Below are 57,671 nucleotides of genomic sequence, written 5' to 3' on the forward strand. Positions count from 1 at the left end.
TGATTGTAACTGTGGTAGCACTCGATACCACAACGTATACCCCATCCCCGAAGCAATCGCACCAGAGACAACAGCATAAGCCGTACCACTAGCATCAAAGGTCAGCTGGGCTTTCATTATCCAACATAATACCAGCCCCATAGGAACCGCTAACATAAAGTTTATTTGAGTTGCCTTTATGGGAGAACTCACTTTTCTTCCCATTACCGAATAAACGCCCCATGCAACACCTGCAATACTCATTATTGCGGCTCCTTCAATTGAAGGCGCACTTATACCCGGCATCATCAATATAACCAAGCCGCCGAGTGCAAATAAAAAACCGCCCCATTGCCATCGTGAAAAACGCTCTCCTTGCCAGAAACCATAACCAATCATGGTCATCTGTACTGCAGCGAACAGAATCAGTGCACCAGCCGCCGCTGATAAATTAACATATGCATAAGAAAACCCCGCGGCATAGACAAAAAGCGCGGCTGCCATTGACCATGATTTGCAACTAGAAAGGCTGCTAGACCACCTGTTGCTTTGCTTTCGCTTCCCTTCTCCGCTGAAATATTGCTTGAGGATAGAGGTAAGTAATAGAAAAACAGCACCAGATACAAGTCGAATAAGCGTAAAGCTTGCAGGATCAATCGCTGTATCAAGCAATGCAATGCGATTTAGTAGTGAGTTGCCCGCAAAAGCCACCATCGTAATGGCTACAAAAAAAATCAATTTACTGTTTGCCATCTACTAGCCTAAAATTAATTATTAATAACAACAGCTACTATAACCGAAAAGAAAATAATTTTTGGCTATTTATTTCGTATTTAACAAATACAGCCATGGATATAATTATTTTTTAATCATTATCAACAACAATCTAATGTAAAGCCATAAACACCTCAAAACAAAAAACATTGAAGTTAATCGCAACAATTAAAAATTAACATTCCAATAAATAAAAAACTGGATTTCAATAGAAGTATACATGCAACTCAATGTTATATTTTCAAAAACTAAATTTATGTCAAATTAAAATAAAATCACATTTAAATCAGAGTAAATCAGAGTAAATCAGAGTAAAACGTTATAAATTAAACACATAAACAATCATCATCGGATTATTTTTACCTCACTAATCAATAATAACCTTATCACTTTTATTGTTAGTCAATAATGAATCATTTCCGTCTCTTATTAGCTCAGGGTTTTATGATAAGTACAACAACCACAAAAAAATGGGAAAAAGATGAAAAGCATTCACTTAATAAAAAAGTGGTCTTTGTCGTCAAAGGGATAAAAGGAAAAGGGCTAGGACACTGCTTTCGAGCATGGACAATTGCTCAATCACTGCCTGCGGGCATTGATAGAACATTTATTCTTTCCCCCAATAGCCATTTAGGCGTTAAATTTTTCAAACAAAAGTTAGAGGATAACGTTGCTCTTTCAGATAACGATGAAGATATTATAAATAAAATAATCGAAGCCAAACCTAAGCTTGTTATTAACGACATACTCAATACAGAACCCGGATATATTAAAACCATAAAAAAAATGAACATACCAGTCATTAATTTTGAGGATATTGGCTTAGGAAGTATATATGCAGATTGCGTTATCAACGCAGTTTATAGTGACTCAGGTAACCATAAAGTATTATTTGGGAAAGACTATGCTGATATACGAAAAGATTTTGTTAAGCCTACACGGGAAAACATTAATAAAAACCCAACCGTTTCCGACATATTAATATCCTTTGGGGGAGAGGACCCTACAAATTTAACGCAGAAAACACTGAATATTATTGCTAAAAATCCCAAATTATCTAGTTTCCATTATTACATTGCTCTTGGGCCAAGCTATCAGCATCAACACAACATTGAACATTTTGTAAAAACTAAAGGTATAAAAGCGACAATCATTGTGAACCAAGACATTGCTCCCCTCATGGCAATTGTCGATATGGCGATTACAGCCAACTGTAGAACAGTATTTGAAACAGCCTTTATGTGCCTACCAACGGTCGTGATCTCCGCCAACGAGCGAGAGTGCCTACATACCTTCTATCGAGAAGCCATGTTCCCCTACTGCGGAAACGGCCAACTCGTTAATGATGCGATTATTGAAAATAATATTCTGAAGCTCGCATATAACGCCGATATCAGACAAAGCATTGTCGAAAAGCTATTTACCATGGATCTGTCAAAAGGAATGGAACGGATTATCGGCCAGATATCAAAATTCATAGGGCATACCAATGGGCATCAACCGCTTGTAACCCACCATCTAACACATAACATCGAGAAGGAACTCTCATGAGTCATCAAGATCTTCCACCCTTTCCTACCTGGCCAACATTTCATCCAGATAGCCTGATAGATATTGTTGAACCGCTAAAATCTGGAAAAGTAAATTATTGGACAGGTGATAAAGGCCGTGAATTTGAACAAGCTTATGCACACTGGTGTGGTACTGAATTCGCTATCAGTTGTTCATCTGGTACGTCGGCACTTCATACCATAATTAGTGCGATGGATATTGGCCCTGGCGATGAAGTTATCGTCCCATCATACAGTTTCATTGCCTCATCCTATGCTGTACTTCAAGCTGGTGCCATTCCAATTTTTTGCGACGTTTGTTCTGATCACACCATTAACCCTGATCGTATAGAAGCGCTCGTCACTGAGCGAACCCGCGCTATCGTCGTTGTCCATTTATATGGCGTTGTTTGCGATATCGACCCGATATTAGAAATCGCTAACCGCTACGATATTAAACTCATCGAAGATGCCGCGCAGTGTGTCGGAGGGGTATATAAAGGAAGGAAAGCAGGCACCCTTGGCCATGCCGCTGCATTCAGCTTTTGCCAAAGCAAGCATTTTACAACGGGAGGTGAAGGTGGAATGATCACCACAAATGACGAAACTCTCGCATGGGAGTGCCGATCATTTAGGGATCATGGCTTTGATGTAAAACAAAAACTCGCTCTCTTAGAGATGGAAGAGAAAGACAAGTATATCCATAACCGTATTGGGTATAACTATAGGATGACCGAGATCCAATCCATTATTGGCCTCAATGAGCTCAAAAGGCTAGATACTTGGAACCTTGCCAACAGGCGTAAAAATGCAGCGCTCTACCGTGAAAGCTTGTCAAACTGCGAGCACATCGAATATCTCCCACTTGATACAGAAGAAAGGCGTAACGCTTACTGGCTATTTCCAATCGTCTTTAATCAATCATTCGATGAAGAACGTACCGATCGCGTGTACAAAAAACTCGTCCAGCAAGGGATCCCTGTCACCAAAGTGCTATGGCCTGAAGCTTACCGAGAAAAAGCTTACTCTGAGCTAATAGGTTTTGGCCGAGTCAATTTTCCGTTCCATTCCACTGAGTATACCGATTCAAAATCAATCGACTATGCGAACCAAGTATGTCCCATCGCTTACTCACTCTCCAAGCGCACCCTTAATCTACACCTGCACCCAACGTGGGAACCAGAACATATTGAAAGATGTGCCAGCGCGCTGTTAAACGCCCTTTACGACTCTGAATAGTCTCTTATAAATTTAGGTATATATATGACATTTCCATACAGAAATGAGGCCTTTTGGGGTGAGAAAAGAGCCCAACTGGCAGAGCAAGGTTACACCGTCATTGAGTCTGTTGTCCCCGCTTCGCTGAGGCAAGCCTCAATTGATGCTATTTGTGATTTTATGGCTGTAGACCTCAAGGACCGACGGACTTGGTATAAAGATGATCCAATTAATGATTCGGGCTCAGTTCCAATGCACCACCACCCAGCTTTTTGGCAAGTTCGTCAACACCCAGATATTTACCATGCTTTTGCAAAGGTCCTTGAGGAAGAAAAGCTTTGGGTAACGATGGATCGTGCTTCGTTTAAGCCACCCTGTCGATATGATCTTGAGCAATACGGTAACGATCAAAATCGGATGCACTGGGATTATGATTTCCGTAAATTGGACGAACCTGTCTATCAGGGGCTGATATACCTGACAGACACCGAAAAGAGCCAAGGCGCATTCGGTGGGCTACCTCAAGTTTACCGCCAAATAGCCAATAACACTTTTCATGATCCAGAACTGTTCGATAAATTCACTATCAATGGCCTATACCTTGAAGAGGTATACAAGTTTACAGAAGAAGATATCACCCGTATTGATGCCCCCGCAGGCAGTTTAGTTATCTTCGATAGCCGGCTACCACACGGTAATGTTTGCACACACCACTTTGACCCCCGCTTTGTCCAATTCATTGCAATGTATAAAGCAGGTAGCACACGACATGTACCTGAAGTTCTTCACCAGTCCAGAGAAGAGCGTATTAATTGCTATGAGTCCTCGCGTCCTCCCGCATGGCTTCGAGGCTGGCGCGGACAGCTTGACCCTGAGCCTTTTAAGCCTGCAGAGCTAAGCCCTCTTGGTAAAAAGCTTGTGGGGCTTGAACCGTGGTAAATAATAATCAGCATGCCAACTCAATAAAGCCCTTGAACCACAAACTACTCAGCGCTCTACCTATCGCCAGCTTATTCTGCGCACTTGGTTTTAACATTGGAAGTTGGGCTTCACGGCTTGTTGATCTGAAAATCGCAATGGCAATAACCGAAGCTCAGCTTGGGTTTTACTTGTTAGCCACTAGCCTTGGGGCTATCGTCGCCTTTCCCATTACAATTTGGTTTCTTCATAATCTTGGTGCTAGAAAAACATCGCTAATACTTGGAGTAGCAGCAACGTTATTACTACCACTTTTGATGCTTAACCAATCTTATCCCATCGGACTAATATTAATGTTTTTTGAAGGCATTTGTTGTGCAGGTATTAATGCTTCAATTAATACTCTAGGCAGTGACTTCGAGAAAAAACATCATATTAAGTGTATGTCACGTCTGCACGCTGTTTTTAGCCTAGGACTCGCAGCAGCAGCATTGCTCTCTATGGGCGTCATTCACTATATTTCTGATGAACTTATTTACCATAGTATTTTCGTATCAGGAGTACTCATCACCCTGATCATTTATGCTTACTTTGGTCTTGATAAAAACGAAGCTCCCACAGCTTCAGAGCGGAAAAAAGAGCGTAAACTCATCAATATAAATACCTTGATACTCGGTACCATTGTCTTTTGCGCAACAATCATTGAAGGTTCAATGAATGACTGGAGTGCCGTATATCTACGTGAAGTGATCGGTACGACAGCAAGTATCGCACCCTCAGGAATTTTAGTTTTCTCAATTGCCATGTTTATCGGGCGCCTATTTGCCGATAATTTACGTCAACGCTTTCCTGATCTTGTGCTAATCACAATTGCTGGATTTTTCGTTTCTACCGTCCTGTCTATCGGTCTATTTATTTCAGGGCTAGCGGCAACTTGGGTGTCATTTGCTATTGTCGGATTAACTGTTTCTTTAATTTCCCCTGCTATTTATGCCACAGCAGCAGCCATCGGGCCTGGAAGCCTTTCTTTGATGGCTACTTTTGGTTCTACAGGCGGAATGGTTGGCCCTCCGCTAATCGGATTTATAGCGACTCATTTCGGGCTTACTACAGGTATGTATATGGTTGCGGCAAGTGGCTTAATTATTACATTTGCTGCTATTCAACTGCTTCAACGCCAACAAACTACTCAACTTCGCTCAGTTTAGGATAAGGAAATATGACATTAATCAGCGTGATCATACCAACATACAATTGCTCTGACTTTTTAGAGAAGACACTTGAATCTCTCTGCCATCAATCACTGGCACATGATCGATTCGAAGTTATTGTGGCAGATGATGGCTCAAGCGATAACACCAAAGAGCTGACTTTCAGTTTTTCTCAAAAGCTTAATATACAGTACTGCTACCAACAAGATCAGGGCTTCCGAGCAGCAAAAGTACGAAACCTCGGATTAGCGCAGGCAAAAGGGGAATACATTCTTTTTCTTGATAGCGGTGTTGTATTGCACGCTAATAGCTTACAAATCCACATAGATAAAATTGAAGAAGATACCAGCTGTATCCATATTGGTTTCTGCCATGGCTTTGAAGAACATTTTGTGGCTAAAAACAAATTTAGCCAACTTCTCGCTGACAACAATTTTTCTGAATTATTTATTGCACTTAGCGCACATAACTCAAATCAAGATTGCCGCCAAAAATTACTCAATGAAATTGGCCACATACGTGGCTATGAAGCCTATCCATGGTTATTTTGCTGGGGGGGGCATCTTTTTGGTAAAGCGGCTTCATTTAGAGACATAACTGGGTTTGATGAAAGTTTCACTCATTGGGGAGGTGAAGATGTCGAACTCGGCCTTCGTCTTCATAAAGCAGGATATCAATTTAAATTAGTTTTAGAGGCAATGGCTTACCATATCCCTCACCCCAAAGCTGAGACAGCAAATGCAGAAGCTACACATAACAATTGTCACTACATTCATGCGAAACATCAGCTTCCTATTACAGGAACAATGATCACTAAAGATTGGGAAGATATCATTCGCAGCGTAGGCTAAATTTGGAAAAATGGGAAGATACTTATTGATTAATATAAGTGCATATATCTAAACAAATGCAGCAGCCTAGTACGCTGCTGCATTTCCGCTGAAAGTTTGAAAATTACACTTCAACCGTCACTTTCTTCGCTAATGACATTGCTAAGTTATTGTCATAATACGCTGCTTCATTAATAAAGTGCGGGTATGCTTCATAGTCGCCATCCCAGCAAACTTCACTACCATCAAACAATGTGAAAATAGGGTCACCATTGTTTAATACTTTGAAATCTGCATCTTGCACGGCACGGTGTACCATGCCTGCTCGCTCACCGCTTTCGTCTTCTGGTAACTTTAACGTTTCATGATATTTGAAAGCTTCATAGCTTGCAGGTAGTTCAGGCAAGCAGTCTTGATTATACAGGTCGACAAAATCAAGAATATGGGATGTCATTTCGTCCATCCAATCAAGAATATCTTGGCGGATCACCGATTGCGGCTGAGGCCCGACTTCAACAATCACTCCTTGGCTGGTGATTGAACTTAAAAAATAATGTTCTTCTACCGATACTTGATCTTCTAATACAACCACCGCATCCGGCATCTGCATTTTGACATAAGCACCAAGTTGGCGGTTAAAAGCATCAGACTGCAACAGTATTAACGAAGGCCCCATGTTACTGGTGGTGTTGTGCAGGTCGATAATGAAGTCGGTTTTAGCATTACCTTTTGGCCCGAGTTGAGCATTTAACACCTTAGCGCGGCTTTGTTCATAATTTGCTAGATTGTCATCATCTAGGTCGCCTAAGCCAAACTGTCGGTTCATATCACAATCAAGATAACGCTTATTCTCTTCAAACGCTTTTGGGTTTGCAAAAACCGTTTCGGTTGCGAATGTCTCACGCTTCACCAATGAAGGCGATTGCTGCCACTTTCGTAACAGGTAAATGCCGCTAAACTCATTACCGTGGGTTCCGCCAACAATGGCAACAGTATCAATCGTGTTCGTCCTTGTAGTCACCGCTTTAACTCGCTCTGTAATTTCTGAATTATCTTAGATAAACAGATAACAGTTTCAGAAAGGTTTTACCAGAGAAATTACGCGGTGTTCCCCCCTAATCCCGTTCATGATTTTAGAGAGCTATCTAAAACGTACATTAACATACAAATCATAACCGCTAATAAAAGCTGAATTTTTAAAAATAAAAGGGCCTGCTATGATTAATAACTTGCCCTTTTTAGTGATGTTAACTTCACTGTTATCGTACTATTTCAGTATCGATACATTAAAAGTATTATCTTTCGATATTTTAATTGTAAGATAGATTAGATAACACTGAGAGGTGATCCGATGAATATATGCCATCTTGGATCACATTGAGATATTCAAACGTATTAACACTCAATTTACCATTTACAAAAATATAATCGATATCTTCTTTTGGCTCTTTATCATATCCATGATAAGTATATGCTTGCCCCTTTATACCATTAACGCCAGCAAAGGGGGCTTTGCTGCTCTCTCGTGCATCATTAAACAAGGCTGTGAGCGCATGATAAGACGCTTCGTCCGAACGCTCAAAATTCAGGTCACCGAGAACAATGACCGCGTCATTGCCATCGCCAATAATGTCTTTAGCTTTTTCGCTCAGCAACTGAGCACTTTGCTGTCTTGCCACTTTACCAATGTGGTCAAAGTGCGCATTGAATACCAATACCCTTTTTCCTGTTTCTTTTTCTTCTAGACGCACCCAACTGGTAATTCTCGTCAGGTCAGCATCCCAACCTACACTCGCCACCATTTCTGGTGTTTCTGATAGCCAGAATGTCCCACCGCCTAGCTTCACATATTTATCATTGCGGTAGAAAATAGGCACAGCTTCGCCTTTTGCATTACCATCATCACGTCCGACACCAACCCAGCCATAGTCTGGTAGCTGACGAGCTAAATACATAATTTGGTCGTTATACGCTTCTTGCAAACCAGCAATATCAATGTCTTGTTTATCAAAAATAGAAACAACAATCCCTTTTCTGTTATCCCAGGTGTTATTTCCATCATATTCGCTTCCTACGACACTGTCTTTACTATTGCGAATATTGAAAGACATGACATTAAAATTTTCGGCAAGTACAGGAAATGCCATTGTACACATGACTAATAAAGCAAGCCTTTTCATTATTTACTCCGTTTATAAATAATTAAATATGGGGGGAATCCCCCCATATTTTTAACTATTAGAATTTGACGCTTCTATACTTTCTTGTGTGAATGTTGGGTAATTGGTTGGTTTATATGTATTGAGGTTAGTTTTAAAATTGCTATCTTTTAATGGAATGGTTGCTTTTCCATAATCGAAGCTATTTAATTTATTTCTCATCGCCTCATTACTTATCGCATCGCCAGTTAATTCATACCAACTGATAATGACTGGCGTAACAAAGTAACCATAATTATTCTCAGCCACTTCATCGGGCTTAGCAAAACGCATAGCATGTGTTAGCCCTCCATCTTTATGATAGACAAACTTAATCTGCTGGCCTTCCATAGGAAGATCCTGCACAGACTTAGTGTTTAGATCGCCATGTGCACTATAGCTACCATGAGTGATTTCTCCATTCTTGGTCCATACCGCGACATATTCCCAATCATGGCGGTGGCCAAACCAATCCCAACCGGCCATGGTTTGATCTTTTTCAAAATACAAAGAATAAAAGTGGCCGCAGTAACTATCACCCTGATCATCAATACAAGCATAGCGATGCAATGTATTTGATGTCTCCAGGAAATAGTCATCACGGCAATCACCAGTAATCGGCCCCGAGTTATTTAACCCCGGATTTTGTTCTCCACTGCGGCTGATCCCAGCTGCAGGTAAACAGCCATCAGTATCAAAATCAAAGACTGGTTCATTACCATTTATAATACCGTTAACAGGAACCGCTTCATCCAAGTGTTGAAAGTCAGCGGCTTCTGAAGTTGTTATAAACAGTAAACCTATTAGCAAGCTATATTGTGTTTTCATTGTTTTACCTTTTGTTTTTCAAAAAAGGCAATCAAACAATAAATACTGGCAAGTACGGCAAAATCTAGACATATTTATCAATTCATTGCCCGACTCTGTCTTATTTGTTCAAGTCTGAAATCGCCCCTTTTTCTAAATCAAGCTCAAAATGGTAGCTTGGCTGGCCACTAGCAAATTTAGACAAAATGCCAAATAACCCACCGAAGCGCTGTTTAAAGACATCACCAAACTGCATCGGATCAGTATGAGTACCCGAGGCATGACTATCGATCACATGACTTGCTAAGGTACTGGCAAGTAATTCGTATTGCGGCATGCGAGAACGATCAATATCTTTGAACGCTAGTTCATCAGCATTTCTTAAGCGGTAAAAATCAACGGCGAGATCAAAGCCATTCCACACTGCAAAATCTGATAATGCAATTCCTTGTTTGGTGGCAACCTGCTCTGCTTTTCGGGTTGCTTGAGCCCATGCTTTTTCAAAAGCAGGATCTTTAATCTCTGCTGGTTCAAATCGTACTGAGCTTTCCTGGCACATTTCTATTGACTGGCGACCATCACTTAAGCTGGCGACTTGCTCTTGGGTTAACGGACTATCAAGCTGACTTAAAATCATCATTTGGCGTCCATCCAACGCAAAAACCATCTGCTTTAGATCACAAGGCCACTCTTCAGGTAAAAAGCGCATTCTGGTTAATTCAGTGATATGCCAATTAGTGAATTCGTAATAATCACGAGAGGTGAGTACATCTTTGTTCCAAATCTCCTCATTACCTTTGGCCTTGAGGTGCTGCCATTCTTGCTCATAATGCTCAAACAACTCATTAAAGCGTGGGACTTGGTCTAAGATCACCGTTTCAACTTCAACTTGTTGTTTTGGCTTGAAGGTCAGGAGTTTGTAGGCCGGTACATATGCCGCCATTGAGGGTGCCTGAATATTAAACAGGAAGGAGCCATCATCATAGTGCTTTACACCGGTATCATTAAAATGCATATGGCCACCAACATGCAGTTTGATCCCTGTTTGCGCCAACGCTTTACTAACATCTTCTTTTGGCGAACGTGCCAACTGGAAATTACCAGCCCCAAAGATATCTTCGATAGTTTCAGCTGCATCATTGTAGAATTCCGTCATAGGGAAATGACTGAAGGCCACCAGCGTCTTACCCTGAGCATCAGCACGCTCTACAACATTTTTCATCCAATCAATAACATGCGCTTTATGAGTCAGCATTTTGTTATAGCCTGCATTTCCTGAACCAGCAAAGTTAGCAGCCAGCTCTGGCTGAGCCATATCAGCATCAGCGTTTGGAAGATATACATTGGCATCAATCGCTAATAACCAAAGCCCTTCCACTGGCTCGACTAAGTAGCTGGTATCAGGCACCATAAAACAAGCTGAGTAGTCTTCTTGCTTATAACTTCCCCCTGTTCCTTCATGACAAATTTCATACTGCCGCTTACCGTACTCTGCCTGCTCACCCGCGATTTCAAATGTATAATCTTTTTGGTTATAACTTGAATATGGTGTCTCCCAGTACACATTTGACGATTGAGGGAAGAAGCCAAAGTCTGCCAGCTCAACCATAAGCCCTTCGTAGCCAAGCTCTCGAATTTCTTCCGTACAAATGGTTGGTAGCTCATAGCCCGCATCAATCACCGTTGACGCACCTTCATAGCCTTGGCATTCATTTGCCCCTTTGCTGTAGATGCGCTGCGTTTTGCCATCCTTACCGAGGAAATCTCCCTCACCGCTTGGGCGATCAAATGGCCTAACCGGATCGTGATTACCTGGAGCTGCAAAAAACTCAATGTCGTGTTCGTTGGCGTATTTATCGAGTATTTTTTTCAAGCCTCGGATATGCACGGGTTGGCCATCATCACTAAAATCACCGGGTAGCGCGATGTATTTAACTCCTCGCTTAACGGCATCATCTAAAGCCGCCAATAGGGCAAAGTAATTTTCATTAAACAACCGGGTTGAAGTCAGCTGCGCATGCATGCTGCGGATTGTCGCTAACTCACCACTTTTGCTGTTTTCTAACCCTTGATAGCTGCCGTCTTTAAATTCACCGTAAACATCGTGAAAGTGGATATCAGGCATAAAAGCGACTTGGATATTCTCTGCTGCTATTGCAGTTCCAAGACCACATGAAAGAATGGCTGCCACACTGCTTTTTACGATCCTTTTCATCGAAGGAGTCTCCATGACAATTAATTATTGGGCTTTGGTAACTTTGAACTTCGGTTTTGCTTCTTCTTTCTTTTCAGGTAGTTCTTCACCCTTAAATATCAGCAAAGAGCCTACGGCAATAATCCCTGAACCAACGGCAATTGCGAGTACGTATACCCCCCAACTCTCTACCGCTAACCAACCATAAAAGCCCGAAATTGGAGCTCGGTTTACGGCACCTAGGCCTACTGCTAATGCCGCACCAACCGCAGAACCAATGACGTTAATGAGAATAATTTTCGGGTTGGCCAATGCAAATGGGATAGCCCCTTCCGAAACACCGATCAGTCCCATCAGCGTTGAGGCTTTACCTGCATCTTGTAAAGATTGAGGGAAACGTTGTTTCCAAATAAGGGTTGCTACACCGATGCCGATAGGTGGAATAATAATCGCGACTTGCGCCGCAGTATTCGGGTCATAAATACCGGATGCCAACATTGCCATCGCGGTTGTCACAGCGGCCTTGTTGATAGGCCCACCTAAGTCGAAACCCACCATTCCGCCAACAACAGCGGCAAGAACAACCTTATTACTGTCAGACATACCCAATAACCAGTTTTCAAGACCACGGTTCATCGCCGCGAGTGGATCGCCAATGATGTACATCATGACAAGGCATGCGAGTAGTGTTCCCCCAACCGGAATGATAAAAATAGGGCCCGCCGATGCAATTGATTTTGGCAGTTTCACCTTGGTGACCAGCATCTTAACGATATAGCCAGCAATAAAGCCTGCGACCAAAGCGCCAAGGAAACCTGTCCCAAGATCTTTAGCTAACAGACCTGCCACCATACCCGGAGCGATACCTGGCTTATCAGCAATTGAAAAAGCAATATAGCCAGCAACCACAGGAAGCATTAGGCTTAGGGCTAGTCCACCAAAACCATCGAAGGCATGGAACATTCGCACCAACGCATTTGCAGCTTCTGCATGACTACCATCCCAAATATTATCAATGCCATAAAAAGATGCGCCAATACGCGCAATCCCCATAATCACTGCACCAGCAATGATCAGCGGCAGCATATAAGAAACACCGGTCATGATAGCTTGTTTCACCTCGCTACCAACTGTTTTCTCTTTTTTATTCAACGTAAACTTAGCCATTATTTATTTCCTCACATAGCGCTTCGAAAACAGCGTCTCCATGTTTAATCGGATCGGCTACCGCACACTCCAATACAGGTAACCCACTAAATTTCTCTTTATTTGAAATCGCAATTTCTGCAGCAATAATACAACCATCCGCACGGGCAATATCATCTTCAGTTATTTCATTTTCAATACCTAGGCTTCCCTGAGTTTCTACTTTTACTTCATGCCCTAGTTTTTCACCGACCATTGCTAATGACTCAGCAGCCATATATGTATGAGCTACACCTGTCGGACAAGCAGCAACACAAACAAAAAACATAAGTACCTCTCTAACTTTTCACTGGATTAAAATAGAAAAAGCACAGAAAAGACATAATTGTCTTTCTGTGCTTTTTTATATAAGTAAGATATTGATGGCCAAAGATATTTACAGAAGAAAAGGATAAATAAACAGGGTTAGCATTATCATCTGCAGCCGGATCCCCAGCATTACGATGACATGACTGTATTTGCTTAACAGACGAATCACCAAAAACATGCTTTAGTAATTTAAAATCAACAACTTGAAGCAAAACACTTGTCTTTACATCATCTCTTGATACTAAATTATTTTTCTGCATGTAATGATGTTTCTGGGTATTTCCCTGCGTACTCAAACTCTCCCATAAGCTAGACCATTGAACAGCAATATCATCTAAATTATCATTTTTGTTATATTCAACTCCATTTAAGTCTTCAGATTTTGGAATCAATGAAACACTAATTTTTTCAAGCATCACTAGCAAAGAGAGAAGCCATTCGCTACCTCTTCCTACTATTTTACTTAAAAATAAAAGCTCTTTTAGCATTGAGTCCATCCAAACTAAATGAATAATTAACAAACAAATCGTATCAGCATTAACATCATAACGTCTAAGAGCAAGATCACATTACTAATAGTATTTAATTAAATAATTAGTGATATATATTTCATCCATAATCAGCTAATTAATAATATACATAGTTCGTAACAAGAATATTGCAATAAAATCCACACTATATTCAACTTAGGTTTTGATATGAACACCATCTTTAAACTTAAGAAACAATACTATGCTTGCTAAAATAAATGTTATCCCATTTCCTAACACTAGAGGAATATCGTGTGACATATATCCATACACTAACCAGCAAAATACACCAAAAACGAACATGATATACATGACTAATGAAATACCTGTCGTATCTTTAGTCTTCACGGTTTGAATTACCTGCGGTAAAAAAGACAATGTTGTACATGCTGCAGCTACACTGCCTAGCACTGCCGGATGCTCCAATAGATAAGGGAAACCAATCAGACACAAGCTAGAAACCACCATAACGTTCAAAGATAACATTTTCATTTTTGCTCAATCCATCCACGATTCTGCTGAATCATTACTACTTGGCTCGTCACGCCACTTGCTCAAATAGGCACCCTTTAAGTAAGGCTGTCGTTTGTTCTGCTGTTTTTGCTTGCACTGGACATGTCTGCATCAATTGCTGCCTAAAATCACTATGCATAAGCTTGCGGGCTAACTTAGAAAAGATATTCATGTGCGTACCATCATTATCATTATTGGATATTGTCAGCATGATCACCGTTAATACCTGCTCATTCTCTTTTTCATTCCATACAATTGGTTCAGCAAGGTGAGCAACAGAAATACTATTGTGCGTAACATGTTCTGATTTACAGTGCGGTACTGCTACACCAAAACCGAGTGATGTAGCAAAGATTGCCTCACGCTCCCAAATTGCTCGTTCAGCGTCATCACCTCGCTTCACCCTGCCTTGAACTTCTAGATTGTCCGTTAAGAGCTTTATAACATCGGCTTTATTTTTTGCGCTGCATTGTATTATTAAGCGTTCATCAAGAATGTCAGGCTGATTTTGTTGTTGCCAGAACATATCAATACACGCTTTAACCTCACAAGCGGTCTCTTTACTAATCACTGTTGTTAGCAGTTTTTCACAATCGCGACTGTCCAACCGACTTAAGTGAGCACGTAACAACGCAATATTCGGTGAAGACACACTTATTTCTTCAAACCCCATTGCCAATAGCAGTGGTAAAGCTTGAATATCCCCCGCCATTTCGCCGCAAATGCCTAACTCAAGTCCAGCTCGTTTAGCGGTAACAGCAAGGTCTCGCAAGAAAGTAATAAAACTAGGGTTTAAACTGTCATACAGTGACTTAATATGTTTATTGCCTCGATCACATGCCATGAAGTATTGGGTTAAGTCATTGCTGCCAATGGAAACAAAATCCACCCAGTTTGAGATCTTCTCCAGCATGTACAAAGTTGAAGGTACTTCAACCATGATCCCAAGTCGCCATTGACCAAGCTGATAACCTTCTGCGGCCAACTGCTTTGCGCATTGATGACATAGCTGATGAACCCATTTGACCTCTTCAACGCAGGAAACCATTGGGATCATAATATCAATAGCACCCGTTTGGGTTGCACGCAGTAAGGCTCTGATCTGGCTTTCAATCATTGCCTGGTGTTGTGGATACATACGTATGGCACGGTAGCCGAGGAACGGGTTTTCTTCTTGTGGTAAGTCAAGATACGGTAAAGGTTTATCACCACCAATATCTAGGGTTCTTATAATAACTTGCTTACCGTTTGCTGCGTTTACAACCTCGCAGTAGATTTCATATTGCTCCTGCTCTGTTGGCGCATTAGGGCTATCCATAAACAGCATTTCAGTACGGAATAAGCCGATCCCTTCTGCACCTTGGGTGAATGCAGCTTCGGCTTCCAGCCCTACAGCAATATTGGCGTAAAGTGCCATTGGTCGGCCATCTTTAGCCATGCCTTTGGACGTAACAAAAGGCGCTAACTCTTTTTCTTTTGCAGCAATTTTACGTCCTTCTAAATCATAGAAGTGTGCAACGGCATCATTAGGATCCCGAATCAAACAGCCATGTTGCGCATCCAAAATAGTCCATTCAGCCCCCTGTATGAATGGCTGTAAGTTATCGATACCTGTTAACACTGGAATACCAAAAGAACGCGCCAGAATAACTGTATGGGAAGTTTGACCGGCATGAGCTAATACGATGCCTTTAAGATGGGATTTGTCGAACGCAAGCAATTCACTTGGTGTTAGATTCTCGGCAATCACTATACTGTCCGAGATCAAGGCAACTGGATTTTTCAACGGTTTGCCAACAACAATACCTGCTAGCTGAACGCACAAATCTTCAATGTCTAGCGCTCGTTCTCTCAAATAGCTACTTTCGCTATTCAGTAGAGGGGCTTTTAGTTCACTGGCGGCATCCGCTATTGCCCTAAGGCTATTTGGTTGCGAGGCCTGATTTAACAGCGCGTCACGAAATATACTGTCGCAAGCGATCTGCCGATGAGCCTGCAAAATAGCCTGCTCTTCTTTTGCATTTTCACTCAATATAGCCAAAGCATCTGCTAGCTGCTGTTGTAGCTTTGCTAGACCAGTTAACAAAGACTCCGTAATGACCTCACTTTGCTGGAGCTCTGCTTTATCAGCCAGTTGATATAAATCGACTTGGCTACAAGAAACGGGTTTACCCTGTCCAATCCCTCTTGAAACCACGCTACCACGCACAAATTTGGGGCTTGCCATCACTAGAGAGACAGGTAATGGTTGATCGTCGTTATTCTCAATTACAGCAACTGTCTCATCACAATGTTCAAAATCATGCTCAATGAAATGCTTCATGTGCTCAAAAGCCGCAATTTCATCTTCACCGTCAAACACAAACTGGCAAACATCCCCTAAAACACTATCGGTTCCAACCAGTGACAACACACTTTTCGCGTTAGCCCTTGTGCCTTTCGTGCTATTAACCAAAGATATTTGGCACTGAAACGCTTGTGCTCGGCTTTCTATTTCTGCGGCTGGCCTCGCATGTATGCCATTAACCAGTACATTTTTAAATTCAAATTGTTTCGTCATGATAATACCTAATGCATTTGACAAATTTTGGGGGTGTACGAAGCCACTCACCATCATTGTGACGGTGAGGGTTTATTATCTATACGTTAGTTACCGTTCGGTTGGGCGTAACTTCAAAGCAATGAGTCCCTGCTTCGGAATCGTCGTCGTTGCTGTCGCCTCGACTTGGCCTCGCTCCATGCCATCGGCAACTTCAACCTGCCAACCGGATGGGAGCTCACCCAATGCTACCGGCTGACAGCTGTTATTTATCAACCTAACGATAATGGATTGAGCATCGTCTTCCGCGGTTTTAATCGCACTCACTGCAAGGGTTGGTAGATTAAATGCCATCAGGCTGAAATGTTCTGGCGCTCTAAACACTGGTGGGGCGATCATAAATCGCTGAACCACTCCGTTGTGCAGTGTTAGCGGGGCTGTTAGCCAATGCTTTACACGCTGGCACAACTGGGCTTGCATTGCTTTTCCACTGAACGGATACAATGCAAGGCGGAACGACAACGGTTTCTTTAGTTGTGAATCAGGGCTTGCGTCCGGTAGGCCGGACAAACGACCAGGGCGGTATTTCAAATCGGGCTTACCCACATAGCCTGCAGCACGGAACAACGTAATCGCGATTGACTCTGGGTACTGCTGATATTCACGGATCCCGTCAGTAAAAATCGCAATCCCGCCATGCTTAGTTTCGCCAGCGACCAAACTTTGCATTGGGTAGATAGGTACAGGACATGATGTCCATTCCTGCGCTTGCCACACAGACAGTGCTTGCTCATCATCACCTCGGCGGATCAGACCAATCGGCTGGTCGGCAATGCTCTCCCGATTTAGGAAATCGCCGTTGACGTGCAACTGTAAGCGATGATCATCAACTTGATTTTCAAGCTGTATCTGAATATCAAGTTGATCACTGTTTTGCTCTAGAGAAAGTACCATTTCCACGGTTTGTTCTGTGCTACATACTTTGTCAGCACGCTCGTGCAGGTTGCTCGGCAAAATGACCTGATAAGTAATGCTGATCGCTGAGCGTAACGAGCCATGGGATACGTTTATCTCCGTCGCTTTCGTCGTCAGTGTAATAAGGTGATCGCTGTGAGGCGCTGAGAAATCATAATTATCTCCATCGTCTCCACCATCGACTAACGTCAACAAATCGTCCCAATGCTCACCTGTGGCGTTATTTGTCAGTGCGACCTTACCAGCTTCATCAACACTCACCGACAAGTAGTCGTTGTGAATTTCCTGAGACCGTATGCTCTCAACGGGTTCATGCGCTTTCGGTTCATCATCACTGCAATCGCTATCTTCCAACCGTTCAATTAGAAGGCTACGATAGCCACAAGCTGGCAGCGCGTTCAAAGAAGCAACAATGCGATGGCGATACCACGATTTAAAACGTTCATCACCTAGCGTTGTTGGATCCTGAACAATAGCGTTGATATCAACCAACTGGCACGCATCAAGCTGGAACTCGACAGGCTCATCACCGTCATATAAAGCAAACTGGCGAGTCGGTAGCACCAACTCCAGCTCTACCAATGCATCACGCACATATGGCAACGGATTAAAAGCAAGTACATATTCACCGTTCAGCCCTTTGGTTGACGCATCTGCCAACTGCTTTAGCGTGATATCTTTCAATCGTTCTGCACTTTCTCGTACCGCTTGAATCCGCGCTAATACCTGCTGGTTAACTGAATCGGTATTACAGCCACCAATCGAGTCATGCGCATGGCTTTGCATCAGCTGCTTCCAATTCTTTTCCATCAAGCCATAGGGGTATTTCAACCCTAAGTGGTTAGCCACAGTTAGCAAAGGTTCTAACTGATTGACCATCAGGTTTTCAACATCGCTATTAAGCTTCTTAATATCGTATCGGGTTGAATAAATACCACGGTGGATCCGGCTGTATTTTCCATAAAGCATTTCACTTTCTACCACAGGCAGTGAGCCTCCAGTGGTAGCTGCGAAATAGTCCTCAAAGTGGCACAATTGATAACTGTAACCTCGTTCACTATTGGCATGTTGGATTGCTTGTACCGTCTCGCTCTGCCATGGCTTTTGATCATGCCCGCCCATAAACAGGAATTTTTCACGTTCACCAGGCCAAAAACGTTCGGTCATTTTTTGGTCAATCCCATCGAGGTGACAACTCATCGACTTCATACCTTGGAAGGCGCTATAACCAAACTCCAAAACCGCAGTCGTGACTTCGCTACCGTTCGGTGCTCGCCAAATGAACTCGGTATTTTCAGTGATCCCTTCCCAAATCCCACGCCAGAAAACACACTTATCGATATTAAAATGCTGCAACAGCTGTGGCAATTGCTCACTCTGTCCAAAAGAGTCAGGCACATACCCCACTTTCATCACGGCACCAAAACGCTCAGCATCACGACAACCCCATAACAAGTTTCTTAGCTGCGATTCACCATGAACAACACACTGATCCGTTTGTGTATACCATGGCCCCACCAATAACTTGCCTTTCTTAACCAGCTCAATAACACGCTGGGTATCTTCCGGAACAACACTCAAGTAATCTTCCAGCATGACCGACTGGCCATCGAGGACAAAGCAAGGTAACCCGCCATCATTTTCTAATTGGTCTAGCACCTGCTGCATGGTAAAAACAAGCAATACCTGAGACTCTTCCGTACTGAAGTACCATTCACGATCCCAGTGGGTGTGCGGCACGATATATGCTTTTTTATTCAACGACATAACACTAGCCTCTATGCTGATTCAGGGTGTTTAGTTTGAGATGATTCCAAGGTCTGCTTTTTAGCAAACTGGCGCTTCATTAATACGGTTGTTCCTATCGCGACAAATGCCACGCCTGCTGCTATTGAAACGAGGTACAGGAAGAAGTTTGAAGATAGGATAAGCGCTAAAATACCCGCAGCAGGTGCCTCGACTATAGAGCTAAATAAGATGACTAATGACGCAGAAATTGCACTGCCGATGGTATTAACCAGAATCAATGCAGGGTTGGCCAAAATGAACGGTATTGCCCCTTCACTGATCCCAACACAGGACATCATCAACGCAGCACGTCCATTCTCTTGTAACTCTTGGGTATAATATTTTTTTGCAATTATGGTCGAAACACCAATACCAAACGGTGCAATCATAATCGCGATATGAGACGCCGTAACGGGCTCATAAATCCCTTGTGCAAACAGACCTAAGCTCACCGTAATGGCAGCCTTATTAATTGGCCCACCCAAGTCAAAGCCCACCATAGCGCCAAGTACTGCAGCCATCAGAACCTTATTACCGCCTGACATGTCGACCAGCCAATTTTCCAAGCCTGAATTGAGAGCAATAAGCGGATAACCCACAATATATTTCATGGTGAACAATACGATTGCAGTGCCTAATAATGGGATAATCACCATAGGAAGTAGGCTACGAAACTCTTTAGGTAACTTAATATTGGCCAGCATCCAGCGAACGAGATAACCGACCATCAAGCCGCTAAGTAATGCTCCGAGAAAGCCCATTTGCATATCTCGAGCCAGCATTCCGGCAATTAAACCTGGGGCAATAGCAGGTTTCCCCGCAAGGCCAAAACCAACGAAAGCCGCAATAACCGGGAATAACAATGTCAGACCATATAAGCCAAACGTCTTAAGATCATGTATTACTTGCGCTAAGAAAGAGTTACTTTCATTTAAATCCACCCCCGTTAACGTTTCAAATAATGAGCCAAACGCCAGCATCATACCACCAGCAACAATAACAGGGATCATATACGACACCCCCGTCATTAAGGCTTCACGCAATTTATCTAATTCTGTTTTTTCTTTTTTTAATAGTAGGGCCACGGTCATTATCCTTAATTATTATTAATAATATGCACCATCGTTTCATACACTGCCGCGGGTTGTTTTATTGGATCGGCGACTGCACATTCCAATGTTAATAAGCTCTCAAATCGTTCAGCGCCATCTATTGCAATTTCAGCCGCAATAATTGCACCATCAGCTCGTTCAATGTCGTCTTCGGTGATCTCATTGTCTATGCCCGTACTCCCTTGGGTCTCGACTTTTATTTCCCATCCGTGCTCTTTGCCAAGAACTTCTAACGCCTCTGCCGCCATATATGTATGGGCAATACCTGTTGGGCAAGCAGCTACACAAACAATAAACATATTCACCTCTTTAACAGCTTTTAAGTCTGTTGATTTTCAAGAATAAAAAAACGGCAACCACCTTAAAGTGATTGCCGCTTATTTGATTGATATTAAAGTCTTTTACTAGAAGAACGCGCTCAAATAAATTAGCTACTAAGCTGTTGAACGTCACAACTCTACCCGGAGCATAACGGTAAAAACTCACAAGAGAACTCGCAGAGACTCCTTTAGCAAAATATAAATATGTGAGTAACAAAACAGAAAGTAACGTTCGCACTTGTGCTGCACAAGACAAAAAGTTACGTTTCCAGCGAGTGCAAGTTACACCATACCAATAGCGCACTTTCTTACCGATTAAATCACCAACACAGATATAGAGCTGATTGTAGCTTGAGGCTACTTCGTCAAACTCTTTATCAGAATCAGCAATTAAATTTTCATTATTATGAATGCAAGCGCAAGAATAAATAGCATTAACCAGAGTGTATAAAACACTCTGGATAAAGGCTATTAATGTCTTTGCATTCAATTTCATTCTAATTCCCACCCATGAAGTGAGATAATCATATACAGGATATAAAAAATATTGTGTGAGGTATTTCACAATTGATGTTTTAATCATTATTTATTTTTAGTACATGATATCTAGATCCAGTCATTTTATTTATCAATATTATATTTGTACTGGCTCGCCATTTAATAAGCTAAAGAGTCAACGTTCTACTCTTTTCCACCTAACAATACACGCCATAAACAGGAATGATTTAAGAATTAACTAAAAACAAACAGCCGAATATGTTGTGCTCTATCGATACCAAGCTCTACATAAAAACTCGACAATTCGGCTGTTGTTATGATGACTTACACAACCTTTACCTGAGCCACTTTCAAATAGGCGTGTAGCTCGCCGTTTTTATACTCTATTGCTGAATGGATGCTACTGGCTTTATTCGCGACAATCGCACTTTGATAGTGGTTGTCACCTTTGAAAATCGACAACTCAATAAGACCATCAACTAACTGCCAACTACCGGTCGTTCGTAAACGCTTAAACAGCGTAAACTCATCCAGTGAACCATCAGGATAAAGCATCAGCTCGGTAATATAGCCCGCACTACAGGTTTTTATCCAATGCTGAGTAGTCACTTCATCATGCGTAAAATGCCGTTTAGTGGTCAGCCATTCATTTAAGGCTTGCTGCTCTTCGGCGTCTGGCGTAGGCAAATCATGGCGTTCGAGCAGACGAACACGTGCTGACTCTCTGTAAAAAAGTTGAAGTAGCTGCTGGGTTTTCTTTTCAGACATCCTGATCACCATAAAAAAGCATTAGATAACAAACTGTAACGCTTCTTTATGACAATATTCTATTTAAACTCAATTTTTGCCAAGCATGTCAAAAGTTAACTTTACCTCTTAATGTCTTGGTTTGTCCCCGTTGTGTTTTTTTATCAACTCTACGTTTCTGGGAATTTCGGGTTGGCCTTGTTTCTCTTCTGGCTTTTTGCTGCACCACAGCAGACTGAATCAGTTCTTTCAAGCGCTCTAATGCATCTTCTCGATTCTTCTCTTGAGTACGAAACTGTTGCGCTTTAATGATAATAACGCCCTCTTTTGTAATCCTGCTATCAGACAGCTTTAATAGCCGTTCTTTGTAAAAAGCAGGCAAGGTTGAGCGTTGAATATCAAAGCGTAAATGGATGGCACTAGAGACTTTATTGACATTCTGTCCACCTGCTCCTTGGGCTCGAATTGCCGTTAATTCGATTTCCCAGTCACTCAGTTGAACAGCGTTTGAAATGTTTAGCATAGCAATACAGAAAAATGACTTCGTTAAAACGAAGTATATCACTTTTAATGCTTAACTCTACGTGATTACACGGCATGAGCGTTTGATCGATAAAAATCACGTATCGAAAGAAAAATAGCTAAAAGCAACAGGAAAGTACTAATTTGGTCGTTATACCCCTATACGTTTTTTACACTTTACGACATTACTACTCAATGAATTACGCTATTTCTCTTATTGCTGATTTCGGCCACTGGTTAAGGCCGTGGTTACTCGATATTTCCACGGCCATTATTGCTTGTCTTCTTGTGATTTTTGGCTCTGATATCAACCGAATTTTAAGAAAACAGCTGTCCAGCACACACTTTATCATTCGTACCACAGTGTTTATTTTGGTTCACTCATTTGGCTATGGTTTTTTAATCATCAAAGCATCGCCATTTTTATCGCAGCAGCTTGAACAATTACCCAACCACTGGCTCGTTGGTTTTGTTACGATTGCATTCATCGTTGTTGGAGCATGGGCACAAAGAAATAGGCAATTTGGTTAAACCCGATACCTATAATAACCAAGTAAGCTATACGGCCATATTGAAGATTTGATACATCATGATTAACCACAGTGATACACCGCCAATAGCCATTGATGTAATAACAGCCAACTGCTTTAACTTTGAAAATAAGATTGATTGCTGCATACAAACCCCCTAATTTAGCAAGTACTCTTAACTCTATAATTAACCTCTTTGCAACATTATATTACCTTGAAATATAGAATTAAGCAGAGATTGAGATCACCAAAAACATGCTTGACCTAAAATGCTAAACCTTTGGCCTGTATAGCAAAAAGCCCAGCAAAAATGCTGGGCTAAAAATCAAAACAAATACTAAACCCTTCGGTAAGGTAAGTAAACAGGCTCCCACATATGTTCGGCAAGTTCCTGCTCGATATCTCGACCTCTCAGTATACTCTTTGGATCTGTCGCTTGAATATTCTCTAATATTTTGGTGGCGACGTGCAACGAAACATCTTTCAATTCGCTTATTTGTGGGAACACACACCCTTTAGCTAAATCCTCTTCACTAACACATTCTGCAAGGGCATAAGAAGCCATCGTAAACATATCCAGTGTGATCTTTTGAGTCTGCGCAACAATTGCTGCTAAACCAACACCGGGGAAGATAAATACGTTATTACCTTGGCCAACACGATAGTCAAAACCATTATAGCTAACATTATCAAATGGACTTCCCGTAGCAACGATAGCCTGACCATCACTCCAGAGGTAAATATCCTCAGGCAATGCTTCACAATTTGCCGTCGGGTTCGACAATGGGAAAATCATTGGGCGAGACGTGTACTCCATCATTTTTTGTACATGCTCTTGTTTAAATGCGCCACCAATGCCACTTGTACCTAACAAAACGGTTACTGGATAATGGTTAATCAGCTCAGTAAGCGACACTTTATTTTCTTCAGCTGTTTGCCAGCCCTCAGCTAAATGGCGTGGTTTTGCATAACGCTTTTTATATTCATCAAGACCAACACGATCATCAAAGACTAAACCTTGCGAGTCGAGAATAAAGATTTTATCGCGTGCCGTTACGTGCGAGCAGCCTTCTTTAAGTAGGCCTGCATAAATTTGATCAGCAACCCCTACACCACCAGCACCTGCGCCATAAACCACGTAGTTTTGATCAGCTAGCGATTCATTTTTAACTTTAACGGCTCCAAGAATACCCGCTAAAACAACCGACCCTGTACCTTGAATATCATCATTAAATGACGGAATAAAGTCTTCATAATCTGATAGGTTATCGAAGGCATTCGATTTGCTGAAGTCTTCCCATTGTAGAACTGCTTTGGGGAAATTACGTTTTACTTGATGAACAAACGCCTGAATAAAGTCTTTATATTCTTGGCCACGCATACGCTTGCGAGGCACGCCAAGATACATTGGGTCATCGAGTAAATCTTGATTATCAGTACCAACATCAAGGGCAATAGGTAAACAGTGAGCAGGGTGGATACCTGCACCCAAGGTGTAGAGTGACAACTTTCCGATTGGAATACCCATGCCACCAACGCCCTGATCACCAAGGCCTAAGATGCCTTGGCTATCAGTCACAACAATAATTTTAATGTCTTTACCCGTGAAGTTACGCGCCAAATCATCCATTTGATCCACGTTATCTTCAGTAATATATAAACCACGTGCTTTCTGGTAACGGTGACTAAACTCCTGACAAGCTTTACCCACCGTAGGGGTATAGATAATGGGAGTCATTTCATCGATATGACGAGAAAGTAATGCATAGAAGAGTGTTTCATTACGATCTTGTAGCGCGCGTAAAAAAAGGTATTTTTCAATATCTGTCGATGCACTTTTAAAGCCGTCGTAGACTCGGTTTAGCTGGTCATCAAATGTTTGTACTCGAGGTGGTAATAAACCACTTAGCTGGAATGCTTCACGCTCTTCATAACTAAAGCCTGTACTTTTATTTAATGTTCTGTCATTTAACAACTCAGTACCGGTTAGTGAAACAGGTCTAAACTCATTTCCTTCAGCATCTTTCCAACGCAGATATTTGCCAGTTGTCATTATGTTCCTCCATTTACATTTTTAGTCATTATTTTTGGTTTTTAGCCATCACTATTGTAGGGGTTTTCATTTGTTGATAGAAAACCCAACAATTGTAAAATTTTTGTATGACAAAAAATGTGATATCAGAATCTTTTATGACATCTATATCATAAATGAGTGATGAAGCGTCTACCTTTATGAACGGTGGGCTTTTACTTTAAGCATTCTCTTTTTCGTTTTTTCTATTGCAGCCTGGCTACGCAACTTAATGTTTTTTCGCACTTTAACCAAGTCACTCATAACGACACAACTCGTTGACATTGCTGGCATTTCCATAACGATTTATATTTTACCTTTTGCCACCAATTACGCTTTAGCTGGATCATTTGAACATTACAGCGACTACACATACCGCACCTCGATACTTAATGTTGACTTAATTAACACCATAAATATAGTATGACGTACCGTATCTAATTTCAAGTCAAAAAAATGTCAGACACTGGTAATTAGTTGACACTTAGTAAGCTTCTTTTTCGGCAATTACAGCTACCGCATAACAAATAAACTGTATAAACCCCTCGCAAACAATCGGTTGCAGATACCGTTTGCGTATATATTCCACTCACTCAGACAGCATAAATTTGATCGCAATCACAAAATATAATGTTTCAACAGAAATGGTTTGTAGGGTTTTGTAACCTCCGTCACCTATTCAGCTGGGAAATACAAAATGAAACTGACAAAAACAATAATTGCAGCATCGATTGCATTGGCTGCTCTTTCAGGCTGCAACAGTGATGATTCGATTACGACTTATAACGAAGCTCGCTTTGCGACATATAACCTATCGTTTGACCGAGCGACTTATGAAGATCTTGTTGCCGAAATGACAATGAGCCGCGATGCTCAGAGCACACTGATTGAACGCTATAAGCAAGATGACTCTTCACTGTCTGATGATGAGATCGAAATAGCTAAGAAAATCATTCAAATTCGTAATGTTGCAGAAACTATTCAACGTGTACGCCCAAATGCATTTGTCCTAGCTGAATTTAACAATGATGGCACGGGTGAAGACATGGCAGCCCTAAACGGATTCCATGATAACTACCTTGCCCATGCTCAAAACGGGCAAGAGCCAATCAGCTTCCAATACAAACAGAATGTTGCAACCAATACCGGTAAACCAAGTGAGTTAGATCTAAACCTAGATGGCACCGCTAGCGGGACTGGTGATGACGCTTGGGGGTTTGGTTTCTATCACGGCCAATATGCGTTTGCTGTATTCTCGCAGTTTGAAATTGATGAAACGAACGTTCGCTCTTTCCAAGACTTCAAATGGAAAGATATGCCAGGTGAAGAAAACATTGAAATCATCAGCTGTGAAGGTGCTGAAGGTGAAAATATTTGCCCTACAGGTAAAGCTGTTGGTGATGCTTGGTACTCTGATGATGCTTGGAGCGAATTCCCTCTTTCATCTAAAAACCACATTGATATCCCAGTGCTTGTTCCAACAAAAGATGGCAACCAAGAAACTATTCACTTCTTAGTTTCTCACCCTGCTCCACCTATTTTCGACAACCCTGCAAAGCATAATACTGAACGTAACCGTGCAGAGCTTCAGTTCTGGAACGACTACATCGATTCAAAAAACTACATGTATGACGATAAAGGTGTTTTCGGTGGTCTTCCTGCGGGTAGCAAGTTTATTATCGCAGGTGATCTGAATGCAGACCACCAGATGGGTGATGGTGATCGTGCAACAATTGCCAACCTAATCAGCCACTCAATGGTTAATGTGGAAGGTACTCTTGGTAGCTATACACCCGCGAGTAATGGCGGTGAATATTGTTTGAATGAAGGTATTTGTACTCGTAATCCAGATACTCCTCACGCTCAAAACATCACAAGCACCAGTGGCCTACGCCTTGATTATGTCATTCCTTCCGCGACACTTGATATCAAAGACTCAGGTGTATTTTGGCCAGCAGGTAACGAAGACGGATACAATCTTGTCTATGATGAAGAACTAGGTAACAGCAAAGGCGTTTCTTCCGACCACCGTATGGTGTGGATGGACTTTGATCTAACCAAATAATCTTCATTTGCGTTTAGTAACTTGATAGAAAGGGTCTGATATTGTTCAGACCCTTTTTTGCATCTCCAATACAAATTTTCCCACTCACCAACCCATCAAGTAAACTTTTACTAAAATTACATATAAGCTACTCAGGTTTAGCTTCGTGAAGTTAATCGAATAAGCCTAGTCGGCTAACGTATAAAAACCATACAAATACTGACCAAACAGCCTAATCATCCAGACCATAGCCTCTTACTTGATTCTTTTAGCTCGATCACACCAAACTATCCTGCCTACTACAAAAATGTGATCAAGTTAAAGTAAAACAATTTCACCCATATCATTTAGTAAAAGTTTTACCAATAATCACCTCAGATAAAGATTAGTCGTTACTTACACGACCCCACTTACGAATAAGAACGTCGGTTAAGAAACCGGGAGGCAATGTGAACAACTGGGAAAACTTCCTTCACTTACATGAGAACCGTATGGCGCCACGCGCATATTTCTTCTCATACCGCTCAGAAAAAAACGCAAAGACATTTCAGCGTGAACTGAGTAGCCACTACCAATTATTAAGTGGCCAATGGAACTTCAGCTATTTCACTAATCCTCTATTAGTACCCGAGGAGTTCTACTCTCAAGAAATGACCGATTGGGGCAATATTACTGTTCCGAATATGTGGCAAATGGAAGGCCACGGCGACCTTCAGTACACCGATGAAGGTTTTCCATTCCCGATTGATGTGCCTTTTGTACCATCAGATAACCCAACTGGTGCGTATCAGCGTACGTTCTTCCTAAGTGAAAGCTGGGATGAGAAGCAAACCATTATTAAGTTCGACGGCGTCGAGACTTATTTCGAGGTTTACGTTAACGGTGAATACGTTGGCTTTAGTAAAGGTAGCCGCTTAACAGCTGAATTCGATATTTCAGCATACGCGAAACCTGGTGCCAACCTACTTTCTATTCGTGTAATGCAATGGGCTGACTCAACCTACATTGAAGATCAAGACATGTGGTGGACAGGCGGTATATTCCGTGACGTTTACCTAGTAGGTAAAGAGCTGCTTCATGTGCAAGACGTAACCGTTCGTACCGACTTTGATGATGCATACCAAAGCGCAACGCTTTCTTGCCAAGTTGAATTAGAAAACTTAGCGACCACACCGGCTGGTGCAACACTGGAATACGCGCTGTACGATAACAATGTTGTTATCTCGCAAGGCTCATTAGATAACTTGATCGTTTCTGACAGCGCTTCAACTCAGTTTTCAGTTGATGTCGTAAACCCAACTCAATGGAATGCTGAAAACCCATACCTATACCAATTGCTACTAACGTTGAAGGATGCAGACGGCAATGTATTGGAAGTGATCCCACAACGTGTTGGTTTCCGTGACATCAAAGTACGTGATGGCCTGTTCTACATCAACAATAAATACGTGATGCTTCACGGTGTGAACCGCCACGATAACGACCACCTTAAAGGGCGTGCTGTTGGGATGGATCGCGTTGAAAAAGACTTAGTGCTGATGAAGCAGCACAACATCAACTCCGTACGCACCGCGCACTACCCGAACGACCCACGTTTCTACGAACTGTGTGACATCTATGGTTTATTTGTCATGGGTGAGACCGATGTAGAAACACATGGTTTTGCTAACGTTGGCGATCTCAGCCGCATCACCAACGATCCCGCCTGGGAAGCGGTGTTTGTAGAGCGCATTGAGCGACATATTCACGCCCAGAAAAACCACCCTTCTATCATCATGTGGTCATTGGGTAACGAATCTGGCTATGGCTGCAACATCCGTTCGATGTACGATGCCGCAAAAGCAATTGACGATACGCGTTTAGTTCACTACGAAGAAGATCGTGATGCTGAAGTCGTTGATATCATTTCTACCATGTATTCTCGCGCACAACTCATGAATGCATTTGGTGAATTCCCACATGAAAAGCCACGCATCATCTGTGAATACGCGCACGCAATGGGTAACGGCCCGGGCGGTTTAACAGAATACCAAAATGTTTTCTACAAGCATGATGCTATTCAAGGTCACTACGTTTGGGAGTGGTGTGATCACGGTATTCTTGCTCGTGATGAAGATGGTACTGAATTCTACAAGTACGGTGGTGACTACGGCGACTACCCGAATAACTACAACTTCTGCATGGATGGTTTGGTATACCCAGATCAAACTCCTGGCCCAGGCTTGAAAGAATACAAACAAGTCATTGCACCTGTAAAAATCCGTGATTTCGATGCACAAGCTGGCACCTTCACCGTCGATAACAAACTATGGTTCTCTAACATCGATGATTACACCATTACTGCCGAAATTCGTGCAGAAGGTGAAACCATTGCGGTACAACAGATCAAAGTAGAAGAACTCGCTGAAAACTCTAGCCGTGAAATCTTGTTAGATATCCCTCAGCTTGATACTCGTGAAGTGTTTGTTAACTTCACCGTTCGTAAAGATTCTCGCACTGCATACAGTGAAGCGAACCACGACATCGCGGTTTACCAATTCCAAGTAAAAGAGAGCACGGCTGAGCTAGAAGCTTTTACCACCAACAACGCAACTGCGCTGGAAGTTATTGAATCTCGCTTAGATTACATCGTGAAAGGTCATAACTTTGCGCTTAACTTCTCGAAAGTGAACGGTAAGCTGACATCTTGGCTAGTGAATGGCGAAGAGCTAATTGCTTCAGAGCCTAAGCTTAACTTCTTCAAACCAATGATTGATAACCACAAGCAAGAGCACGATGGTTACTGGGAGCCCGCTCACCTGCAAATCATGCAAGAGCATTTCCGCACGTTAAATGTAGAAGAGAACAACGGCAAAATTGAAATCACGACCACCAGCATCATTGCTCCCCCAGTATTCGATTTTGGCATGCGCTGTACTTATCGCTACCAAATTAACACGCAAGGTCAGCTAAACGTTGAACTTAGTGGCGAACGTTACGGGGATTACCCTCATGTCATTCCTGTTATTGGCCTAGACCTTGGCATCAACAACGACTTCGACCAAGTGCAGTACTACGGCCGTGGTCCAGAAGAAAACTACCAAGATAGCAAACAAGCCAACATGATTGATGTGTACCACTCAACAGTTGCTGACATGTTTGAAAACTACCCATTCCCGCAAAATAACGGTAACCGTCAGCATGTGCGCTGGGCAGCACTTTCAAGCCGTGCAGGTAATGGTATTGCGGTGAAACCTCAGCAAGAAATCAACTTCAGCGCATGGTTCTACACCAACCAAAACTTACATGCCGCACAACACACCATCGAGCTAGAGAAGAGTGGATACATCACCCTAAACCTTGACCACCAAGTCATGGGGTTAGGTTCAAACTCTTGGGGTAGCGAAGTATTAGACTCATATCGCGTTTACATGGATGAATTCCGCTACGGGTTAACACTTATCCCTTTCCAAGCCGGTGACTGTTCAGCTCAGTCATTAGTCAACCATCAGTTCGATAACGGCTTTTTCACCACGGGTCCATTAAAGAAGAACGAGGCATAACCCATGATCGTTTTAGAATCTCTAGAGCAATTTAAAGTCGTCTACCGCGACGGTCGAAAATGGAACCGTTGTGTAGAAGCTATTGAAAATATAGGCAATATCAAAGATGGCGTTATGTACTCCATCGGCGACTCACTGGCATACATGATTGAAAGTGGCGTGGCATGTCAAACAGAAACCTTCACAGGTAACCGTCGCTATTTTGATGTGCATTACTACTTAGAAGGCTGCGAAACTGTCGAATTTGCAGAAAAAAAACAACTTGAACTAACCCAAAGCTATCAAGATGAAACCGACCGCGAATACCTCACTGGCTCTGGCGAAACTCGTCAACTAAAACAGGGACACGTCGCCATTTTTGATAACAACAATGCTTACCGTTTCCATGGTGGTAACCGTGTACGCAAGGTTGTACTCAAAGTCACCATTGAAGATGGTTACTTCCTAAACAAATAAACAATTTAATTATAACGGGTCAGGCATAGCACCTGACCCTAACCAACAAAACGCTCAATAGCATTTGGGCTTATAATAACGACGTGATTCATCGGAGAACAACATGTCTGATCAACTTCGTGGCACGATAGGTAAGTTTGCCTTACTGTCAATGACCCTTGCAGCGGTATTCAACGTTCGCAACATTGTAAACAACAACATAGAACTTGGCTTAAGCTCTGCCCCTATCTTTTTGCTTGCCACTATTGTCTATTTTATTCCGTTCGTGTTTATCATTGCTGAATTTGTGTCAGCAAATAAGAACTCTGAATCAGGGATGTACGATTGGTTGAAAAAACCGCTTGGTACCAAAATGGCCTATTTAGGCTCGTTCCTATATTGGTTTGTAAACCTATTCTGGTTTGTATCGCTGCTACCCAATGTTATTTCGTATGCCTCTTACGCGATGCTCGGTTATGAATACGCATTCTCACCAGTAGTGACTTCTGCCATCTCGATTGTTTTATTCGCTGCAGCGACGCACATTTCAACTAAAGGTGCGACTTGGTTGGGCCGAATTTCTGAGCTTGTTGCTTACGGTGTATTTGCCCTATTCGGAATTTATGTCATCGGTGCAATTATGGCACTTGGTGGTGATCACGTCCCTGCGGAACCTATTACTCTGGAAGCGATGACCCCAACAATCAACTGGGCAACCATTGGTATTATGTGTTGGATTTTCCAAGCAGCGGGCGGGGCAGAAACAGCGGCTGCATACCTAAAAGATGTGAAAGGCGGTCAGAAAACCTTTATCAAAGTAATTATCTCAGCAGGTGTACTCATCGGTGCCATGTACGCGGTTGGTTCACTATTGGTAAACGTATTCGTTCCTCGTGAAAGCCTCACTTATGCAGGCGGCATGGTGGAAATTTTCACGGGTATGGCTCAATACTTCAATGTGTCTGAATCTTTAGTTGGCCGTTTCGTTGGTATTGTCCTGTTCATCGCAATGTTTGGTTCGATGATGATGTGGACAGCAGCTCCGGTTAAAATTCACTTCTCTGAAATTCCAAAAGGTATTTACGGTGAGAAAACAACTGAGCTTAATGAGCACGGTGTGCCAGTTCGCGCAGCTTGGTGGCAGTTTGCATTCGTCGTGGTAATGTTACTAGTCAGCGGTTTAGGTTCTGAGTCTGTACAAGACATGATGAACGTAGCAATCAACCTAACGGCAGGTACTGCAATGCTTCCACCTATCTTCATTATGGCTGCTTACTTTGTTTTCCGTCTGAAATACGACGATACACCACGTGATTTCCGCATGGGCTCTCGTAAAGTAGGTATGGCTGTTGTGTCGGTTCTTATTGTTATCTTTATCGTAAGTATGACAGCTTCTGCATTCCCAACAGGTGTGAACTTAATGAGAGCCTTCTTCATCAACGTCTTCATGACAGCAGTATTCTCTGCAATTGCTTGGTGGTGGATCTCTCGCTTTGAAAAGAAGCAAGCTCAAGGCGAATCATTAGAGGCCGTTAAACAACAATAAGCTTCGTTCTAGACTCCCCCTCTAGAAAATAGAAAATATATTAGCCCCTCGAGCGTTTCGCTTTGAGGGGCTTTTTTAATGCAAATACAACTTAATTATTCACCAAGCAAATCAATCCTTCACCTCACCTTTGAGCGTCATATACACCTAAAACCGCCTTAAAATTAACTGGTAAAGTTTTACTAAAACCAGATCACAATTTAAGAACGTATTTATTAAAAACCCATTAAATACCGCTACACTTCCGTTCGAAATAATRAGTTTATTGATATATACGTCAACAAAGAGCCAGTAGAGCTCTCGACGGTCACTTTTTACACTTGAGTAGAAGTTAATAAAATGAAACGTAGATTTACTAAAATAACTCTGATTACGAGCTATATTCTCACAGCCCTATCCGCCAACGCTACCGAAACAGAAGCTAGCCATAGCGACACTCGTCCTCCAGAAAACCCATCAAAAACCCTATTCAACTTTTATGGTGAACTAGGGCTTGGTGGTCATGTCGCACTAGAAGGGAACGATAAAGGCCGTTACGCTGATGGGACTTACATCGAAGCAGGTTTAGCAATTGAACATGGTAACTGGTTCGGTCTTGCTTATCTGGAAGGCTGGACAGTACAAGCTGACGACGAAGGCACTGCATGGGCAACTGGCCATGGATGGGGAGGGTTCGAAGGTGGCTTCAACCGCTTTTACGTTGGCTATCGCACAGACAATAAAACAGAATTTATTGTGGGACGCATGGACTCTTCATTAGATGACGTTCAATGGTGGGGTGATGCAACCGTCGAGTATGGTTACGTGATCTCTAACACTCGCGATGTCAATGTCGGTGTAAAAATCCAAAACTTAGAAGGTAAACTTCGCTATAGCGTTTCATTCGCGCCTAAATCTGACTTCTCGGAAGACGATGCGCTTGTCCACTTTGGTAAATACGATAGATTTGCTGACCAGTGGATTGATAAAAATGCCATGGTCAATGGTTACGTTCAATATGACGCAACGGATGCTCTTACGCTAATGGGAGGAGCAGAAGCTCGTAGCAATGATGGCGGTGAGTTATTTCTAGTTGGTGCTGAGTACAAAAACATTGCTGCTCGTGTATGGCACGACACCAATAAAGGTAATCGAAATGATGAACAGTCGATTGAACATGGTGATGGTCCGAATGGTACAGAGACTGGCTTTCAAACAAGTACTTGGTATGAAGCTGCACAAGGCGTTTATCTTTCAGCAGCATATAACTACGCTAACAACGAAATAGACGGTTTAGATGACAAGGTTACATCTTACATTAATGCTGGTGTGTGGTACGAGTACGGAAATGGTACGTACGCAACAGCCTTTGATAGCCGGTTCGGCGTAGGCGCAGACACTGAAACTGGCGACGCGCAAGTGTTCGCAATGCAATACTTCTACTGGTAATAACAGGAACTCATCATGAAACTGAATAAATCATTCGTCGCTTTAGCTATCGGTGCGGCACTTGTTGTTACTGGTTGTACAACAAATTCAAACACTGAAGCGCAGCTTCAAGCAAGCCAATTTAAAAATGTCATCGACCGTACTGGTTCTCCAGAGTACATGCGTGACTACGATTTCGATGACCACCAGCGGTTCAACCCATTTTTTGATTTAGGTGCATGGCATGGGCACTTACTTCCTGACTCTGACGCTGGTATGGGTGGCTTCCCTGGTACAGCGCTACTGACAGAAGAATACATTAACTTCATGGCAGACAACTTTGACCGTTTAAGCGTGTTCAAAGACGGGGAAAAAATCACGTTTACCATGGAAGCTTACAGCTTACCTGGTGCACTGATTCAAACATTGAAATCTGACGATGTGACTGTTGAGATGACGATACGTTTCGCGTCTGACCGTACCTCGCTACTTGAAACTAAGATCACCACCGATTCTCCAGTCGCGCTTGTTTGGGACGGCGAACTGCTAGAAAAGACGCATGCTAAAGAAGGTGAAGCGCAAACAGCCAAAACCATCGCAGAAACCTACCCAGACTACAACCGTCAGATCGTCGCAACAGATAACGGGGTAAAAGTAACATTCGGTAAGGTTCGCTCTACATGGGATCTGTTAACTTCTGGCGAATCTGAATATCAAGTCCATAAGTCGATTCCAACCCAAACGCAAGTTGATGGTTTAGCCTTTAGTTCAACGGCAAACATTGATGGGTCAACGACGATCTATACCACTTACTCGCATGTGTTAACAGCAGAAGAAAACACGGCAGAGCAAGCTGAGATCAAAAAGATCTTGGCAAACCCTACCGATTATCTTGCGGCATCAGAAGCACGCTGGGAAGGCTATCTTGAAATGGGCTTAACCAACCCTAACGCAACGCCAGAACAAGAGCGTGTAGCTGTTAAAGCGATGGAAACCTTAAACGGAAACTGGCGTGGCGCAGCTGGTGCAATGGAATTTGACTCCGTAACTCCATCGGTAACGGCTCGCTGGTTTTCTGGCAACCAAACATGGCCGTGGGATACTTGGAAACAAGCGTACGCCATGGCTCACTTCAACCCAGAAGTAGCAAAAGACAACATTCGTGCGATGTTCGCTTACCAAATTCAAGCTGATGACACAGTACGTCCATGGGATGAAGGCTATGTGCCAGACCTCTTAGCATACAACCTAAGTCCTGAGCGCGGCGGTGACGGCGGCAACTGGAACGAGCGTAATACCAAACCGAGCCTAGCAGCTTGGGCTGTGATGGAAGTCTACAAAACCACCGAAGACGAAGCCTGGCTCGAAGAAATGTATCCAAAGTTGGTTGCTTATCATGACTGGTGGCTACGTAACCGTGACAACAACGGTAACGGCATTCCTGAATACGGTGCTGCACTAGATAAAGCGCACAATACACCTGAAGGCGATATGTTCTTCACAGTAGTGCGCGGCGACGAGCATGAAACTATCGTAGGTCAAGAAGCGCTTGATAAAGTGGTGGCTGAAGGCGGTTACGACTTCATCGAAAGCCCTGCACAAATCGCAGCTTCTTGGGAATCAGGTCGTGATGATGCAGCAGCATTTGGCTTCATCGATATCGATCAGCTAAACGAATATGTAGCAAATGGCGGCAAGCGTTCTGATTGGGATGTAGAATTTGCTCAAAACCGCGCAGAAGATGGCACGTTACTAGGCTACTCATTGCTACAAGAGTCTGTTGATCAAGCAAGCTACATGTACAGCGATAACAAATACCTAGCCGAAATGGCTGACATTCTTGGCAAAGATGCTGAAGCAACAGAATTCCGCAAGAAGGCTGAGCATCTTTCAAACTACATCAATACTTGTATGTTCGATGAGAGCACTAATTTCTTCTACGATATACGTATTGAAGACAAACCTCTCGCCAACGGCTGTGCTGGTAAGCCTATCGTAGAACGTGGTAAAGGCCCTGAAGGCTGGTCTCCACTGTTTAACGGTGCGGCAACGCAAGAGCACGCTGATGCTGTGGTTTCAGTAATGAAAGATACTGAGGAGTTCAATACACACGTACCACTCGGTACAGCGGCACTATCTAGCCCAGCCTTTGGCCCTGATATTTACTGGCGTGGCCGCGTATGGGTCGACCAGTTTTACTTTGGTTTGAAGGGAATGGAAAGCTACGGCTATCGTGATGATGCTATCGAGATGGCAGGCGCTTTCTTCCAGAACGCAGATGGCCTAATTCAAGATGGACCTATCCGTGAGAACTACAACCCACTGACGGGTGATCAACAAGGCGCACCAAACTTTTCTTGGAGTGCAGCCCACTTGTACATGCTGTACAACGATTTCTTCACTAACACTCAATAACCCCACCCTGAAAATTTAAGACAATTTTCATCGGTGAATATGAACCCTAGGTCTTACGCTTAGGGTTCATAACAATGTTAATAACCAGCTAACAATCAAACACACTCTGGTTCAAGTGCCCTTAGCACTAAGCGATCATTCTCAATACGTTTAATCCAACCATCAGCTTCCATTCGGTTTAAAACTGGGATCAAATACTTACGGGAAAGGCCTGTGCGCTCCCTCGCAGCAGCGATGGCAAACCGTTCGCTCTCGCTATATCCAGTAAGTAGATCTTTTATCAATCCTTCATACAAGGATTTCTCATAGAAAATCTTACCTTCCATCGGCACGGCAAAGCCCAAGCGGACAAGATTTCTCAACTCTTTTTGTGCGCCTGGAATTTTCTCTTTTTCAGCCTCATAACCTTGCTTACCAGCTTGGATCATACGATCGAGAATTTTTTTCGCCGTCGCAGATAGTTGAGCTTCATCTTTGCCTGAACCAAGCGAGTATAGCTCGCCATTTTTACGTAACAATCCTTCTGCCGCTAATGAGCCGAGCAAGGCCGAAAGTGGCGGTATGGCTATCTGACACTTGCCACTTAGCTCATTAACCGGCATATCAATCTGCTCTTGCTGGAAGATCTGCTCAATTTGCTGGAAGGTTGTTTTGAAGCATTCTTCCGTAAATAGCCAATCATCACAGACCTTATAGCCTGATTCATCCAGTGTCTGCTCACCGCGCTTAGCATAACCGTACATCGCCATATTAATGGTGACATAATCTTCCCATGCAGGGTGATCGGGCATTGCCATTAAAAGCTCATACAGTTTCTGACGATGCTGCTTTTCAACCGCACCAGACCAAACAACTGCACCGCAGTTTAAAATCCGACTGCCACCATGTTGAATTAACAAGGCTCGCTGGTTCCAAAAGCAACAGGCAGACTCTTTCAAACGTAATCTGGCCAGATTCGTTCCTTTGAACACAAAGATCTTCGCTAGGGTATTAAACGATCCAAAAGCGACTTCAACTTCACTGTTGTTTCTAGACTGCTTTCCAGGTAAATAATCCTTAAATAATAAGCTGTCTAAACGGATAATGATCTCGTTGGTGACAAATGGTGCATCTCTCGCCTCAACCAGACAGAACCCCCGCTCAACTTCTTTTTTCTTTACCCCTTTTAGGCCAATCGCCACCCGTGATACCGGAAGGGCAGTATCAATGCTCTGGTGATAAGACTGTAAGCTTTTGACTTGTACTTCTCGACCAGAAGGCTGCATGATCAGTTTCTGACCAACGCGGAATTCACCGCCGCACAGGCTACCAGTTACCGTAGTGCCAACTCCATTGACGGTAAATACACGGTCGATATAAAGGTGTGCCCCACGCTTCTCATCAATCCCCACATCGCGGTCATCCACCATACTATCGAGCTTGTTACAGATATGATGGCGAAGCTGGTCAATACCCTTGTTCTGATGAGCAGAAACCACCATAGAGTCAGGAATAAAACCTGCAAGCTCAAGGAACTGCTCAAGGGCTTCTTCTTCCACCAGCGCCAGCATATCGTTATCGACCAAATCAGATTTGGTGATCACCAAGGTGACATTTTCAATCCCCATTGATGCAATAACCTTAAGATGGTCAGTCGACATTTGCATCCAGCCTTCATCGGCTGACACAACAAACAACACCATATCAAGGCTCCACACCCCTGCTACCATATTGCGTATAAAGCGTTCATGCCCCGGAACATCAATAACCCCAACAGGCTCGCCGTTGGGGTGCTTGAAATACGCAAAGCCAAGATCGATGGTCATCCCTCGCTTCTTTTCTTGCGGTAAGTGCGCCGTCTCTATACCGGTTAATGCTTTGATCAACGCTGACTTGCCATGATCTACATGCCCAGCAGTGCCTACAACGTAGCTCATTGCAACACCTCCGCCAGCTGGCTACGTAAATAAAACACTTCATCATTGCTGATAGTTGCCATGTTCAACTGCACTCTGTCGTGCTTAATAACCCCAATCACCGATAATGGCCAATTTCGCATCACCTGCAGTAACTTTTCGGGCTTGAAACGGCCAGCATTCGGCTCGATCTCTATCGACCAAGACGGATCACTCTGATCGGGCAGCGATCCACCACCTACGGTCATTTCAGAACGTACTACCGTTACCTGATCCCCAAAATCTTCAGCCAATCGATGAGCACGCTGCTCAATCGCAGACAAATCGGCTTGGCGTTTAACTTCAGCCACACCTTTACCGCTATCAAGCAGATTGAGTTTGCGAACGACGAGCTCTTCAAGCAATGAGTAAACAATGCGACTTGGACGGAATGCTCGCATCATCGGATTTTTCTCTAGCTGATGAATCAGCGATTGCTTGCCAGTTATTAAACCCGCTTGCGGGCCACCAAGAATTTTGTCGCCAGAAAAACACACAATATCAGCGCCAGCTTGAATATAACTTGCCACCGTTGGCTCATCAGGCATAACTTCTGTTGTTGTACCTGAGCCTTGGTCAACGGCCAGTACCACATGCTCAGGCAGTGCTTGAGCTAACTCTTTCACATCGGCAGATTCCGTAAAGCCACGGATCTTGAAATTTGAGGTATGAACAATGAGTACCATCGCCGTATCATCAGTAATGGCGTCCAAATAATCTTGTGTTGTCGTGATATTCGTCGTGCCGACTTCAACCAATTTAGCCCCCGATAAAGCAAGGATATCGGGAATTCTGAAGCCTCCGCCTATTTGAATTTGCTCACCACGAGAAACAATCACTTCTTTGCCTTTGGCGAGCTCATGTAGCATCAAGTAGATAGAAGAAGCATTGTTATTGACAACCAACGTGTCTTCTCCCTTTACTAAGTGTTGCATTAACGCTTGCAGCAGCCCTTTCCGCTTCCCTCGCTTACCCGTACCTAAATCGATTTCAAGGTTATTATAATGAGTGTTTACCTCACTCACACTTTGCCACAAATCGGCATCTAACGGTGAGCGGCCTAGGTTAGTATGAACAATAACACCAGTGCCGTTAATCACCCGCTGAAGGCGCTGCTGATTAACCAACCAACAACCACGCTCAATATGATGATAAAGCTGCTCTAACGAAAATGGGTTAGCTTCAGGGGTCTGGAGGTGCGCCTTTTTATAGGTATTCACTTGGTCACGTATGATGTCGGCCACCATAGGACGGCTCAATCGTTCGATATAAGCGGCAAGAAAGGCTTGTTGAAGGATTTTATCAATCTGAGGGATCGAAGATAAGGTGCTTACGGCCATAATATAAAGCCCCATTAAGATTAAAAAATTAAGTAAATAGTTGGTCTTTTATTACCACCAACTATAAGAATAATTAATCGGGCTTTATCGAATTAAGGGGGGCATGTATAACGTACAATTGAATTTATAATTTCAGTGGTAGTTAATATTCCACCATAATCTTAAAACCCTGAATAAAACATGAATATTATTTCAGGTTATTCTCAATTCATCGTCATGTTTTAATATTTAAAGTTACTAAGTGAATATTTACGCCATACACTTAGTTATAAAAGAGTTGGCGGAAGGAGCAGGAATCGAACCTGCCAAAGCCTATTCAGCTCACGTCGGTTTTGAAGACCGGGAGGGCCACCAGACCCCATCCACTTCCGCGTTTGATGGAGCAACTATAATATCTAACTCGATGATTTAAAAGTATATGAGTCAAATTTCGTGAGCATGCAGGCAAAATTAAAATCGTATGCAATTATAAGCTTATAATGTGCTTTGTATAACATTAATAAAATATCATAAAGGCTAATCGATAGATAAAAAACCACATTTAAAAACACTTATAGCACATTTATTTCACATTTAACTTAATTTATATAAAATGGAATATAAGATTTAATAACTAACACATAAGTAATATGTTATTAATTAATAAAACAAGAGCCAAAGCGCATTTATCATCTCGTAATAAAAATATAATTATGTTTTAGACAAGGATAGACAGGCACAACTGTGAGATACGACAAATTAGAGATAATTAGCAATAACTTAAGTTTAGCGAATTTATCAACACATATTAAAATCACTCACCGCGATCATATCGATGATGTGCTTAAGTTTACTCGCGATAAAGTACACCTTGGGGCAAAGCTTGTATCACATCCTCTCGCGGGCAGTGTAAAACCCCACGAGACACCTTATCGTAGCATTGTGATTTTCAATCAGCAGCAAGGGTTAGACATGGAGTCGCTAAATACCATAGAGCAAGCGATCGAGCGTTACCAAATCCTCTGCACACCGAATCCAGAACACCTAACGCTGACAGCATCAAAAATACACCGCCAGTTTCCAGATAAGCAAAATAGTGATTTTCAATTTATTGATCTACAACTCGTCAAATCAAGTCTTAGTGCGCTGGGAATACGATTTGCGGAATATCAAGCGGCCGTCGTTTAATCTAATCTTCTTCTAAAGGGGTTGTCTTTCTTCAATAAACAACCTCTTTACTACACCTTTCACTGTTCACACTTTGCCAACTCCGTGAAGTGCTTGTGAAATTAGCTAATGCCTCACATCACATCAAATGACATAACTCTAACTTTAACTCATTAAAAAGACAGTAGAATAATTATACCCAAGTACACGATTTTTAAGGGATGGCATGTCTAATATTCAGCCTCAACATTCAATGCATAATGATACTTGCAAGGCAGAGCAGGTAGGCCGAGTGACAGTTGTTTGTTCAGAACATCAGCTGAATTGGATGCATGATATTGATATCGCCAGTGTAGAGGTCGTCATCACAACTGCTGCTGATTGCTACAAGTATAATCTGAAGCGTATCCCTTCCATACTGTTCCATGAGTATGGGTTCATCACCAGTGGGATTAAGCTATCAACAGCCATTCAAGATCTAGAAAAAATCTTGCTACGAAGAGCGAAGTTCAGGAAAAAGTAGTGATGATAAATTAATCTCAGGAGTATGTTTTCGCAACCTGCGGGGCATTCAACGATAAAATAAGCAGCCTAGTCGGCTGCTCTTAGCATTATGATAATCTAACCGTAAATTATGGTTCTCTAAGCAGAAAACACATTGACCTCGGAGATTGTTTAAACCACAGCAAACTACTTAGCGAGTGTCTCTTCAATTTTCAACGTTCGCTCATTTGCCGCTCGGTTACTGATTTCGTGCATAACAAATGTCTTCGCATCACGAGTCCAAGCTTGGCCTGACTGTTCGTCGTATTGGTGTGGTAGCTCAATACCAGCAGGTGCATAGGCATCAATACCCATACGCTGAGATGTCGTGATAGTACGCAGGCTATGCTCGTAGAAGCCAACAACAACTGTTTTACCTAAATCACCACCCGACATTTTTACTGCCTCAATGGCAACACCGTTAGTACTTAGGTAAGTCAATGAGCCATCTGCAGCAATATGAGGGTTAATTGAAGTCAGGTGCTCTGCTGGAATACGGTCACCGATAGATTGCGCAATTTCCCACTGCGCGTATACAGGCTTACCTGTTTGCTCGTAAATTTCAACGACTGTATCTGCTAGCGCTTCGTTCATTGGTCCTGGTATTTGATTACCATTTTCTAGAACACGGTTACCAAATGCATAAGCTAAAATACTGTCTGCTTCATTCAATGGAAGCTCTTCGCCCTTCCAAGTCAAAATATTATCCATCAAGAATTCAGCAGCATAAGCAGCAACGGCTTTATCTTCTAACTGAACTTCTAACTTCTTGGTCATAGCATCTTGTAATTCAGCATCTGTTAATGCGAATGCTGGAGCGGCAACAACGGTTGATAATAAAACGGATAGCAGTAACTTTTTCATATTTATGGCTTCATCTTGATTAATAACTATTGAGCACCTTATCAAGATAGGTTGAGTCACACCTTTTCACAAGTCGCACAATTACACACACTAACAAGTTATTACCCAAGCGTAACGTGAAGTAACTTTACGTTACCTCGCCACAATGACGAGATCCCATAAAGGCTGAGAATTCGAAATTAAAGTACATATCAGCTCAAAATATCACCCCCCCAAAGCACCACATGATCGCATCTTTTTGATAACATTTGCACGTAAAAGCTGAGTATCTCAACGTGGTAAAGAAGTACCTGTCGGTATAATTTTACGCCAATAAAAAAGCCAACCGTTTCTGGCTGGCTTTAACTTATGTCAGCATTCCATGACACAAGGATCGACTTAAATTGCTTATTTGGTAAGCTCTGCGGCTGTGTCTACAAAAATCCCCTGAATATCTTTTGCCTCACGCTCAGTCTGCCCGCCATGCTTTAGAAATGCTTCGATGATGGCTTGAGTTTTCATCTCCTTTGCGCGTTCCAAGAAGTAGCGTAACTCCAATTCCGTGCCAGCGTTTTCATCTTTAATAGAGGTCTCTATGATCTCTTTGTACATCACAATGTCGCGAATTTCCAATTGGCTCATGACACCAAGAGTCTGGGTCAGGAAGGCTTCTATTTCCGCCTTAGGTACATACTGAGTAATAATATTCAACGCTTCTGCTTGCTGGGCCGTAAAGTCATTGCCAAGAAGCAATGCCTGTAACGCCTTGTTTTTACCCATTCTTCTTGCAAATTGCACCGCACCTTGACCACCTGTTGGGATGTTAACGTGAATTTCGGGTTGAGCAAATGCTGCGTTTTCCGTGCCATAAGCCAAGTCGCACGCCATAACGAATTCATTACCGCCCCCACGCGCCACACCGTCAACAACGGCCACCGATAACTGTTTCATTGCCTTGATGTTAGCGATCATATGATTAAATTCAATCGATGCAGCTTGCCCCCCTTGAGTGCCGTTTATCACATTTAGATCCAAGTGAGCTAAGAAGAACTGCTCATGAAGTGATTTGAAAACCACCACTTTTGTATCGCGGATATCTTTTAGCGATAACACAAAGGCATTGATTTCATTGATCAAGTCAATCGTCAATACATTCACTGGCGGATTATCGATAGTGACTGTTGCAATACCGTTATCATGGGTAATCGATAATGTTTTCATGAAGTCTTCCTCACTTGAATAGATGGGCTTAATCAGTTTAGGCCCTCATTGTGTGGCTACTATAAATTTGTCACCGATGAAGAAAAATGCTCAAATTGGCACATTATTGGTGCATAAATAGCAACAAAGGTGGGTATGGATTTTTCTAGTCGATTATTACTGCTACTTGAAGTAATAGAACTCGGTTCATTTACCAAGGTTTCCGACCAAAGAAATGTCGATAGGTCAGTTATCTCAAAACATATAAGCCGATTAGAGGAAGAGCTTGGCGTACGCTTGCTAAACCGGACAACCCGCTCACTTTCATTAACTGCAGCGGGTAATGAAATGGTGAACCAAGCGACATTGTTACGGACGCTGTTAAATGACACGCACCGACTGGCGCAGAATTACCATGCTGAGCCCAAAGGCGTTTTGAGGATCACCAGTTCAACCTTGTTTGGGCGTCAATATGTTCAGCAAGCGGTGCAAGCCTTCCAGCAACAATACCCTGATGTAGATATTGAATTACGCTTAGAGGATCGGGTAGTCGATATGGTAAGAGAAGGATTTGATATTGGCTTTCGTATCGGCAAACCCAAAAACTCAAGCCTGATAATCAGAAAAATAGCGCGTAACCGATTATTGATTGTCGCATCCCCCGCCTTTATTAAAAAGCACGGAGAAATCAAGACAATTGAGCAATTGGAATCATTACCCGCAACGGTCTACGGTGCTCCGGGGTTGTTGATTGATAAATTTAGGTACTTCGATAACAACAATGAAAGCAAGCACTTGCAGTTGAACGTTGCCTATAAAGTGAATGATGTAGAGATGATCACAAAAAGTGCCGTCGCAGGGAACACCCTCGCTATTGTAACGGCGCAGATGATTGAAAACGAAGTACTGGATGGAATGCTGATCCCGATAATGACTCAGCTTCACTTAGATGATTTCGGTACTTTTTATGCCGTATACCCTCACCGAGATGCCCCCGTCAAAACAAAATTGTTCATTGATACACTTAAGTCCATCATCGGTGAAGAGTTACCATTATGGGAAAATTATATCCCTCATTTTGAGACGATGTACGGCCGCACAAAATAGTCGTCAACAAATAGTGAGCTAAACACTAATGACCATTGTGAGACATTGCTCTTCACCTTTTTAATATCAGGCTTAGCGCACGCATCGTTCAAATTAACACCACTAAAAAAGCCAGCCGTTTCCGGCTGGCTTGAACTTATGTAATGGTTAAACTACATAAGGCTCGGTTTAGAATACCGTTTGCTCATCAATCTTGGTTTGAAGTGCTGTTAGCGCTTTTTCTACAAGCTGACGACGTGCGTACTTCTCTTCTTTCGGCTGCATCTTAGGATCACCCAGTGGATGAGGGATCGCAATTGCAGGGACGATGCGGTTTGCACCAACGGTTTTAGAGATAGGCACGACAGTTAAAACGTGGACTACAGGCATTACTTTTTCGATTTCTTTTAGCATCGTTGCGCCGCAACGAGTACAAGTGCCTCAAGTGGAGGTGAATATAGCTGCTGTCACCCCTGCCTTCTGTAGTTTCATCGCAATTTCTGCACCATACGCTTTGGAGTTCGCTACCGAAGTACCGTTACCAACCGTGGTGTAGAACATGTCATGCAAGCTTCCAATAACACCTTCTCGTTCCATGTCACGCAGTACATCAACTGGAAGAACTCGGTTCGGGTTTTGGTTACAGGCTACAGGATCATAACCACCGTGGGCTGTTTCATGAGTATCTTCAGTCAAAGTTTCTAAACCTTGAATGCTGTACTCACCGTACTTTGATGCGCTTGATGATTCAATATGGTCAGGGTTACCCTTTGGCACCACACCACCAGAAGTAACCAATGCAAACTTGGCAGTGCTTAACATTTCAATCGGTGGTTGAGGTTCAACACGGTCAAACGAAGGCATTGGGTATTCAGTGATGAACTCAGGGCCTGCCAATTTGGCAATCAACAAGTCAACTGCGCGCTCTGAACCACGCTTTTCTGCGAAGAAGTTAACGCGGATACCACGTGGCATATAGCCCGCTTCTTCTGGTGAGCCCATTTCACCTTCGGTATCAATGAAGCGGTTCACCATATTCACCATCGCTGGAATGGCTTTGCGCATACTTGCTGCGCTATTACCCGTTTCAACCATGTAAGCATATTGGCGGAATAACTCGTAGCCTGGGTTTTCAGGGTACATACCCGAGATAGTCGTGATACCCATCTCATGCGCCACTTTCGCTACCGTACCACAAGCCATGCCATAACGACCTGCGTTGAAGGCTGGGCCTGCAACCACTAAGTCAGGTTTTAGCTGCGCTAAAATTTCCTGAAGGCCATGGCAACATAGGCTTTCATTCTCGTTGAAGTAAGAGTCACCACAAATAATGGTATGGGTGATCTCAGCCTTATCCTGTAGCATCGTATTCACTTGCGTGCCAACGCCAACTGTACCTTCTACCACTTCCATCGGAATATGGGCCATCTCTTCGCCACCTTTTTGGGCGAAAAATTGGTTCAAGTAATAAACTACTTTCAATGTCATGTGAGTATCCTCGCTTAGCTTGCTTTGGTGGTGAGGTGATGGAAACCAAGTTCACTGGTTGCGCTAAGAATAGCTTGTAGTTCAACCGTGATAGAGCCATCTTCATGCAAGCTGCCTTGGAAACCACCGGCAACCATATCAGCGTAGCGGTCATGACCGATCACTTTGTCCATCGCTGGTAATGTCACAAGTTGGTTAGCATTACCGTTAGTGACAACCGCATCAGCGCTCTTATGAGAATCCGCTAAAGACTGGCTTTCACCGTTCTGGCCAGCGTACTCATCGGTTAGCAACACGGTTTGAATGCCTGCTGCTTCTAATTTTGCACAGTTCATCATCAGATCGGCATCTGGGTTACCAAAGCCTTCTTCACTCACGATGGCGGCATCCCAACCCATTTGCTTTGCAAGTTTCACAACAAAGTTTGAAGAGCGTTCTTTATCACGTAGCGTCACGTTTTCGTTAGTCACGATAGCGCCCATGAAGTTGTACTTCGAGCCGTGGTGACGATATAGGTCGTAAATTACTGGGCTATTCTGGTGTACATAACTGGTGTTTTTGTCACAAGCCGATACACAGTTACCGCTGATGATTGCACCGTCCATCACTTCAGTTGGGTACATCAGTGTAGGAAGAATACCTTTTACATCAACACCGTAATAGTAGCTATCGTGTAGTAGGCCTTGGCTTTGCAGCATGTAAACATAACCCACTTTGGGCAGGTTAGGATACTCAGCCGCCTGCTCTAGCAGCGGTTTTGTTTCGTAAGTCTGAATCTCGTCTGGCTCAATATCAGCCGCCAACTGACCAATCCAACGCCCCGCTTCAAGCCCAACGACACGAAGAACACCTTCGTGATCATACTGGTTACACGACTCATCTACTTCACACTGAATCACGAGGTTCATGGTTGAAGAGAATGGGGTGTAATCCGCACCAGGGCCGCTCATATCCAGGATACCTTCCTGGAAGCCAACAACCTCACCTGTAGTGACAACCGCCATGCCTTTTAATACATGAGTACGGCCTTCACCCACCATATCTTCTTCACCAAGATGACGACCAGGGAAAATGCTCCCACCACCGTTGACTTTCACTCGAGGCTCAATTGCATCTTTAACAGGCATAATACGGATACTATCGCCAGGTTTTGCAATTGAGAGTTCAATTGAGGTGATACGGTGATCAAGTTCTGACAAGTAGCCGGTTAGGGCTTGCTGATCGATAGTCACAGTGTTTTCTTTAACTTCGCTTACTGGCCCGAACGCCAGATCACGAACGTGAATATTGCCTAGTTCGAGTTTCATTTATTTCTCCAAACAAGCGTCAATTGGGTTTCTGTTCCGTTGAGCTAGGCTCAAGACACCTTAATGCCTTGGCCAGCTTCAGCGAATCCAACGACCCAACAGGGTTCTTTACTATTACTAAATTCAGTTAATAAAGCGTCCAGACAATCTTGCGGGACAGCAGCAAGCAACCCTCCGGAGGTTTCCGGACAACAGAGTTTTTGCTGCCAACTTTCATCTAACTCAGAGTCAAACGCCAAATCGTCACGGTAAGCCTCGAGGTTACGCTTGGCACCACCTGGGAATAAACCCTGTGCAGCGTAGTCTTCAGCTTCCGGTAAAAACGGCACCTGACTGGCATTAAAGTGCATGCAAACGTCACTCTTCTCTGCCATTTCTAACGCATGGCCTAGCAGTGAATAGCCTGTTACATCGGTACATGCTTTCACTGGGTAACGGACAAATATCTCAGCTGCTTTACGGTTAAGCTTTTTCATACTGTCAGTTGAGGTTTGTATCGCCTCTTGACTCGCCTTACCCCGTTTTGCAGCGGTTGAAATCAACCCGGTACCAATCGGTTTGGTTAACACCAAGACATCGCCACTTTCAACTGCGGCCTTGGTTTGCACTTTTGAAGGATGAATTGTACCCATCACTGATAAACCGAATTTTGGCTCATCGTCTTCCACGGTATGACCGCCCACCAACACCGCGCCAGCTTCACGGACTTTCTCCGCGCCACCTTTAAGGATTTGGCCAACAATGTCTTGTGGAAGATCTCGAGGAACACAAAAGATGTTCATCGCCAACGTAACCTGACCACCCATGGCATACACATCGCTTAATGCGTTGGCAGCAGCAATGGCGCCAAAGTCATAGGGATCATCGACAATAGGAGTAAAGAAATCCAATGTCTGAATTACAGCTACATCATCGTTGATTTTGTAAACGGCAGCGTCGTCACTTACCGTCAACCCCACCATCAGATCGGGATACTCTTGTTCGGGAAAAAGGGGTGAAATGGACTGCAGAACCTGCGCCATGGCCTTAGGGCCTATTTTCGCAGCTCACCCAGCTTTTTTGGTCATCTGCGTCAGACGTACTACTGTATCTGTCATCGCTAATTCCTTATAAGGGACGGTAAGAGCACGACTCTCAAACATCGATTTTGTGCTCAATGAATATTTCGGTTTAAGTGTTGCAAAATTATCTAGCACTTTAAAATGCTTGGCATCAGCCGATATATTTGGTCTCAACCAATACCGCTTTTGCCTTATCTAAGTCATCTCTTGCGACCAGAACAATTGGGCCTGTACAACCCATGCCGGTACGCGCAAAAATGTTCGCTTTCCATAGCGCCTGACAAGCGTCTTCAATCTCAAGGATATCAATGCCGCCGATCTCAGAATCTGTGACTTTTTCTGGTGGAGCTGCAATTTCTTCCTTCGCTTCAACCGCTTCTTTTGGCTGGCAATATTTCGCCAGTATGCTGTTCAAGCCAGATAGTGTTGCTGCTTCCCACTCTTCGTCCACTCGCTTCATCACCTCTCCTTTCGCAGCATCTGCACACAATCTGATGGCTCCTGCCACCACCGGTGCACCCGACGCCCTAGAGATGATATTCACCAGCTTGCCAGCGGCACCGTCACCTAAGCCAGGGCCGTAGCCAAAACCTGATGCTTCGTAGCTGCCACCCGTGGTGAAAGAAGAGAACATTTTCATCAACAAGTTACCGGTTAGGCTGTCAGTCACCATGACATCTGGTGTGCCTTGCAGTAAATCGTTACCGCGCATGGCAATACCACCATCAGCGCGACCAGACTCCGCAAAGTGAATGTCATAACCGGCTTGTTGGAGCTCACGTAGACCGCGTTCACACAGCGCAGCACCATCAATATTGAGTACGCCAACCGTTGGCTTTTTAATACCTGAGGCTTTTGCAAGTGCTATCCCGTAAAGGGTGTTTTTTAGCAATGCGGCCTGGCGGTTGGTGTCTGTCGTACCAGTGGTTGATGCAATGATCATCTCACTGCCATTGCCCGGTGTAACTACCTTGCCCATGGTACTCACACCTAGTGGGAAGGCGTAGTGCAACGTCACACAGCCGTCGATTTTCTTAGATTCAAACAACGCTTCCATTACTTGGTGGCATTCATTCAAATCTGCAGCAGCGTGACATTCAAACCCGCACTCGGGATCATCACAGCCAATCAGTACTGGCTCGATATCACTGTGCTGCCTTGCGACTAATTGTGCGCCACGTAGTAACTCTTTCGGACCATGCTCACTACCGACCAAAGTCAAACCAATACGGATTTTTTTACCAAACTGCCCACTAAGCAGGCCGTCAGCCATGGCAGAAAATGTGTCGGACAGTTGTTGATTGATATTCGCCATCGCAACCTCCGATTACTACTTACCCTGTTTAGGGGTCAGTAAATTCTCAGCCACGTCGCGCATTGCTTGCGCCACAACCTGTTTAACTTGATGTTCGTCGAAGACTTCTTCCGGCTTACCGCTGTTCTTTTGAACCACAAAGCTCAAACCATCGAACAGGTTGGTCATACGACCCAGGAACAAACTGCCTTTACCGACCATCATGAAATTGTTAATTTCACCACTGGCTATCATTTCTCGGCCAAAGCCAAGGAATGGAACACCTGATGGAATATGACCTTGGGTTGGCGCAAAACCTGTCATGCCATGCTGCTGGACAAAAGCAGGGAGTTGAGTGCGCTCCATCTGGCCTTCTTTGACCGCTAATGCCGCAATCATCTTGTAGTTAGATTCCGGAACATTACCTGCACCAGCTGGCTTGGTGATCTCAGGGTTTTGCATTTCCACCGAATATTTGTCGATATCGGTCATCTTCATGCCAGCAGCTTTCAATGGTGCGGCAATTAATGCCGTCATTACTGCCTGTGGTGATGAACCTGTACCGATTTGATGACGGCCAACGATGTCAGTATTGATTTCAGGGCTAACACCGTCGTTTTCTGTCACCATGCAGGCAAAACCAGCTAAACAATCTTCCAGTACTGGCATGTTGTTTTTAACATGATCGCGGCCATTCATACCCAGTTTCGCAACTGCGCCGCCAGCGACAACCATTACATTCTTAAACACACCAGACTTCACCAATGCTGCAGCCAAAGTCATAGCATGGGCAGGTGCGGCACAGAAACCACGGACGTCAGAGCCTGTCGCACTATTACAGCCAACAGCTTCACCAATCGCTTTGGCAAAGTTACCGCCACCACGCTGGTTAATATCACCACACGCTTCTTCAGAGCATTCAATAAGATAATCGACTTTATCGAGTTCAATGCCCTGTTGCTTCAGGTGTATTGCTGCCATCACACCTGATGCTTTCGCACATAGGTTTTCAAGCATGATATGAGCCGATAAGTTTTCATCTTCATCATGGGCGGCTTTCACACAACCAACCAGCTCACCGTTCATCATCAGCACTTCCGCCTGATGGTGTTCAACCAGTGCCAAGATCTCATCTTTAGTGATGATCAGGTGGCCTGCCAACAAGTCAACATCATCGCCATAAAGCGCATGGTGACTTACCGTTGATTGATAAGTGTCTATAAATTCTTGAGTCAGATGAACCAAATTGAACACATCGACATGGTTCAACAGGGCATAAAACTGAGGTTGGCTATAGATTTCACCAAACTTACCTTGGTGAGAGCTATGTTCTTTATTCTCATACCAGGGCTGGGGAATATCGGCCAATTGTTGTGGGGTTAAGTTACCGATATAGCACTGGTTAGCAGGGTATGACACCACATCTTCAAACGGACGAAGGTGGTCTTTTAACTGCTGCAAGTAGCTGTCTGACGGGTCTTTCGCCCGCGACTGAACTTGCACTGAACCGTGTTGAATCAACACATCTGGGGTATGGGCGAGTACATAACTCACGCCTTTAATTACTGCGTATCCCATTGTTACTCCTGCATCCGAGCCGGATAGTAGGTTCGAACCTGCCTGTTTATAAACAGATCCGAACCAGCATTGAGATATACTTATGCTAATGCAGTTTCGCTGCGGTATTGTTGCATTTCCGCTTTGATAGCATCGACATCAAGTACCATTTCCATCATTCCAACCTGTTCTTCATAAACAGCTGGATCGACAGCTTCTTTAACTTCGTCTTCAACCACGTGATAACAAGAAAGTCCTAACTGGACTCCCGCCAATGGTCCTGCAAAAGTCGGATCACCCATGGTGACGGTTTCACATGCTAGGCCAGAAGCTTCTGCTTCTGCGCCGCCAAGAATCACAACGAGATTCTCTGCGCCTTTTTCCTCTGCAAGTGTTTTAATCCGCTTTTGGTTCTCAAGATCCATTGCGCCAGCGCTTGTTCAGACGAAACATTCTGTAGTAGAGAAAGCAACGTGAGCACCTGTGGTTTTCATGCAAGCTTCGATTGCCTGCCCAGGTACGCCATCGCGGTCTCCAAGAATGATCACTGTTTTATTAGCGAACACAATCTTTCTCCCGATTAAACATACATTCCAAATTGCTCACGATACTCTTTAACCTCTGCCACGATGGCATCGACATCAAGTACCATTTCCATCATGCTTATCTGTTCGTCATAGACGTCAGCATCCACATTGTCTTTAATTTCCGGCTCAACCACATGATAACAAGAGAGTCCCAACTGGACTCCGGCTAATGGTCCGGCAAAAGTAGGATCGCCGTTTGTTACGGTTTCACATGCTAGGCCAGAAGCTTCTGCTTCTGCACCACCAAGTACGATAACCAGATTCTCTGGGCCGAACTCGTCAGCAAAACCTTTGATCCTCTTTTGATTTTCCAGATCCATAGCACCTGCGCTGGTTCAGACGAAACACTCAGTTGTAGAGAAAAGAACATGCGCACCAGCAGATTTGATACAAGCTTCAATTGCTTGTCCTGGTACACCGTCTCTGTCTCCCAAGATAATAACTTTCTTATCTTTGAGCATTGTTCACTCCAAGGGTACAGATTACTAAGATCATGCTCGTCAGTTCGTTAGCTTTGCCTTCTTACCGAGTCACATGGATTTTTATAAAGCACTTTCTTTTAGTCATTACTTCAAAAAAGTAATTGCTAGAAAAGGCTTATATTTGTGCCAACAGGCTGTTGCCTATTAAAAACAAATTCAATTTGGCATCCTATTAAATGCCAGGCCAAACACGCTTACGCGGTTTCAGCAATAAAGCTTTCTACTGTGCTTTCAACGTCTTCCATTTCTAGCTCTTCACCAGAAAGATGTTCGACTTTCTCGCCATTTTTGTAGAAAACAAAAGAAGGTAAGCCCATCACTTTCTGCGCCATCGCCAAGCGACGGTTACCCTGAATATTCAGCTTGCAGAACTTGATTTCATTGCCGTATTTCTCAGCTAGCTCCATGACTTCTGGCATTAGTTCAATGCAGCGGCCACAGTTTTCGCTCCAGAAATCCACCAATACGATGCCATCAACTTTTACTTCAGCATCAAAGTTTTCTTTGGTTAGTTCGATCATTGCGTTTCCCTTAATACAGAGTTTCTAACTCGGTAATATCCTTAACATCTACTCGCTTGGCTTCCTGCCCAGCGTCAAATCGGATCACAACAGGCACTTCAGATACCGAGAATCGACTCGCAATATTCTGGCTCTTGTAAGTATCAATAGTCACAACACGCTGATCGGGGTTATCTTTGCAGTTCAACTCAAGCTGGTTAATCACCTCTAAACTTTCTTTGCTTAGCGGGTTCCAGAAAGCCACCATTGCTGTACCACCGAATTCAGATACTGATTTACGCCAGTTTTCTTCTTCTTCGATATAGCGGTCAGCAGCCACGGCTGCTACAGCACCATCACCTGCTGCGGTAACCACCTGACGAAGGAATTTGTCAGTTACATCACCAACCGCAAAAATACCCGGTACGTTTGTTTCTTGTTTTTCGTTGGTAAGCACATAACCTTGCGGTGTTAACGCCACTTGCTCTTTAATGAAGTCGGTCTTTGGTACTGTACCGACAAACATGAAGACCCCATCTGTAGCTAGCTCGGTTATCTCACCTGTTTTCAGGTTTTTGAGCTTAACGCCGTTGACTAATTCATCACCGCAGATTTCTTCAACTACCGAATTCCAAACAAATTCAATCTTATCGTTGGCAAATGCTTGTTCCTGTGCGGTGCGATCCGCATCCAGAATGCCCTGATCATGAAGAACAACCATGGTGACTTTGTTTACAAACTTTGTCAGGAACACCGACTCTTCAACGGCAGTATTACCCGAGCCAACAACCACAACATCTAGCTCTTCATAAAAGTCAGCATCGCAAGTTGCACAATACGAAACGCCCTTACCACGGAATTCAGACTCACCAGTGATGCCAAGAATACGAGGTGTTGCGCCTGTTGCGACAATAATGCTCTTCGCTTGGTATTCTTCGCCTTTATTGGTTTTCAGCGTTTTAATAAAGCCGTCATCAGCAATGGTTATTTCTGAAACTAATCCACGCGCAAACTCAACACCAAACTTATTACAGTGCTCACGGAACATATCCATTAATTGTGGGCCTGTTGCTTCAACAATCCCTGGGTAGTTTTCCATTTCACTGGTTGTTGCGGCTTGGCCGCCTGTATTACGCTTATCTTCTAAAATTAGAGTTTTCATTTTACCGCGTGCGGCATAAACTCCAGCTGACATACCACCAGCACCGCCACCAATAATGATGACATCGTATAGCTCTGACATATAATTCACCGATTGCTATTTCACGACCACATGCCCATCATTCCAATAAATAAAAGGGCACATCAAAAACAAATCAGTTTTTCGACAACTTCATTGGTTAGGTAATTAGTAACAGGCGACATTAACAACCGTAAAAACAATAAACCTACATATAATGAGCTGCAATCAAAAACCCAGCCAGTTATTTAAATCTGTATTTTATTTCTAGCTAGGTAAATCTTCTTATCCACTCGACTTGTAGGTGATTATAATTAGTAATGTTTATTTTTTTGTGAGCAAAGCCCAATTCCAGCACAAAATTCTGCATCGAATGAAATTATGATACTTGAATCATAATTAAGCCACACAAAAAGCCATATGAGATCACTAAAACATAACCAAATGGAATATAAAAGACAATAGACATGCTACTATTGGAAATATTTACGCATATAGTCACCACAAAGCTACATCTTTAAGCAATCTGGAAATATTGAGGGATCTTAGCTTTTCTTGTTGTTTCTATTTTTCATTACAATAGAGACTTACACCTAGTCATAAGAAAAACTAATGCAAAAAGTARAGATAACTATTGTATTCTTTTTCTGAGTAAAGACATGTATCACGGCTTGTAATTACTCTTGTTTTTCATACTTTGTAATATTCAATTTCTATCAATATTGTTCACTTTCTTTATTCAAAGGTGTATTCCGCTTCCCTGCATTTCCAGTAAATGTTTATTACAAACCTCACTAAACAATCATTTAAACTGATTTTTATTCCCAAGCACTCGATTACTTATTTTTCAGAATGTTTATTTACAAAACACTCATTAAATAAGTGTTTTATTTTGCATTTTTTATATCAATAAGCAGATCATACTCACAAACAAACCACCAAGCAGAATGATAACCTCCGCAGCGAATAATCATTAACAGATGCGGAGTAAGGCAATGGAAACGCTTAAATTCACAAATGGTTGGCTAGATATAAATAAAAAAAGAGCTGATGAAATTAACCACTTCTGTGAAGACTACAAACACTTTTTAAATTTGGGAAAAACAGAAAGACAATGCGTCGCGGTTGCCATTGCTCAAGCAGAGCAGCACGGATTTCGCCCATTCACCGAGTTTGATCAATTAACTACCGGCGACAAAGTGTATTTTATTAATCGCCAAAAGAATGTCGTGCTTGCTGTTATTGGCCAACGTCCAATCAGTGATGGTATTCGTTACGTTGTTTCCCACATAGATTCCCCACGATTAGATTTGAAGCCCAACCCTCTTCACGAAAAAAATGAGCTCGCGATGATGCGTACTCATTATTATGGCGGTATTAAAAAGTACCAATGGGCTTCTCGTCCGCTAGCATTGCACGGTGTTGTGGTAACCAAATCAGGCCGTAAAGTAAATATTGCTATAGGCGAAGATGACTCTGATCCGGTTTTCACCATTCCAGATCTCCTTCCGCACCTTGACCGCAAGGTACAGCGTGAACGTAAAGCCGATGAAGTATTAAAAGGCGAAGAGCTTCAAATCATTATCGGTTCTGTACCAATGTCTTTTGATGACGAAAAAATTAAAGAGACCGTCAAACGGCACGTATTGATCAAGCTATTCGAAAAATACGAAATCAGCGAACCTGACTTCATTTCTGCCGAGCTAATGCTTGTCCCAGCAGGTAAAGCCCGTGATGTCGGCCTTGATCAGGGCCTAATTGGTGCTTACGGCCAAGATGATCGCATATGTGCCTATACCTCATTAGAAGCAATATTCGATATCGATACGCCAGAGCAAACAGCAGTGTGCTTCTTGGTTGATAAAGAAGAAATTGGCTCATCCGGTGCCACTGGGCTTGAATCTCGTTATTTAGAATACTTCACTGGTGAGCTATTGATCCGTCAAGCCGGTGAGCGATATAACGATCAACTACTGCGCAGGTGTCTGTGGCAATCATACGCCTTATCTTCAGATGTGAATGCAGGACTAAATCCATTATTTGACTCGGTTCATGACGAACAAAATGCCTCCAAATTAGGCTACGGCCTTGTTCTCACCAAGTACACCGGCCATGGCGGTAAAGTCGCATCGAATGATGCCGACGCAGAATATGTCGCGACTCTGCGCCGTATATTCGATGACACCGAAATCAAATGGCAAACCGGCCTGCTTGGCAAAGTCGATGAAGGTGGTGGTGGTACTGTGGCTAAATACCTTGCTCATTATGGCATTAACACCATTGATGCTGGTGCTGCTTTGCTATCTATGCACTCTCCCTTCGAGCTGTCTTCTAAGTTCGATATTCATGAGCTTTATCGCGCCTATAAAGCTTTCTATATCCAAGCACTGTAACGCTGACTAGCTGGAGAATCACAAAATGAAAAAGCGTCATCCGTTAACCTTTTACATTCTCTGTTCATGTCAGTTTTGGTGGGCACTTTCTTTCTATAGCCTATGGGCGATTTTGCCTGTGTTCCTTGGGGAAGAGCTGGGTGTCGATCAGAAAACTTCATTTGCAACCTTCGGTGCTTTCGCAGCCCTAGGTGCGGCAATGCTATTTGTCGGCGGCTGGTTAGCTGACAAAATATTGGGGGCTAAACGTACCCTTGTTTGGGGCTTTACCTTCCAAGGTCTGGGCTATTTCATTATTGCCTATTCGGCTATCACCGCTCAGCCACACTTTGTGTTTGTCGGCTTAGGTACGGTAGCTGTCGGTCGTGGTATTGGTAGTGTCGCACCTCCAACCATTATTGCCTCTGCCTATGAGAAAGATGACCCTCGCCTCGATGCAGCCTATACCTTGTTTTACATGGTAAACAATATCGGTGCATTTGTTGCTCAGCTTGGCGCACCTATTATGGCATACAGCATTGGCTGGACATCGGCGTTTATCTTATCGGGTGTCGGCATGGCAGTGAATGTGATCACTTACTTGCTGCTTCACAAGAAAATTAAGCAGGCAACTGAAGCCGATAAGCGAGCAATTCCGTTCAAGACGAACTCTTTGTTCCTATCAGGTGCGCTGATCGCCGTTGCAACCGCCAGCTACTTGCTCACCAATCTGCCATTGGCACAATTTGTGTTAGCACTTGCTGCACTAGTCATTTTGTTCTTGATCACCAAGGAGATGAAAAAAGAGCAGCCAACTAGCCGTAAACGTATGATCGTCGGGTTAGTCTTAATGGGGCAGGCACTGGCCTTCTTTATCCTTTATAACCAGATGCCAACCTCATTAAACTTCTTCGCGATTAATAACGTTGAAGCTGAGATTTTCGGTATTGCCATTAACCCTGTATCCTATCAGTCGTTTAACCCGATGTGGATCATATTCCTTAGCCCCATACTGGCCCATAT

At 43.2% G+C, this 57,671-nt stretch carries 47 protein-coding genes and 1 tRNA gene (2 of these 48 cut by a window edge); 17 read left to right on the forward strand and 31 right to left on the reverse strand.

Going from position 1 to position 57,671, the window contains the following annotated elements:
- Positions 1-732: the 5' portion of a DMT family transporter gene (locus L4D78_RS13550; RefSeq protein WP_428467414.1), read on the reverse strand. Its footprint begins 156 nt before the window's first position; 732 of the gene's 888 nt are visible here — the first part of the coding sequence; its start codon is at positions 730-732; the stop codon falls past the left edge of the window.
- A 429-nt stretch (positions 733-1,161) separates the two neighbouring features.
- On the opposite strand from L4D78_RS13550, the gene L4D78_RS13555 reads away from it, so the two are divergent.
- Genes L4D78_RS13555 through L4D78_RS13575 form a run of 5 tightly spaced genes read left to right on the forward strand, consistent with a single transcriptional unit; the run spans position 1,162 to position 6,501 of the window.
- A complete protein-coding gene (locus L4D78_RS13555) occupies positions 1,162-2,304 on the forward strand; it encodes a PseG/SpsG family protein (RefSeq protein ID WP_428467415.1) in 1,143 nt (380 codons plus the stop codon).
- The gene (locus L4D78_RS13560; protein ID WP_428467416.1) at positions 2,301-3,542 is read left to right on the forward strand and encodes a DegT/DnrJ/EryC1/StrS family aminotransferase; all 1,242 of its coding nucleotides are present in this window, start codon (positions 2,301-2,303) and stop codon (positions 3,540-3,542) included. The genes L4D78_RS13555 and L4D78_RS13560 overlap by 4 nt, the downstream gene beginning before the upstream one ends.
- Positions 3,543-3,566: 24 nt before the next feature.
- Entirely contained in the window at positions 3,567-4,460 is an 894-nt protein-coding gene (locus L4D78_RS13565; RefSeq protein ID WP_428467417.1) for a phytanoyl-CoA dioxygenase family protein, read from the forward strand.
- Positions 4,454-5,647 (forward strand): MFS transporter, encoded by a 1,194-nt coding sequence (locus L4D78_RS13570; protein ID WP_428467418.1) that lies wholly within the window; start codon positions 4,454-4,456, stop codon positions 5,645-5,647. Before L4D78_RS13565 ends, L4D78_RS13570 begins: the two co-directional genes overlap by 7 nt.
- 11 nt (positions 5,648-5,658) lie before the next feature.
- On the forward strand, positions 5,659-6,501 hold the full coding sequence (locus L4D78_RS13575) for a glycosyltransferase (protein ID WP_428467419.1): 843 nt from the start codon (positions 5,659-5,661) through the stop codon (positions 6,499-6,501).
- Positions 6,502-6,604: 103 nt separating this feature from the next.
- On the opposite strand, the gene L4D78_RS13580 is transcribed toward L4D78_RS13575, so the two are convergent.
- The 15 genes from L4D78_RS13580 to arfB all read right to left on the reverse strand — a co-directional run bounded on the left by L4D78_RS13580 (position 6,605) and on the right by arfB (position 22,739).
- Positions 6,605-7,501 carry an aspartoacylase gene (locus tag L4D78_RS13580; RefSeq protein WP_428467420.1) on the reverse strand — a complete coding sequence of 299 codons (897 nt, stop codon included), beginning with the start codon at positions 7,499-7,501 and terminating at the stop codon, positions 6,605-6,607.
- Positions 7,502-7,790: 289 nt separating this feature from the next.
- Positions 7,791-8,660, reverse strand: a complete 870-nt coding sequence (locus L4D78_RS13585; protein WP_428467421.1) for an endonuclease/exonuclease/phosphatase family protein — start codon at positions 8,658-8,660, stop codon at positions 7,791-7,793.
- Positions 8,661-8,711: 51 nt separating this feature from the next.
- Positions 8,712-9,506: an NPP1 family protein gene (locus tag L4D78_RS13590; protein WP_428467422.1), complete on the reverse strand. Its 795-nt coding sequence runs from the start codon at positions 9,504-9,506 to the stop codon at positions 8,712-8,714.
- A gap of 100 nt (positions 9,507-9,606) precedes the next feature.
- Positions 9,607-11,700, reverse strand: a complete 2,094-nt coding sequence (locus L4D78_RS13595; RefSeq protein WP_428467423.1) for a metallophosphoesterase — start codon at positions 11,698-11,700, stop codon at positions 9,607-9,609.
- 24 nt (positions 11,701-11,724) lie between these two features.
- Positions 11,725-12,846: a PTS fructose transporter subunit IIC gene (locus tag L4D78_RS13600; protein ID WP_428457827.1), complete on the reverse strand. Its 1,122-nt coding sequence runs from the start codon at positions 12,844-12,846 to the stop codon at positions 11,725-11,727.
- Complete coding sequence (locus tag L4D78_RS13605) at positions 12,839-13,153, reverse strand: PTS fructose transporter subunit IIB (protein ID WP_428457826.1); 315 nt, start codon at positions 13,151-13,153, stop codon at positions 12,839-12,841. The genes L4D78_RS13600 and L4D78_RS13605 overlap by 8 nt, the downstream gene beginning before the upstream one ends.
- Positions 13,154-13,163: 10 nt before the next feature.
- Positions 13,164-13,682, reverse strand: a complete 519-nt coding sequence (locus tag L4D78_RS13610; RefSeq protein ID WP_428467424.1) for a hypothetical protein — start codon at positions 13,680-13,682, stop codon at positions 13,164-13,166.
- A gap of 198 nt (positions 13,683-13,880) precedes the next feature.
- A complete protein-coding gene (locus L4D78_RS13615; protein WP_428457824.1) occupies positions 13,881-14,216 on the reverse strand; it encodes a SemiSWEET transporter in 336 nt (111 codons plus the stop codon).
- 49 nt (positions 14,217-14,265) lie between these two features.
- On the reverse strand, positions 14,266-16,797 hold the full coding sequence (gene ptsP, locus L4D78_RS13620; protein WP_428467425.1) for a phosphoenolpyruvate--protein phosphotransferase: 2,532 nt from the start codon (positions 16,795-16,797) through the stop codon (positions 14,266-14,268).
- A 90-nt stretch (positions 16,798-16,887) separates the two neighbouring features.
- Positions 16,888-19,518 (reverse strand): glycoside hydrolase family 38 N-terminal domain-containing protein, encoded by a 2,631-nt coding sequence (locus L4D78_RS13625; RefSeq protein ID WP_428467426.1) that lies wholly within the window; start codon positions 19,516-19,518, stop codon positions 16,888-16,890.
- Positions 19,519-19,529: 11 nt separating this feature from the next.
- Complete coding sequence (locus tag L4D78_RS13630; protein WP_428467427.1) at positions 19,530-20,624, reverse strand: PTS fructose transporter subunit IIC; 1,095 nt, start codon at positions 20,622-20,624, stop codon at positions 19,530-19,532.
- 11 nt (positions 20,625-20,635) lie between these two features.
- Positions 20,636-20,950, reverse strand: coding sequence for a PTS fructose transporter subunit IIB (locus L4D78_RS13635; protein ID WP_428457820.1), 315 nt, complete (start codon positions 20,948-20,950; stop codon positions 20,636-20,638).
- A gap of 10 nt (positions 20,951-20,960) precedes the next feature.
- The gene (locus tag L4D78_RS13640) at positions 20,961-21,467 is read right to left on the reverse strand and encodes a hypothetical protein (RefSeq protein WP_428467428.1); all 507 of its coding nucleotides are present in this window, start codon (positions 21,465-21,467) and stop codon (positions 20,961-20,963) included.
- Between the two features lie 326 nt (positions 21,468-21,793).
- Entirely contained in the window at positions 21,794-22,237 is a 444-nt protein-coding gene (locus L4D78_RS13645; protein WP_428467429.1) for a hypothetical protein, read from the reverse strand.
- 88 nt (positions 22,238-22,325) lie between these two features.
- The gene (gene arfB / locus L4D78_RS13650) at positions 22,326-22,739 is read right to left on the reverse strand and encodes an alternative ribosome rescue aminoacyl-tRNA hydrolase ArfB (protein WP_428467430.1); all 414 of its coding nucleotides are present in this window, start codon (positions 22,737-22,739) and stop codon (positions 22,326-22,328) included.
- 194 nt (positions 22,740-22,933) lie between these two features.
- Here arfB and L4D78_RS13655 point away from each other — a divergent pair, with 194 nt between their 5' ends.
- On the forward strand, positions 22,934-23,269 hold the full coding sequence (locus tag L4D78_RS13655) for a DUF3392 domain-containing protein (protein WP_428467431.1): 336 nt from the start codon (positions 22,934-22,936) through the stop codon (positions 23,267-23,269).
- A 336-nt stretch (positions 23,270-23,605) separates the two neighbouring features.
- Here the strand turns inward: L4D78_RS13655 and L4D78_RS13660 are convergent, their stop codons facing one another.
- On the reverse strand, positions 23,606-25,321 hold the full coding sequence (locus tag L4D78_RS13660; RefSeq protein ID WP_428467432.1) for an NAD-dependent malic enzyme: 1,716 nt from the start codon (positions 25,319-25,321) through the stop codon (positions 23,606-23,608).
- 715 nt (positions 25,322-26,036) lie between these two features.
- On the opposite strand from L4D78_RS13660, the gene L4D78_RS13665 reads away from it, so the two are divergent.
- The 6 genes from L4D78_RS13665 (at position 26,037) to ygjK (ending at position 36,728) form a co-directional block, all read left to right on the forward strand.
- Positions 26,037-27,404 (forward strand): endonuclease/exonuclease/phosphatase family protein, encoded by a 1,368-nt coding sequence (locus L4D78_RS13665; protein WP_428467433.1) that lies wholly within the window; start codon positions 26,037-26,039, stop codon positions 27,402-27,404.
- Between the two features lie 428 nt (positions 27,405-27,832).
- Positions 27,833-30,925 carry a beta-galactosidase subunit alpha gene (gene ebgA / locus L4D78_RS13670; protein ID WP_428467434.1) on the forward strand — a complete coding sequence of 1,031 codons (3,093 nt, stop codon included), beginning with the start codon at positions 27,833-27,835 and terminating at the stop codon, positions 30,923-30,925.
- Positions 30,926-30,928: 3 nt separating this feature from the next.
- The gene (locus tag L4D78_RS13675; protein ID WP_428467435.1) at positions 30,929-31,381 is read left to right on the forward strand and encodes a beta-galactosidase subunit beta; all 453 of its coding nucleotides are present in this window, start codon (positions 30,929-30,931) and stop codon (positions 31,379-31,381) included.
- Between the two features lie 103 nt (positions 31,382-31,484).
- Positions 31,485-32,906 (forward strand): amino acid permease, encoded by a 1,422-nt coding sequence (locus L4D78_RS13680; protein WP_428467436.1) that lies wholly within the window; start codon positions 31,485-31,487, stop codon positions 32,904-32,906.
- Between the two features lie 339 nt (positions 32,907-33,245).
- Positions 33,246-34,334 carry a protein YgjJ gene (gene ygjJ, locus L4D78_RS13685; protein ID WP_428467437.1) on the forward strand — a complete coding sequence of 363 codons (1,089 nt, stop codon included), beginning with the start codon at positions 33,246-33,248 and terminating at the stop codon, positions 34,332-34,334.
- 15 nt (positions 34,335-34,349) lie between these two features.
- Positions 34,350-36,728, forward strand: coding sequence for an alpha-glucosidase (ygjK, locus tag L4D78_RS13690; RefSeq protein WP_428467438.1), 2,379 nt, complete (start codon positions 34,350-34,352; stop codon positions 36,726-36,728).
- Positions 36,729-36,823: 95 nt separating this feature from the next.
- Here ygjK and selB read toward each other — a convergent pair whose 3' ends face one another.
- The 3 genes from selB to L4D78_RS13705 form a co-directional block, all read right to left on the reverse strand.
- Positions 36,824-38,644 (reverse strand): selenocysteine-specific translation elongation factor, encoded by a 1,821-nt coding sequence (gene selB / locus L4D78_RS13695; protein ID WP_428467439.1) that lies wholly within the window; start codon positions 38,642-38,644, stop codon positions 36,824-36,826.
- Positions 38,641-40,002 (reverse strand): L-seryl-tRNA(Sec) selenium transferase, encoded by a 1,362-nt coding sequence (gene selA / locus L4D78_RS13700; RefSeq protein ID WP_428467440.1) that lies wholly within the window; start codon positions 40,000-40,002, stop codon positions 38,641-38,643. Before selA ends, selB begins: the two co-directional genes overlap by 4 nt.
- A 278-nt stretch (positions 40,003-40,280) precedes the next feature.
- A tRNA-Sec gene (locus tag L4D78_RS13705) sits at positions 40,281-40,372 on the reverse strand.
- 353 nt (positions 40,373-40,725) lie between these two features.
- Between L4D78_RS13705 and L4D78_RS13710 the strand changes: the two genes are divergently transcribed.
- Positions 40,726-41,169, forward strand: coding sequence for a GrdX family protein (locus L4D78_RS13710; RefSeq protein WP_428467441.1), 444 nt, complete (start codon positions 40,726-40,728; stop codon positions 41,167-41,169).
- Between the two features lie 205 nt (positions 41,170-41,374).
- The gene (locus tag L4D78_RS13715) at positions 41,375-41,671 is read left to right on the forward strand and encodes a hypothetical protein (RefSeq protein ID WP_428467442.1); all 297 of its coding nucleotides are present in this window, start codon (positions 41,375-41,377) and stop codon (positions 41,669-41,671) included.
- Between the two features lie 167 nt (positions 41,672-41,838).
- Here the strand turns inward: L4D78_RS13715 and L4D78_RS13720 are convergent, their stop codons facing one another.
- Together L4D78_RS13720 and L4D78_RS13725 are read right to left on the reverse strand one after the other, a co-directional pair.
- Positions 41,839-42,555, reverse strand: coding sequence for a hypothetical protein (locus L4D78_RS13720; protein WP_428467443.1), 717 nt, complete (start codon positions 42,553-42,555; stop codon positions 41,839-41,841).
- Between the two features lie 387 nt (positions 42,556-42,942).
- Positions 42,943-43,755 (reverse strand): enoyl-CoA hydratase/isomerase family protein, encoded by an 813-nt coding sequence (locus L4D78_RS13725; protein WP_428467444.1) that lies wholly within the window; start codon positions 43,753-43,755, stop codon positions 42,943-42,945.
- A 135-nt stretch (positions 43,756-43,890) separates the two neighbouring features.
- On the opposite strand from L4D78_RS13725, the gene L4D78_RS13730 reads away from it, so the two are divergent.
- Positions 43,891-44,841, forward strand: a complete 951-nt coding sequence (locus L4D78_RS13730; RefSeq protein ID WP_428467445.1) for a LysR family transcriptional regulator — start codon at positions 43,891-43,893, stop codon at positions 44,839-44,841.
- 168 nt (positions 44,842-45,009) lie between these two features.
- Here L4D78_RS13730 and L4D78_RS13735 read toward each other — a convergent pair whose 3' ends face one another.
- The 9 genes from L4D78_RS13735 to trxB form a co-directional block, all read right to left on the reverse strand.
- Positions 45,010-46,308 carry a glycine/betaine/sarcosine/D-proline family reductase selenoprotein B gene (locus L4D78_RS13735; protein WP_428467446.1) on the reverse strand — a complete coding sequence of 433 codons (1,299 nt, stop codon included), beginning with the start codon at positions 46,306-46,308 and terminating at the stop codon, positions 45,010-45,012.
- 14 nt (positions 46,309-46,322) lie between these two features.
- Positions 46,323-47,615 carry a glycine/sarcosine/betaine reductase component B subunit gene (locus L4D78_RS13740; RefSeq protein ID WP_428467447.1) on the reverse strand — a complete coding sequence of 431 codons (1,293 nt, stop codon included), beginning with the start codon at positions 47,613-47,615 and terminating at the stop codon, positions 46,323-46,325.
- A gap of 50 nt (positions 47,616-47,665) precedes the next feature.
- Entirely contained in the window at positions 47,666-48,712 is a 1,047-nt protein-coding gene (gene selD, locus L4D78_RS13745; RefSeq protein ID WP_428467448.1) for a selenide, water dikinase SelD, read from the reverse strand.
- A 115-nt stretch (positions 48,713-48,827) separates the two neighbouring features.
- Positions 48,828-49,991 (reverse strand): glycine/sarcosine/betaine reductase complex component C subunit alpha, encoded by a 1,164-nt coding sequence (gene grdD / locus L4D78_RS13750; RefSeq protein WP_428467449.1) that lies wholly within the window; start codon positions 49,989-49,991, stop codon positions 48,828-48,830.
- Between the two features lie 15 nt (positions 49,992-50,006).
- On the reverse strand, positions 50,007-51,548 hold the full coding sequence (gene grdC / locus L4D78_RS13755) for a glycine/sarcosine/betaine reductase complex component C subunit beta (protein ID WP_428467450.1): 1,542 nt from the start codon (positions 51,546-51,548) through the stop codon (positions 50,007-50,009).
- Between the two features lie 80 nt (positions 51,549-51,628).
- Positions 51,629-52,093: a glycine/sarcosine/betaine reductase complex selenoprotein A gene (gene grdA, locus L4D78_RS13760; protein WP_428458748.1), complete on the reverse strand. Its 465-nt coding sequence runs from the start codon at positions 52,091-52,093 to the stop codon at positions 51,629-51,631.
- Positions 52,094-52,107: 14 nt separating this feature from the next.
- On the reverse strand, positions 52,108-52,575 hold the full coding sequence (grdA, locus tag L4D78_RS13765; RefSeq protein WP_428458749.1) for a glycine/sarcosine/betaine reductase complex selenoprotein A: 468 nt from the start codon (positions 52,573-52,575) through the stop codon (positions 52,108-52,110).
- A 215-nt stretch (positions 52,576-52,790) separates the two neighbouring features.
- Complete coding sequence (trxA, locus tag L4D78_RS13770; RefSeq protein ID WP_428467451.1) at positions 52,791-53,117, reverse strand: thioredoxin TrxA; 327 nt, start codon at positions 53,115-53,117, stop codon at positions 52,791-52,793.
- Between the two features lie 10 nt (positions 53,118-53,127).
- On the reverse strand, positions 53,128-54,339 hold the full coding sequence (gene trxB / locus L4D78_RS13775; protein WP_428467452.1) for a thioredoxin-disulfide reductase: 1,212 nt from the start codon (positions 54,337-54,339) through the stop codon (positions 53,128-53,130).
- Between the two features lie 932 nt (positions 54,340-55,271).
- On the opposite strand from trxB, the gene L4D78_RS13780 reads away from it, so the two are divergent.
- Together L4D78_RS13780 and L4D78_RS13785 are read left to right on the forward strand one after the other, a co-directional pair.
- Complete coding sequence (locus L4D78_RS13780) at positions 55,272-56,669, forward strand: aminopeptidase (RefSeq protein ID WP_428467453.1); 1,398 nt, start codon at positions 55,272-55,274, stop codon at positions 56,667-56,669.
- Between the two features lie 25 nt (positions 56,670-56,694).
- Positions 56,695-57,671, forward strand: partial view of an oligopeptide:H+ symporter gene (locus tag L4D78_RS13785; RefSeq protein WP_428467454.1) — the 5' portion only. Its footprint extends 502 nt past the window's final position; the window shows 977 of its 1,479 coding nt (coding positions 1-977); it begins with the start codon at positions 56,695-56,697; its stop codon lies off the right edge, out of view.

The organism is Photobacterium minamisatsumaniensis (assembly GCF_050336695.1).
GTDB classification, from domain to species: Bacteria; Pseudomonadota; Gammaproteobacteria; order Enterobacterales; family Vibrionaceae; genus Photobacterium; species Photobacterium minamisatsumaniensis.

Coding starts and splice junctions, on each gene's coding strand:
- L4D78_RS13555 (WP_428467415.1), top strand. CDS start 1,162: ATGAATCATTTCCGTCTCTTATTAGCTCAGGGTTTTATGATAAGTACA.
- L4D78_RS13560 (WP_428467416.1), top strand. CDS start 2,301: ATGAGTCATCAAGATCTTCCACCCTTTCCTACCTGGCCAACATTTCAT.
- L4D78_RS13565 (WP_428467417.1), top strand. CDS start 3,567: ATGACATTTCCATACAGAAATGAGGCCTTTTGGGGTGAGAAAAGAGCC.
- L4D78_RS13575 (WP_428467419.1), top strand. CDS start 5,659: ATGACATTAATCAGCGTGATCATACCAACATACAATTGCTCTGACTTT.
- L4D78_RS13585 (WP_428467421.1), bottom strand. CDS start 8,660: ATGAAAAGGCTTGCTTTATTAGTCATGTGTACAATGGCATTTCCTGTA.
- L4D78_RS13590 (WP_428467422.1), bottom strand. CDS start 9,506: ATGAAAACACAATATAGCTTGCTAATAGGTTTACTGTTTATAACAACT.
- L4D78_RS13595 (WP_428467423.1), bottom strand. CDS start 11,700: ATGAAAAGGATCGTAAAAAGCAGTGTGGCAGCCATTCTTTCATGTGGT.
- L4D78_RS13600 (WP_428457827.1), bottom strand. CDS start 12,846: ATGGCTAAGTTTACGTTGAATAAAAAAGAGAAAACAGTTGGTAGCGAG.
- L4D78_RS13605 (WP_428457826.1), bottom strand. CDS start 13,153: ATGTTTTTTGTTTGTGTTGCTGCTTGTCCGACAGGTGTAGCTCATACA.
- L4D78_RS13610 (WP_428467424.1), bottom strand. CDS start 13,682: ATGCTAAAAGAGCTTTTATTTTTAAGTAAAATAGTAGGAAGAGGTAGC.
- L4D78_RS13615 (WP_428457824.1), bottom strand. CDS start 14,216: ATGAAAATGTTATCTTTGAACGTTATGGTGGTTTCTAGCTTGTGTCTG.
- ptsP (WP_428467425.1), bottom strand. CDS start 16,797: ATGACGAAACAATTTGAATTTAAAAATGTACTGGTTAATGGCATACAT.
- L4D78_RS13625 (WP_428467426.1), bottom strand. CDS start 19,518: ATGTCGTTGAATAAAAAAGCATATATCGTGCCGCACACCCACTGGGAT.
- L4D78_RS13635 (WP_428457820.1), bottom strand. CDS start 20,950: ATGTTTATTGTTTGTGTAGCTGCTTGCCCAACAGGTATTGCCCATACA.
- L4D78_RS13640 (WP_428467428.1), bottom strand. CDS start 21,467: ATGAAATTGAATGCAAAGACATTAATAGCCTTTATCCAGAGTGTTTTA.
- L4D78_RS13645 (WP_428467429.1), bottom strand. CDS start 22,237: ATGTCTGAAAAGAAAACCCAGCAGCTACTTCAACTTTTTTACAGAGAG.
- arfB (WP_428467430.1), bottom strand. CDS start 22,739: ATGCTAAACATTTCAAACGCTGTTCAACTGAGTGACTGGGAAATCGAA.
- L4D78_RS13655 (WP_428467431.1), top strand. CDS start 22,934: ATGAATTACGCTATTTCTCTTATTGCTGATTTCGGCCACTGGTTAAGG.
- L4D78_RS13660 (WP_428467432.1), bottom strand. CDS start 25,321: ATGACAACTGGCAAATATCTGCGTTGGAAAGATGCTGAAGGAAATGAG.
- L4D78_RS13665 (WP_428467433.1), top strand. CDS start 26,037: ATGAAACTGACAAAAACAATAATTGCAGCATCGATTGCATTGGCTGCT.
- L4D78_RS13675 (WP_428467435.1), top strand. CDS start 30,929: ATGATCGTTTTAGAATCTCTAGAGCAATTTAAAGTCGTCTACCGCGAC.
- L4D78_RS13680 (WP_428467436.1), top strand. CDS start 31,485: ATGTCTGATCAACTTCGTGGCACGATAGGTAAGTTTGCCTTACTGTCA.
- ygjJ (WP_428467437.1), top strand. CDS start 33,246: ATGAAACGTAGATTTACTAAAATAACTCTGATTACGAGCTATATTCTC.
- ygjK (WP_428467438.1), top strand. CDS start 34,350: ATGAAACTGAATAAATCATTCGTCGCTTTAGCTATCGGTGCGGCACTT.
- selB (WP_428467439.1), bottom strand. CDS start 38,644: ATGAGCTACGTTGTAGGCACTGCTGGGCATGTAGATCATGGCAAGTCA.
- selA (WP_428467440.1), bottom strand. CDS start 40,002: ATGGCCGTAAGCACCTTATCTTCGATCCCTCAGATTGATAAAATCCTT.
- L4D78_RS13715 (WP_428467442.1), top strand. CDS start 41,375: ATGTCTAATATTCAGCCTCAACATTCAATGCATAATGATACTTGCAAG.
- L4D78_RS13720 (WP_428467443.1), bottom strand. CDS start 42,555: ATGAAAAAGTTACTGCTATCCGTTTTATTATCAACCGTTGTTGCCGCT.
- L4D78_RS13725 (WP_428467444.1), bottom strand. CDS start 43,755: ATGAAAACATTATCGATTACCCATGATAACGGTATTGCAACAGTCACT.
- L4D78_RS13730 (WP_428467445.1), top strand. CDS start 43,891: ATGGATTTTTCTAGTCGATTATTACTGCTACTTGAAGTAATAGAACTC.
- L4D78_RS13740 (WP_428467447.1), bottom strand. CDS start 47,615: ATGAAACTCGAACTAGGCAATATTCACGTTCGTGATCTGGCGTTCGGG.
- grdD (WP_428467449.1), bottom strand. CDS start 49,991: ATGGCGAATATCAATCAACAACTGTCCGACACATTTTCTGCCATGGCT.
- grdC (WP_428467450.1), bottom strand. CDS start 51,548: ATGGGATACGCAGTAATTAAAGGCGTGAGTTATGTACTCGCCCATACC.
- trxA (WP_428467451.1), bottom strand. CDS start 53,117: ATGATCGAACTAACCAAAGAAAACTTTGATGCTGAAGTAAAAGTTGAT.
- trxB (WP_428467452.1), bottom strand. CDS start 54,339: ATGTCAGAGCTATACGATGTCATCATTATTGGTGGCGGTGCTGGTGGT.
- L4D78_RS13780 (WP_428467453.1), top strand. CDS start 55,272: ATGGAAACGCTTAAATTCACAAATGGTTGGCTAGATATAAATAAAAAA.